The organism is Sphingomonas sp. LR60 (genome assembly GCF_036855935.1).
In the GTDB taxonomy this organism is placed as follows: domain Bacteria; phylum Pseudomonadota; class Alphaproteobacteria; order Sphingomonadales; family Sphingomonadaceae; genus Sphingomonas.
In genome coordinates, this window is the sequence record NZ_JASPFK010000001.1 from 3543055 (window position 1) to 3597849 (window position 54795).

General features: G+C 67.8%; 59 protein-coding genes, 1 tRNA gene and 5 pseudogenes (2 of these 65 cut by a window edge). 28 read left to right on the forward strand and 37 right to left on the reverse strand.

The window, feature by feature from the left end:
• Both QP166_RS16880 and QP166_RS16885 read left to right on the forward strand, forming a co-directional pair.
• Positions 1-684: the 3' portion of an FdhF/YdeP family oxidoreductase gene (locus tag QP166_RS16880; protein WP_333916960.1), read on the forward strand. Its footprint begins 1581 nt before the window's first position; 684 of the gene's 2265 nt are visible here — the last part of the coding sequence; its start codon lies off the left edge, out of view; its stop codon occupies positions 682-684.
• A 201-nt stretch (positions 685-885) separates the two neighbouring features.
• Complete coding sequence (locus QP166_RS16885) at positions 886-3657, forward strand: TonB-dependent receptor (protein WP_333916961.1); 2772 nt, start codon at positions 886-888, stop codon at positions 3655-3657.
• A gap of 190 nt (positions 3658-3847) precedes the next feature.
• Here the strand turns inward: QP166_RS16885 and QP166_RS16890 are convergent, their stop codons facing one another.
• On the reverse strand, positions 3848-5362 hold the full coding sequence (locus QP166_RS16890) for an ABC transporter permease/substrate-binding protein (RefSeq protein WP_333916962.1): 1515 nt from the start codon (positions 5360-5362) through the stop codon (positions 3848-3850).
• Entirely contained in the window at positions 5359-6126 is a 768-nt protein-coding gene (locus QP166_RS16895) for an ATP-binding cassette domain-containing protein (protein WP_333916963.1), read from the reverse strand. Before QP166_RS16895 ends, QP166_RS16890 begins: the two co-directional genes overlap by 4 nt.
• A gap of 58 nt (positions 6127-6184) precedes the next feature.
• Between QP166_RS16895 and QP166_RS16900 the strand changes: the two genes are divergently transcribed.
• Positions 6185-6958: an SDR family oxidoreductase gene (locus tag QP166_RS16900; protein ID WP_333916964.1), complete on the forward strand. Its 774-nt coding sequence runs from the start codon at positions 6185-6187 to the stop codon at positions 6956-6958.
• A gap of 135 nt (positions 6959-7093) precedes the next feature.
• Here QP166_RS16900 and dnaN read toward each other — a convergent pair whose 3' ends face one another.
• Complete coding sequence (dnaN, locus tag QP166_RS16905; RefSeq protein ID WP_028967287.1) at positions 7094-8197, reverse strand: DNA polymerase III subunit beta; 1104 nt, start codon at positions 8195-8197, stop codon at positions 7094-7096.
• A 443-nt stretch (positions 8198-8640) separates the two neighbouring features.
• Positions 8641-9255 carry an outer membrane protein gene (locus tag QP166_RS16910; RefSeq protein ID WP_333916965.1) on the reverse strand — a complete coding sequence of 205 codons (615 nt, stop codon included), beginning with the start codon at positions 9253-9255 and terminating at the stop codon, positions 8641-8643.
• 136 nt (positions 9256-9391) lie between these two features.
• Here QP166_RS16910 and QP166_RS16915 point away from each other — a divergent pair, with 136 nt between their 5' ends.
• The 4 genes from QP166_RS16915 to QP166_RS16930 all read left to right on the forward strand — a co-directional run bounded on the left by QP166_RS16915 (position 9392) and on the right by QP166_RS16930 (position 12273).
• Positions 9392-9862: a hypothetical protein gene (locus QP166_RS16915; protein ID WP_333916966.1), complete on the forward strand. Its 471-nt coding sequence runs from the start codon at positions 9392-9394 to the stop codon at positions 9860-9862.
• A gap of 38 nt (positions 9863-9900) precedes the next feature.
• The gene (rlmN, locus tag QP166_RS16920; RefSeq protein WP_333917371.1) at positions 9901-11109 is read left to right on the forward strand and encodes a 23S rRNA (adenine(2503)-C(2))-methyltransferase RlmN; all 1209 of its coding nucleotides are present in this window, start codon (positions 9901-9903) and stop codon (positions 11107-11109) included.
• Positions 11102-11860, forward strand: coding sequence for a sulfite exporter TauE/SafE family protein (locus tag QP166_RS16925; protein WP_333916967.1), 759 nt, complete (start codon positions 11102-11104; stop codon positions 11858-11860). Before rlmN ends, QP166_RS16925 begins: the two co-directional genes overlap by 8 nt.
• 170 nt (positions 11861-12030) lie before the next feature.
• Complete coding sequence (locus tag QP166_RS16930; protein ID WP_333916968.1) at positions 12031-12273, forward strand: hypothetical protein; 243 nt, start codon at positions 12031-12033, stop codon at positions 12271-12273.
• 6 nt (positions 12274-12279) lie between these two features.
• On the opposite strand, the gene QP166_RS16935 is transcribed toward QP166_RS16930, so the two are convergent.
• On the reverse strand, positions 12280-12885 hold the full coding sequence (locus tag QP166_RS16935; RefSeq protein ID WP_333916969.1) for a flavin reductase family protein: 606 nt from the start codon (positions 12883-12885) through the stop codon (positions 12280-12282).
• Between the two features lie 26 nt (positions 12886-12911).
• Between QP166_RS16935 and QP166_RS16940 the strand changes: the two are divergent.
• Positions 12912-13602, forward strand: a pseudogene (locus QP166_RS16940) (cytochrome b/b6 domain-containing protein).
• Positions 13599-14342: a molybdopterin-dependent oxidoreductase gene (locus tag QP166_RS16945; RefSeq protein ID WP_333916970.1), complete on the forward strand. Its 744-nt coding sequence runs from the start codon at positions 13599-13601 to the stop codon at positions 14340-14342. Before QP166_RS16940 ends, QP166_RS16945 begins: the two are co-directional and overlap by 4 nt.
• Before the next feature lie 48 nt (positions 14343-14390).
• On the opposite strand, the gene QP166_RS16950 is transcribed toward QP166_RS16945, so the two are convergent.
• From QP166_RS16950 to coxB, 9 genes and pseudogenes are all read right to left on the reverse strand, one after another.
• The gene (locus QP166_RS16950; RefSeq protein ID WP_333916971.1) at positions 14391-15008 is read right to left on the reverse strand and encodes an SURF1 family protein; all 618 of its coding nucleotides are present in this window, start codon (positions 15006-15008) and stop codon (positions 14391-14393) included.
• A complete protein-coding gene (locus tag QP166_RS16955; protein ID WP_333916972.1) occupies positions 15005-15298 on the reverse strand; it encodes a DUF983 domain-containing protein in 294 nt (97 codons plus the stop codon). Before QP166_RS16955 ends, QP166_RS16950 begins: the two co-directional genes overlap by 4 nt.
• Positions 15299-15387: 89 nt before the next feature.
• Positions 15388-16299 (reverse strand): cytochrome c oxidase subunit 3, encoded by a 912-nt coding sequence (locus QP166_RS16960; RefSeq protein ID WP_333916973.1) that lies wholly within the window; start codon positions 16297-16299, stop codon positions 15388-15390.
• Positions 16300-16333: 34 nt separating this feature from the next.
• Positions 16334-16882 carry a cytochrome c oxidase assembly protein gene (locus QP166_RS16965; RefSeq protein ID WP_333916974.1) on the reverse strand — a complete coding sequence of 183 codons (549 nt, stop codon included), beginning with the start codon at positions 16880-16882 and terminating at the stop codon, positions 16334-16336.
• The gene (locus QP166_RS16970; RefSeq protein WP_184036396.1) at positions 16879-17016 is read right to left on the reverse strand and encodes a hypothetical protein; all 138 of its coding nucleotides are present in this window, start codon (positions 17014-17016) and stop codon (positions 16879-16881) included. Before QP166_RS16970 ends, QP166_RS16965 begins: the two co-directional genes overlap by 4 nt.
• Entirely contained in the window at positions 17013-17924 is a 912-nt protein-coding gene (locus QP166_RS16975) for a heme o synthase (RefSeq protein WP_333916975.1), read from the reverse strand. The genes QP166_RS16970 and QP166_RS16975 overlap by 4 nt, the downstream gene beginning before the upstream one ends.
• Positions 17921-18697, reverse strand: a complete 777-nt coding sequence (locus QP166_RS16980; protein WP_333916976.1) for a GNAT family N-acetyltransferase — start codon at positions 18695-18697, stop codon at positions 17921-17923. The genes QP166_RS16975 and QP166_RS16980 overlap by 4 nt, the downstream gene beginning before the upstream one ends.
• Positions 18698-18772: 75 nt before the next feature.
• Positions 18773-20440, reverse strand: coding sequence for a cytochrome c oxidase subunit I (ctaD, locus tag QP166_RS16985; RefSeq protein WP_333917372.1), 1668 nt, complete (start codon positions 20438-20440; stop codon positions 18773-18775).
• A 273-nt stretch (positions 20441-20713) separates the two neighbouring features.
• Positions 20714-21649: pseudogene (gene coxB, locus QP166_RS16990) on the reverse strand (cytochrome c oxidase subunit II); the annotation flags it as partial.
• A gap of 191 nt (positions 21650-21840) precedes the next feature.
• Here coxB and pyrE point away from each other — a divergent pair.
• The 8 genes and pseudogenes from pyrE to QP166_RS17035 all read left to right on the forward strand — a co-directional run bounded on the left by pyrE (position 21841) and on the right by QP166_RS17035 (position 28375).
• Positions 21841-22425, forward strand: coding sequence for an orotate phosphoribosyltransferase (gene pyrE, locus QP166_RS16995; protein WP_333916977.1), 585 nt, complete (start codon positions 21841-21843; stop codon positions 22423-22425).
• A 2-nt stretch (positions 22426-22427) separates the two neighbouring features.
• Positions 22428-23156, forward strand: a complete 729-nt coding sequence (locus QP166_RS17000) for a pyridoxine 5'-phosphate synthase (RefSeq protein ID WP_333916978.1) — start codon at positions 22428-22430, stop codon at positions 23154-23156.
• 10 nt (positions 23157-23166) lie between these two features.
• Complete coding sequence (acpS, locus tag QP166_RS17005; RefSeq protein ID WP_333916979.1) at positions 23167-23586, forward strand: holo-ACP synthase; 420 nt, start codon at positions 23167-23169, stop codon at positions 23584-23586.
• Entirely contained in the window at positions 23570-24538 is a 969-nt protein-coding gene (gene lepB, locus QP166_RS17010; protein WP_443027225.1) for a signal peptidase I, read from the forward strand. The genes acpS and lepB overlap by 17 nt, the downstream gene beginning before the upstream one ends.
• A complete protein-coding gene (locus QP166_RS17015; protein ID WP_333916981.1) occupies positions 24535-25629 on the forward strand; it encodes an AI-2E family transporter in 1095 nt (364 codons plus the stop codon). The genes lepB and QP166_RS17015 overlap by 4 nt, the downstream gene beginning before the upstream one ends.
• 75 nt (positions 25630-25704) lie before the next feature.
• Positions 25705-26670, forward strand: a complete 966-nt coding sequence (locus QP166_RS17020; RefSeq protein ID WP_333916982.1) for a hypothetical protein — start codon at positions 25705-25707, stop codon at positions 26668-26670.
• A pseudogene (locus QP166_RS17030) lies at positions 26652-27175 on the forward strand (DUF2141 domain-containing protein). Before QP166_RS17020 ends, QP166_RS17030 begins: the two are co-directional and overlap by 19 nt.
• A gap of 15 nt (positions 27176-27190) precedes the next feature.
• Positions 27191-28375, forward strand: coding sequence for a glycosyltransferase (locus QP166_RS17035; RefSeq protein WP_333916984.1), 1185 nt, complete (start codon positions 27191-27193; stop codon positions 28373-28375).
• On the opposite strand, the gene QP166_RS17040 is transcribed toward QP166_RS17035, so the two are convergent.
• From QP166_RS17040 to QP166_RS17070, 7 genes are all read right to left on the reverse strand, one after another.
• On the reverse strand, positions 28330-29076 hold the full coding sequence (locus tag QP166_RS17040; RefSeq protein WP_333916985.1) for a polysaccharide deacetylase family protein: 747 nt from the start codon (positions 29074-29076) through the stop codon (positions 28330-28332). The two genes, QP166_RS17035 and QP166_RS17040, sit on opposite strands and share 46 nt — an antisense overlap.
• A gap of 40 nt (positions 29077-29116) precedes the next feature.
• Positions 29117-29455, reverse strand: coding sequence for a MerR family transcriptional regulator (locus QP166_RS17045; protein WP_333916986.1), 339 nt, complete (start codon positions 29453-29455; stop codon positions 29117-29119).
• Positions 29456-29459: 4 nt separating this feature from the next.
• Positions 29460-29756 (reverse strand): integration host factor subunit alpha, encoded by a 297-nt coding sequence (locus QP166_RS17050; protein ID WP_333916987.1) that lies wholly within the window; start codon positions 29754-29756, stop codon positions 29460-29462.
• 91 nt (positions 29757-29847) lie between these two features.
• On the reverse strand, positions 29848-30828 hold the full coding sequence (locus QP166_RS17055) for a beta-ketoacyl-ACP synthase III (RefSeq protein WP_333916988.1): 981 nt from the start codon (positions 30826-30828) through the stop codon (positions 29848-29850).
• Positions 30825-31859, reverse strand: coding sequence for a phosphate acyltransferase PlsX (gene plsX, locus QP166_RS17060; protein ID WP_333917374.1), 1035 nt, complete (start codon positions 31857-31859; stop codon positions 30825-30827). The genes QP166_RS17055 and plsX overlap by 4 nt, the downstream gene beginning before the upstream one ends.
• Before the next feature lie 43 nt (positions 31860-31902).
• Positions 31903-32082 carry a 50S ribosomal protein L32 gene (rpmF, locus tag QP166_RS17065; protein ID WP_028967316.1) on the reverse strand — a complete coding sequence of 60 codons (180 nt, stop codon included), beginning with the start codon at positions 32080-32082 and terminating at the stop codon, positions 31903-31905.
• 212 nt (positions 32083-32294) lie between these two features.
• Positions 32295-32954 (reverse strand): MBL fold metallo-hydrolase, encoded by a 660-nt coding sequence (locus QP166_RS17070; RefSeq protein ID WP_333916989.1) that lies wholly within the window; start codon positions 32952-32954, stop codon positions 32295-32297.
• Between the two features lie 114 nt (positions 32955-33068).
• Here QP166_RS17070 and pabB point away from each other — a divergent pair, with 114 nt between their 5' ends.
• The 4 genes from pabB to msrA all read left to right on the forward strand — a co-directional run bounded on the left by pabB (position 33069) and on the right by msrA (position 37122).
• Complete coding sequence (gene pabB / locus QP166_RS17075) at positions 33069-34814, forward strand: aminodeoxychorismate synthase component I (protein ID WP_333916990.1); 1746 nt, start codon at positions 33069-33071, stop codon at positions 34812-34814.
• A 48-nt stretch (positions 34815-34862) separates the two neighbouring features.
• A complete protein-coding gene (locus QP166_RS17080) occupies positions 34863-36062 on the forward strand; it encodes a pyridoxal phosphate-dependent aminotransferase (protein WP_333916991.1) in 1200 nt (399 codons plus the stop codon).
• Positions 36063-36276: 214 nt separating this feature from the next.
• Entirely contained in the window at positions 36277-36417 is a 141-nt protein-coding gene (locus QP166_RS17085; protein WP_333916992.1) for a hypothetical protein, read from the forward strand.
• 51 nt (positions 36418-36468) lie between these two features.
• A complete protein-coding gene (gene msrA / locus QP166_RS17090; RefSeq protein WP_333916993.1) occupies positions 36469-37122 on the forward strand; it encodes a peptide-methionine (S)-S-oxide reductase MsrA in 654 nt (217 codons plus the stop codon).
• 37 nt (positions 37123-37159) lie between these two features.
• On the opposite strand, the gene QP166_RS17095 is transcribed toward msrA, so the two are convergent.
• The 7 genes from QP166_RS17095 to QP166_RS17125 form a co-directional block, all read right to left on the reverse strand.
• A complete protein-coding gene (locus QP166_RS17095) occupies positions 37160-37345 on the reverse strand; it encodes a Trm112 family protein (RefSeq protein WP_333916994.1) in 186 nt (61 codons plus the stop codon).
• Positions 37342-37965 (reverse strand): LON peptidase substrate-binding domain-containing protein, encoded by a 624-nt coding sequence (locus QP166_RS17100; RefSeq protein ID WP_333916995.1) that lies wholly within the window; start codon positions 37963-37965, stop codon positions 37342-37344. The genes QP166_RS17095 and QP166_RS17100 overlap by 4 nt, the downstream gene beginning before the upstream one ends.
• Complete coding sequence (locus tag QP166_RS17105; RefSeq protein ID WP_333917375.1) at positions 37962-38858, reverse strand: tetratricopeptide repeat protein; 897 nt, start codon at positions 38856-38858, stop codon at positions 37962-37964. Before QP166_RS17105 ends, QP166_RS17100 begins: the two co-directional genes overlap by 4 nt.
• Positions 38859-39154: 296 nt before the next feature.
• Positions 39155-40024, reverse strand: coding sequence for a TorF family putative porin (locus QP166_RS17110; protein WP_333916996.1), 870 nt, complete (start codon positions 40022-40024; stop codon positions 39155-39157).
• A 156-nt stretch (positions 40025-40180) separates the two neighbouring features.
• Entirely contained in the window at positions 40181-41707 is a 1527-nt protein-coding gene (locus QP166_RS17115; RefSeq protein WP_333916997.1) for a SulP family inorganic anion transporter, read from the reverse strand.
• Positions 41708-41871: 164 nt separating this feature from the next.
• Complete coding sequence (locus QP166_RS17120; RefSeq protein ID WP_333916998.1) at positions 41872-43194, reverse strand: ATP-binding protein; 1323 nt, start codon at positions 43192-43194, stop codon at positions 41872-41874.
• A 4-nt stretch (positions 43195-43198) separates the two neighbouring features.
• The gene (locus tag QP166_RS17125) at positions 43199-43909 is read right to left on the reverse strand and encodes a response regulator transcription factor (RefSeq protein WP_333916999.1); all 711 of its coding nucleotides are present in this window, start codon (positions 43907-43909) and stop codon (positions 43199-43201) included.
• A gap of 156 nt (positions 43910-44065) precedes the next feature.
• Between QP166_RS17125 and QP166_RS17130 the strand changes: the two genes are divergently transcribed.
• The 3 genes from QP166_RS17130 to QP166_RS17140 all read left to right on the forward strand — a co-directional run bounded on the left by QP166_RS17130 (position 44066) and on the right by QP166_RS17140 (position 45745).
• Positions 44066-44140 (forward strand) — tRNA-Gly (locus tag QP166_RS17130).
• 109 nt (positions 44141-44249) lie between these two features.
• A complete protein-coding gene (locus QP166_RS17135) occupies positions 44250-44954 on the forward strand; it encodes an HPP family protein (protein ID WP_333917000.1) in 705 nt (234 codons plus the stop codon).
• Positions 44951-45745 (forward strand): DUF72 domain-containing protein, encoded by a 795-nt coding sequence (locus tag QP166_RS17140; RefSeq protein ID WP_333917001.1) that lies wholly within the window; start codon positions 44951-44953, stop codon positions 45743-45745. The genes QP166_RS17135 and QP166_RS17140 overlap by 4 nt, the downstream gene beginning before the upstream one ends.
• Positions 45746-45856: 111 nt before the next feature.
• On the opposite strand, the gene QP166_RS17145 is transcribed toward QP166_RS17140, so the two are convergent.
• On the reverse strand, positions 45857-46222 hold the full coding sequence (locus QP166_RS17145) for a hypothetical protein (RefSeq protein ID WP_333917002.1): 366 nt from the start codon (positions 46220-46222) through the stop codon (positions 45857-45859).
• 234 nt (positions 46223-46456) lie between these two features.
• On the opposite strand from QP166_RS17145, the gene QP166_RS17150 reads away from it, so the two are divergent.
• The 3 genes from QP166_RS17150 (at position 46457) to QP166_RS17160 (ending at position 47650) form a co-directional block, all read left to right on the forward strand.
• Positions 46457-46771: a putative quinol monooxygenase gene (locus tag QP166_RS17150; RefSeq protein WP_333917003.1), complete on the forward strand. Its 315-nt coding sequence runs from the start codon at positions 46457-46459 to the stop codon at positions 46769-46771.
• Positions 46772-46868: 97 nt separating this feature from the next.
• A complete protein-coding gene (locus tag QP166_RS17155; RefSeq protein WP_333917004.1) occupies positions 46869-47435 on the forward strand; it encodes a class I SAM-dependent methyltransferase in 567 nt (188 codons plus the stop codon).
• The gene (locus QP166_RS17160; protein WP_333917005.1) at positions 47435-47650 is read left to right on the forward strand and encodes a hypothetical protein; all 216 of its coding nucleotides are present in this window, start codon (positions 47435-47437) and stop codon (positions 47648-47650) included. The genes QP166_RS17155 and QP166_RS17160 overlap by 1 nt, the downstream gene beginning before the upstream one ends.
• A gap of 45 nt (positions 47651-47695) precedes the next feature.
• On the opposite strand, the gene ribH is transcribed toward QP166_RS17160, so the two are convergent.
• The 7 genes and pseudogenes from ribH to QP166_RS17195 form a co-directional block, all read right to left on the reverse strand.
• Positions 47696-48115 (reverse strand): 6,7-dimethyl-8-ribityllumazine synthase, encoded by a 420-nt coding sequence (gene ribH / locus QP166_RS17165; protein WP_333917006.1) that lies wholly within the window; start codon positions 48113-48115, stop codon positions 47696-47698.
• A complete protein-coding gene (gene ribB, locus QP166_RS17170; RefSeq protein WP_333917007.1) occupies positions 48115-49227 on the reverse strand; it encodes a 3,4-dihydroxy-2-butanone-4-phosphate synthase in 1113 nt (370 codons plus the stop codon). Before ribB ends, ribH begins: the two co-directional genes overlap by 1 nt.
• Before the next feature lie 46 nt (positions 49228-49273).
• Entirely contained in the window at positions 49274-49879 is a 606-nt protein-coding gene (locus QP166_RS17175) for a riboflavin synthase (protein WP_333917008.1), read from the reverse strand.
• Between the two features lie 13 nt (positions 49880-49892).
• A pseudogene (locus QP166_RS17180) lies at positions 49893-50144 on the reverse strand (RibD family protein); the annotation flags it as partial.
• Positions 50145-50155: 11 nt separating this feature from the next.
• Complete coding sequence (gene ribD / locus QP166_RS17185) at positions 50156-50941, reverse strand: bifunctional diaminohydroxyphosphoribosylaminopyrimidine deaminase/5-amino-6-(5-phosphoribosylamino)uracil reductase RibD (protein WP_333917376.1); 786 nt, start codon at positions 50939-50941, stop codon at positions 50156-50158.
• Between the two features lie 25 nt (positions 50942-50966).
• Positions 50967-51317 carry a hypothetical protein gene (locus QP166_RS17190; RefSeq protein ID WP_333917009.1) on the reverse strand — a complete coding sequence of 117 codons (351 nt, stop codon included), beginning with the start codon at positions 51315-51317 and terminating at the stop codon, positions 50967-50969.
• 18 nt (positions 51318-51335) lie between these two features.
• Positions 51336-52671, reverse strand: a pseudogene (locus tag QP166_RS17195) (glutamate--tRNA ligase).
• Between the two features lie 77 nt (positions 52672-52748).
• Between QP166_RS17195 and QP166_RS17200 the strand changes: the two are divergent.
• Positions 52749-53684, forward strand: coding sequence for a ribose-phosphate pyrophosphokinase (locus tag QP166_RS17200; RefSeq protein ID WP_333917010.1), 936 nt, complete (start codon positions 52749-52751; stop codon positions 53682-53684).
• A 245-nt stretch (positions 53685-53929) separates the two neighbouring features.
• Here the strand turns inward: QP166_RS17200 and QP166_RS17205 are convergent, their stop codons facing one another.
• Positions 53930-54795, reverse strand: partial view of an NAD(P)H-dependent glycerol-3-phosphate dehydrogenase gene (locus tag QP166_RS17205; RefSeq protein WP_333917011.1) — the 3' portion only. 115 nt of this gene lie beyond the right edge of the window; the window shows 866 of its 981 coding nt (coding positions 116-981); its start codon lies beyond the right edge, outside the window; it ends in the stop codon at positions 53930-53932.

The following is a 54795-nucleotide window of genomic DNA, read 5'->3' on the forward strand; positions in this document are numbered from 1 at the left end:
AGCGTCATCCACCCCTCGCTCGGCAAGGTCGAGCCGGCCAGCCCGCACCTTCTCTCCGAACCCGCGATCGTCGCCGGGATCGCCAAGGCGTTGCTGCCGCCCAATCCCGCGATCGACTGGGACGCCTGGGTCGGCGACTACAGCCTGGTCCGTGACGAGATCGCCGCGGTCTTCCCCGACTTCTTCGCGCGCTTCAACGAGCGGCTGCGTGACGAAAAGGGCGGCTTCTGGAAGGGCAACAAGGCCGCCGGCCGCGAATGGGATACCAAGAGCGGCAAGGCGGAGTTCCTCGTCCCCGACGTGCTCAACGCCACCGGCTTCAGCGAGGCGGAGGGGCGCTTCCGGCTGCTGACGTTGCGCTCGAACGACCAGTTTAACACCACGATCTACGGCTATTCGGATCGCTTCCGCGGGATCAACGGCACGCGGCAAGTGGTGCTGATGAACCGCGCCGACATCGCGCGCGCCGGCCTGACCGCCGGGCAGAAGGTGACGCTCGCCACCGATGCGGAGGACAATCACGATCGCCGCGTCGGCGATCTGATCGTCGTCGAATATGACGTGCCCGACGGCTGCATCGCGGCATATTATCCGGAGTGCAACCCGCTGATCCCGCTGTCGCATCATGCCGAGGAAAGCCATGTTCCGGCGGCGAAGTCGGTGCCGGTGAGGATCGTTATCTAGCCCTCTCCCCTTCCGGGGAGAGGGTTGGGTGAGGGGCCGGTGCCTCGCAGAGAGGCCGCTCTCGGTGAGACCCCAACCCCTCACCCCAACCCTCTCGCCAAGGGGAGAGGGAGCACCCCCACCCTCTCCGGCATAATTATGCGACAAACCGGCGTTAGCGCCACGATCGCCGCCGAACGTCACGCGCGGCTGGGGTAACACATGCGTCTCTCGTTCCTTCTGCTGGCCTCCACCGCGGCACTCCCCGCCTACGCGCAGCAAGCCGCCACGCCGCCTGCACCCGCGCAGGCCGGCGCGCAGGCTCCGGCTGCCCCCACGACCGCCCCCGAGACCGACGCCGAAGAGGAAGGCAGCGAGGACATCGTCGTCACCGGCTCGCGCGCGCAACGCGGCGCGGTGATCGGCGACGTCACGCCCGAGGAGCAATTGTCCCCCGCCGACATCCGCAGCTACGGCGTCAGCTCGGTCACTGAATTGCTCAACGAACTGTCGCCGCAGACGCGCTCCGGGCGCGGCGCGGGCGGTGCGCCGGTGGTGCTGCTCAACGGCCGGCGCATCTCGGGCTTCCAGGAAATCCGCGACCTGCCGACCGAGGCGATCCAGCGCGTCGACATCCTGCCCGAGGAAGTCGCGCTCAAATACGGCTATCGCGCCGACCAGCGCGTCGTGAACTTCGTCCTGCGCCGCCGCTTCAAGGCAGTGACCGCCGAGGTCGAGGATCGTTTCGCCACCGAGGGCGGGCGCAACACGCCCGGCGGCGAGCTGGACCTGCTGCGCATCCGCAGCGACAAGCGCGTCAACCTGCACCTCGAATACAGCCGCCCCGGCGCGCTGACCGAAGCCGAACGCGACATCATCCAGGCGCCCAATGCCGCGGCGGTCGGCGGAAACGTCTCCTCGCTCAATCGCGGCGCGATCGACCCTTTGTTCGGCAACGCCACGACGCTCGGCATTCCCGCGCTCGCCGCGACGCAGGCCCCGGTGCTCGGCGACTTCACGACGACCCGCAACGTCACCGATCAGGCCGCCTACCGCACGCTGCTACCGCAACAGCGGACGTTCAGCGCCAACGGCACCTATGCGACGACGATCTTCGGCAATGTCTCAGCCTCGCTGAACGCGACCGTCGACCATAATGTCACGCGCGCCCTGCGCGGACTGGCCGAGGTCGATCTCAATCTGCCGGTCGGCAGCCCCTTCTCGCCCTTCGCGGTTCCGGTGCGCGTGACGCGCGCGTTCGACGACGTTCCTGCGCTCACGCAGCGCGCCGAAACCACCGACCTGCACCTCGGCGGCACGCTCAACGGCGATCGCGGCCAGTGGCGCTGGTCGCTGACCGGCAACCTCGACCGCGACGAGGCCAATACGGTGACGACCACCGGCCTCGACGCCAGTGCGTTGCAGGCCGGGATCGACGCCTTCGATCCCCTCGCCAATCCCTATGCGCCGCTGTCGCTCGGCGCGTCGCCCGCCGATCGCGGCCGCTCGGTCGCGACCAGCGCCGGGCTCGACGCGCTGGTCGCCGGCCCCTTGTTCCTGCTCCCCGCCGGCTATGCCAACACCAGCATCCGTGTCGGCGCTTCGACCAGCGACTTCAGCAGCGACTCCTTCCGTCGCGGCATAGCGACCGCCGCCGACATCGGGCGCGACGTCGCCAATGCGCAGATCAACCTCGACCTGCCGATCGCCAACAAGGCGCAAGGGGTGCTCAGCGCGCTCGGTCGCCTGTCGATCAACGGCAATCTCGCGATCGACCAGCTTTCCGACTTCGGAACCTTGTGGACAATCGGCTATGGCGTGAACTGGACCCTGATCGAGGGCGTCAGGCTGCTCGCCTCGGTCACCGACCAGGACGAAGCGCCCTCGGCACAACAGCTCGGCAATCCTTCGGTGACGACCCCCGGCGTGCGCGTGTTCGATTACGTGCGCGGCACCACCGCGACCGTCACCACGATCACCGGCGGCAACCCGAACCTGATCGCCGACAACCGCCACGCGCTCAAGGTCGGGCTCGACATCAAGCCGTGGAGTGCGCAGCAGATCAACTTCCGCGCCGATTACACGCGGCAGAGCACCGACGATCCGATCGCCGCCTTCCCCAGCGCGACCGCCGCGATCGAGGCTGCCTTCCCCGATCGCTTCACGCGCGATGCGGGCGGCAATCTGCTCCAGATCGACTCGCGCCCGATCAACTTCGCGCGCAGCGAAACCTCGCAGCTCCGCTACGGTGTCAACCTGTCGTTCCGCATCAAGTCCGAGCTGCAGAAGAAGATCGAGGCGTTCCGCGCCGGTACGGGCCCGAACCCGTTCGAGGGGCTACGCCCGCCGGGCGGTGACCGCCGCCCCGATCGCCCGCCGCAGGATCGTGCCCGTCCCGACGGCAGCGCCATGAACGGCGGCCGTCCCGACGCGGGCGGCGGCGCGCCGGGCGGCCCGCCCGGTGGCGGCGGCGGCTTCCGGGGGCGCGGCGGCGGCGGTCAGGCTGGCGGTCGTATCCAGTTCGCGCTCTATCACACCTGGCATCTCACCGAACGGGTGACGATCGCCGACGGCGGGCGCGTCCTCGACCTGCTCAACGGCGACGCGACCGGCGCGGCGGGCGGACAGGCGCGGCACGAGCTGGAGGGGCAGGCCGGCTATACCAACAACGGGCTCGGCGCGCGGCTGTCGGTCAATTACCAGAGCGGCACGCGCGTCAACGGCGGCACCGCCGCGGCGCCGGAGACACTGGAGTTCGGCGGACTCGCCACCGCCAACCTCCGCCTGTTCGCGGACCTCGGCGGCAATATCGACTGGGTGCGCGCCCATCCGTGGATGCGCGGCGCGCGCGTCAGCGTTCAGTTCGATAATCTCTTCAACACCCGCCGTGACGTTCGCGACCAGAATGGCACGGTGCCGATCGGCTTCCAGCCCGACTATCTCGATCCGGTCGGCCGCACGATCCGCGTCTCGTTCCGCAAGCTGCTTTTCTAGAGTGTGGCCCATCAACCCTGACGTGTGCCCCGGCGAAGGCCGGGGCCCAGCTGGGGGACGCTATTGATGTGCGTCGCGCTCCATCTCTCAGGCTTTTGCGACTGGGCCCCGGCCTTCGCCGGGGTACAGATAGAGATGATTCAAGGCAGCTGATCAAACGCTGAAGACCGTCGCCCCTGCGCGTCGCGTGTCACAACCCGACGCGCGCCGCCAGCCACCGCGCCGCTGCCTCGGGGCTCTGCTTGTCGCGATCCCGGTCGACCCGGTAATTCGCCTCGCGCATCGCCGCGACCGGGATGCGCCCGATCAGCGGCCGCAGCGCATCGCGGAACCGGGCATCGTCGCGATGCCGCGGCGCGACCAGCATGATCGCGTCGTAGCCCGGGATCGCATGGCGCGGATCGGCGAGCACCGTCAGCCGATCGGCCGCGATCCGGCCGTCCGAGGAGAAAGCGCTGATGACATCGGCGCGCCCGCTCTCCAGCGCACGGTACATGAAGGTCGGGGCGTACGGCGTTGCGCCGGCGAAGCGCAGCGGATAGGCGCGACGGATCGCCGCCCACTCGGGTCGGTCGAGGAATTCGAGATCGGCCCCGAACTGCACTTGCGGGGCGACACGCACCAGATCGTCGAGCGTCGCGACGCCTCGCCGCTGCGCATCGTCACCGCGCATCGCGAAGGCATAAGCGTTCTCGAATCCCAACGCGCCCAATGATGTCACGCTTCGCGACCGTTGCACCCAATCCGCGATCTCGCGCAGCTGTACGGTGCGCGGCGGCGTATCCTTGCGGTGCATTTCGGCGGTCCACAGCGTCCCGGCATAGTCGACATAGACGTCGATCTCGCCCCCCGCGACCGCCCCGAACGCCACCGCCGAGCCGAGCCCGTCGCGATACGTGACCTGATAGCCCGCTTTCGTGAGCCGATCGCCGATCAATCGCGCCAGAATATATTGCTCGGAAAAGTTCTTCGCCCCCACCACGACCCGCCGCTCGCCACCGGCGCGCCACAGCGGCACACTCGCCGCAACGACCGCCAAAGCGAGCAACAACAACGCGATACCGGCGCGCTTCCAGCGCCGCTCGCCCGCCGCGCGCTCCGCCACCCCGAGCAACAGGTCGACCCCCAGCGCCAACCCCGCCGCCCCGACGCAACCCGCGATCACCAGCGTCCACGCCTGCGTCTGCAACCCCGCAAAGATCAGGTCGCCAAGGCTCGGCTGCCCCACCGTCGTCGACAGCGTCGCCGCACCGATCGTCCACACCGCCGCGGTCCGCACCCCCGCCATCGCGATCGGCAGCACCAGCGGCAGCTCGACCAGCCGCAGCTTCTGCCCGCGGGTCATCCCGATCCCGTCCGCCGCCTCCAGCACCGCCGGATCGAGCCCGCGCAACCCCGTGACGATGTTCCGTGCGATCGGCAGCAGTGCGTAGAGCGTCAGCGCGAGCAGCGCCGGCAGGAAGCCGAGCGCGGGCACGCCATGCCCGATCCACAGCAGCACCGGATAGAAGAGCGCGAGCAGCGCAAGGCTCGGGATCGTCTGCACCAGGCTTGCGAATCCCAGCACTACCCCCGCGAGCCGTGGCGCGCGGGCGGCGCGGATCGCGACCGGCACGCCGATCACCAACGCCAGCGCGAGCGCGGCCATCGCGAGCAGCAGATGTTGCGCGGCGAGCGCCGGTACGCGGGCGAAGGCGTCGTTCATGCCGATAGCGTCGCCAGCCGCGCCGCCTGCGCTCGCGGCACCGCCACCAGCGCCTGCGCCGCCGCCCCGCCCGCACCGCGCAGCAGCGCGGCGGGCGGTTCGTCCGCGACCACGCGCCCCGCCGCCATCACGATCACGCGATCGGACAGCAGCAACGCCTCGGCCATGTCGTGCGTCACCATGATCGTCGTCAGCGCCAGCTCGTCATGCAACCGCCGCACCGCCCCGGCCAGCGATTCGCGCGTCACCGGATCGAGTGCGCCGAACGGCTCGTCCATCAGCAGCAGCCCCGGCCGCGTCACCAGCGCGCGCGCGACACCGACGCGCTGGCGCTGCCCGCCGGACAGCTCGGCGGGCATTCGCGTCGCCACCGCGCGCGGCAGCTCGACGAGGTCGAGCATCGCGGCGGCACGCGCCGGGTCGGGCGTTCCGGCCAGCCGCAGCGGCAGCGCAATATTCTCGGCGACGCTCAAATGCGGGAACAGGCCGACGTCTTGAAAGACATAGCCGATTCGCCGCCGCAGCGCCGGTGCGGGCTCGTCGGCGACATCGCGATCATCGAGCAGCACGCGGCCGTTATCGGGCACTACCAGGCGGTTGACGGTCTTGAGCAAGGTCGATTTGCCCGATCCCGATGCCCCCACCAGCGCGACAAACGTCCCCGCCGCGATCGTGATCGACACGTTGTCGATCGCCGCGGCATCGCCGTAGCGCTTGCCGACCTGCTCGAAGGCGACCGTCGGTCCGGACGAAAGTGCTGGCATCGCCGCCGGTGATGCGGGAAGCGTGCGGAGGTAACAAGCATTAACGCGGGAGAGCGGGATGAAGGCGATGCTGGTCACGGGCGGCGGCTCGGGCATCGGGCGCGCGGTGGCGCAATTGTTCAGCGCACGCGGCTGGCGCGTCGGGCTTGCGGACATCGACGCGCAAGGCTTGCGCGACACCGCTGCGCTGCTGCCCGACGACCGCACCAGCACGCATGTCATGGACGTGCGCGACCCGTCGGAATGGGAGGAAGTGCTCGTCGACTTCGCGCGCCTCAGCGACGGGCGCCTCGACGTGCTGTTCAACAATGCCGGGATCGCGGCCGGGGGGCCTTTCGCCGAGATCGGGCTCGATGCGATCGATCGCGTGATCGACGTCAACTTTCGCGGACTGACCTATGGCGCGCGCATGGCCTATCCGTATCTGAAGGCGACGCCAGGCGCGTGCCTGCTCAACACCGCCTCTGCCTCGGCGATCTACGGCTCGGCGGGGCTCGCGATCTATTCGGCGACCAAGTTCGCGGTGCGCGGGCTGACCGAGGCGCTCGACGGCGAATGGGCACCGGAGGGCATTCGTGTCCGCTCACTGATGCCGAGCTTTATCGACACCAACCTGCTGTCGGCGGCGATCCCTGGCACCAATTACACCGCGCGCGATCTGGTCGTGCGGCGCAAGATGGAGTTCACGCCCGTCGAGATGGTGGCCGAAAAGGCATGGGCGGCGGTGCACGGCGACCGCGTGCATACGGTGGTCGGCAAGACGGCGGAGCGGATGGCCGTCGCGGCACGCTGGATGCCCGGCCGCCTGCGCGCGATGATGCGGGGGCGGTGAGCCACATAGCGCAGCGCTTCCCGAACCGTCACCCCCGCGGAGGCGGGGATCCAGACGCGCAGGTCTGTCGATAGAGGCGCCACGTCGGAGGTTCTGGATTCCCGCCTGCGCGGGAATGACGGAGCCGATGCCCGCTCAGACCCGCATCGGCATCAGCACGTAGAGCGCCGGGCTCTTGTCGTTCTCACGGATCAGCGTCGGCGCGGCGGCGTCGGCAAGGTGGACCTCGACCAGGTCGGTGCCGATCTGGCCCAGAATGTCCATCAGATAGCGGCTGTTGAAGCCGATCTCGAACGGCGTCGCCGCATATTCGCCCGGCACTTCCTCGGCCGCGGTGCCGTTCTCGGGGCTGGTGACCGACAGCGTGATCTTGTCGCGATCCAGCGCCATCTTCACCGCGCGCGTCTTTTCCGTCGCGATCGTCGAGACGCGATCGACACCCTGCATGAAGCTCTTCGGATCGAGCTTGAGGATCTTGTCGTTGCCGGTCGGGATCACGCGGCTGTAATCGGGGAAGGTGCCGTCGATCAGCTTCGAGGTCAGGATCGCCTGCCCCAGGTCGAAGCGGATCTTGGTGCCCGACAGCGACACGCCGACCGACCCATCGACCTCGTCGAGCAACTTGCGCAATTCGGCGATGCACTTGCGCGGCACGATCACGTCCGGCATCCCCGCCGCGCCCTCGGGCTGGTCGACCGTCACGCGCGCCAGCCGATGACCGTCGGTCGCTGCGGCCTTCAGCACACCCTCGGCGACATGCAGGAAGATGCCGTTGAGATAGTAACGCGTCTCTTCGGTCGAGATCGCGAAGCGGGTCTTGTCGATGATCTGCTTGAGCGTTTCGGCGGGCAGCTCGAATTGCGTCGGCAGCTCACCCTCGGCGATCACCGGGAAATCGTCGCGCGGCAGCGTGCCGAGCGAGAAGCGCGCGCGCCCCGCCACGATCGTCATCCGCCCCTCGGCGGCGGTCAGCGACACCTGCGCGCCCTCAGGCAGCTTGCGCGCGATATCGAACAACGTGTGCGCGGACACCGTGGTCGCACCCGGCTGATCGACCGCGGCGGCGACGCTTTCGTTGATCTGCAGGTCTAGGTCGGTGGCCATCAACCGCAACTGCCCCTCGGCGGTCGCCTCCAGCAGCACGTTCGAGAGGATCGGGATGGTGTTGCGCCGCTCCACCACGGACTGGACGTGGCTCAGCCCCTTCAGCAGAGTCGCGCGTTCAATCGTCGCCTTCATCGTCACTTCCCCGGCCCGCAGGTCACTCACCAGGGGCAATTGGCCACTTCTCCCTAAGGTCCAAACTCTCCCAGAACAAGGTCGTGACGGAGCGGATTTTAGCACCAGGCCAGGAGCAAGGAGGGAGCGATGCCAAAGCATCGTGACCGACGCGCGACGATGAACAGGTCGCCAGGTCCCCGGACTTGGCTTGTATTGTCCGGGGGACAATACAACCTGTTCATGGTGCTAAAAGCCGCCCGCCGCGCAGCGGTCGCCAGTGGAGGGCCGCCGGTCATCGTCGCTTGCTTACGGGTAGCTCTGCTACCCGATTGCGCTACGCTCCTTGCCGGCGGTCCTCCACTGGCGATCACGATCCTTGTTCTGGGAGAGTTTGGACCTTCACCAAAAGAAAGGGCCGGAGCAAGCGCCCCGACCCTTCCCGTACCGCGATGAGCGCGAAATCAGAAGCGAATGCCCAGACCCGCCATCAACTGGTGACGATCGAGGTCGATGTCATAGCCGTCGATGCTGCCGTAATGCGAATAGCGATATTCGGCGGTGACGAACGACGTCGGCGTCAGCTTGTACTCGAGCCCGGCACCAAGGCGGAACCCGCCGAGATTGGTCTTGTCGATCAGCTCGTTGTCCGAGGTCGTGGTCGCCTGATAGCGGTTCTCGACGCGTGCGTTGGTATAGCCGCCCTTGCCGTAGATCATCGCCTGCGGCGAGATCACGTAACCGAGCCGCCCACCGACATAGAGGTCGCGTCCGGCCTCGGCCGAGAAACGATCGCCTGCGGTCAGCGCATTGTAGCTGCGCGTCTTGGTCGTCGCGTCGGTATATTCGCCGTCGATGCCATAAACGATGTTGCCGCGCTGTAAGTCATAGCCGATCCGGCCGCCATAGCCCAAGCCCTGCTGGCCTTCCGAGTCGCCGTCGCCACCGTCCTGGATATTGTCGTAGCCGGCCAGCACCTCGACGCGGCCACCCGCGAACGGACCGTCTTGCGCCATCGCCGGGGTTGCCACCGCGATCGCCATCACCGCCGCCGGGATCGCCATTGCAAGCTTACGCATGTCTCACTCCATCTCACTCACCTCAAAACGCGAGGCGTGTGGGGACAAATACGCGGCAGCGTCATCGTTGCATGAACCTGACATAAACAGCATTTCGCGTTGCCTTTCGGCCACAGTGACGCGACAGGCGGCGGCGATGTCGATCGTGCTCGCCTTGCTGTCCGCTGCCGTGCTGCGCGAGCCGCTGGGCGTATGGCAACGCTGGGCGGCGCTGCGCGAGACGCCGGGACCGCGCTGCTTCGCGGTCGCGCAACCGCTGCGGCGGGACGGCACCACCGATCGCCGCGGCGGCTTCGCGCTGATCGCGACGCGGCAGGGCCCGACCCGTGCGCCCTCGGTCCGGTTCCGTCTCACCCGCCCGCGTGGCGAGGGCGCGCCGCTGACGCTGACGATCGGGGAGCGGCGCTTCGCGTTGATCGGCGACCGCACGTTCGCCCGCGCCGCCGATCCCGAAACCGACCGCGCGATCGTCGGTGCGATGCGTGGCGCGGCGGCGATGACGCTGACCACGCTCGACGCGGGCGGCCGCGGGCTCGGCGACACTTATCCGCTGGCGGGCGCGGCGACGGCGATCGACGCTGCGCAACTGGGATGCGTCGGCCGGTAACGCTGGAAAAATGCGCGCAACTGGCCTATGTGCGCGCGATGCTCACAGCCTCGGCCGCCCCCATGCCCATTCCCGGGCACATCGACCCCGTGACCGTGCCGCGCGCCAGCGCGCCGCGCACCGACGGCCGCATCGACCTGATCGGGCTGCCGCGCGACGAGTTGCGCCGCGTGCTCGAAGAGGCGGGGCTGGAGCCGCGACAGGCCAAGCTGCGCGCCAAGCAGATCTGGCACTGGATCTACAATCGCGGCGCGACCGACTTCGCGGTGATGACCGACATCGCCAAGGCGCAGCACCCGTGGCTCGCCGAGCGGTTCGTGATCGGGCGTCCGCAGGTGGTGGAGGCGCAGGTATCGACCGACGGCACCCGCAAATGGCTGCTCCGCTCCGAGGACGGGCAGGATTACGAGGCCGTGTTCATCCCCGACGCCGATCGCGGGACCTTGTGCGTCTCGAGCCAGGTCGGCTGCACGCTCAACTGCCGCTTCTGTCACACCGGCACGATGCGGCTGGTGCGCAACCTGACGGCGGGCGAGATCGTCGGGCAGGTCATGCTGGCGCGCGACGCGCTCGGCGAATGGCCGAGCCAGCCCGAGGGGCGGATGCTCACCAACATCGTGATGATGGGGATGGGCGAACCGCTCTACAATTTCGACGCGGTGCGCGATGCACTCAAGCTGGTCATGGACGGCGACGGGCTCGCGCTCAGCAAGCGGCGGATCACGCTGTCGACCAGCGGCGTGGTGCCGATGATGGCGCGCGCGGGCGAGGAGATCGGGGTCAATCTGGCGGTGTCGCTCCACGCGGTGACCAAGGATGTCCGCGACGAGATCGTCCCGCTCAACCGCAAGTACGGTATCGAGGAATTGTTGCAGGCGTGCGCCGATTACCCCGGCGCGAACAACGCGCGGCGCATCACGTTCGAATATGTGATGCTCAAGGACAAGAACGATTCGGATGCCGAGGCGCATGAGCTGGTCCGGCTGCTCAAGCACTACAAGCTGCCCGCCAAGGTCAATCTGATCCCGTTCAACCCGTGGCCCGGCGCGGATTACGAAACCTCGACGCCGGAACGCGTGCGGCGTTTCAGCGAGATCGTGTTCGAGGGCGGCATCTCCGCCCCGGTCCGCACCCCGCGCGGGCGCGACATCGATGCGGCGTGCGGGCAGCTGAAGACCGCGGCGGAAAAGAAGAGCCGCGCCGAACTCGATCGACTGGCAGCGGAGAAGCAGGCCGCGCTTGGTTGATGCGGCCGGGCTGGCGCTCGCCGGCGGTGCGGGCGTCGTCGGCGGGATAATGAACGCGCTGGCGGGCGGCGGCACCTTCGCGACGATGCCGGCGCTGCTTGGGCTCGGCACCCCCGCCAATATCGCCAATGCGACCTCCAATCTCGGGCTGATGCCGGGCGGCGCGACCAGCGCGTGGAGCTTCCGCCACGAATTGCAGCCGGTCGGCGGCGTGTCGGTGCGCGTGCTGGCGGCGATCACCTTCGTCGGCGGGCTGCTCGGCAGCGTCTTGCTGGTGGTGACGCCGGGTGCGGCGTTCGACCTGATCGTGCCGTGGCTGTTGCTGGTCGCGTTCGTCGCGATCGTGTTCGGCGCGCGTGCGGCGAACTGGCTCGCGGCGCGGGTGACGATCAAGCCACGCACGCTGATGGCGGTGCAGGCGGTGCTCGGCACTTATGGTGGCTATTTCGGCGGCGGTGTCGGGATCATGACCACCGCCACCTATGGCCTCCTGGCGGGCACGACGCCGCGCGCGATGTTCGCACCGCGGACGTTGATGCTGACGGTCGCCAATTTCGCCGCCGCGATCGTGTTCGTCGCGTGCGGGATGATCCGCTGGGACGCATGCCTGCCGATGCTGGCGGGCGGCGTGCTCGGCGGCTGGCTGGGCGCGATCGTCGGCAAGCGACTGCCCGCCCTCGTGGTTCGCTGGTGGACGATCCTCGTCACCGGGGCGACCACGGCGGTGTTCTTCGCACACGCTTACGGCTGACCCGCCTGACAGAAGGCGTCCAATAAAAAGGGAAGCATATTCAGCGTCATAGCTGCGCAATCGCCCCGGTGTTTCCGCCATTTCGGTGGCGACGGAGCGACCGCCGACGCGCCCGCCATGCAATCACCTCACGCACCGGCGATACGGCCGATCGAACGAGGGGCTTCATCATGGTGGACTTCACGCAGGAAGAGCGGCTTCAGATCACACAGGCGCTCGCCGATGGCATGAACGATCAGGCAACGGCGGAGGCGCAGGCATTGACCGGCGATGCCCGCCAAATATTCTGTCAGAATTGGGACGTGGTCAAAAAGGTGCTCAGCTTTCTGAAGCCGTACCTGCCGGCGCCGATCGGCTGGGTCATCACCGGGCTGATTACCGCAGGCGACATCCTGCACGGCAAGATTTGCTGAGCAGGGTCACGTCGGTCGGCACATCGCGAACTTCTCGCCGACCTCGAAATAATCGGCCGGTCCGCCACCGCGCAGGATCGGCCGTGCGCGCTCGGTGCGATACACGCCATCGTCCAGCATCGCCCGGTCGATATGGATCGCCACCGCCTCGCCGAGCACCAGCCAGCCGGGTAGCGCCGTGCCGTGACGATCCTGCAACTGCACGATCTGCGTCACCTGACATTCGAACTGCACGGGACTCAAGGCGACGCGCGGTGCGGCGACGCGCGCGGAAGGCAATGTCTCCAGCCCGGCGCGCACGAACTCATCCTCGTCGGTCGCAGCCGACGTCTCGTTCATCGCGTCGGCGAGATCGCGCGTCGCGAGGTTCCAGACGAACTCGCCGCGCGCCCGTACGTTCGCCAGCGAGTCCTTCTCGCCCAGCGAACAGAAACCGACGATCGGCGGGCGGTAGGAAAACAGGTTGAAGAAACTGTACGGCGCGAGATTGCGCCGCCCCTCGCGCGAGACGGTCGAGATCCAGCCGATCGGGCGCGGCGCGACGATCGCGTTGAGCGGATCGTGCGCAAGGCCATGGCCCTGTTCGGGCTCGTAGAAATGCCATTCGGTCATGCTGCGGCTTCTGCTAGGAAGCGTGAATGGCTGCAACCGTGATCCACCGCCACCGGCTCGCTACGCGCATATGGCATTGGATCAACGCGCTGGCGATCTTCATCCTGATCGGGTCGGGGCTCGGCATCTCGAACGCGCATCCGCATCTGTACTGGGGGGTTCGGGGCGAATTTCGACCACGCCTGGGCGCATCTACCGCGCTTTCCCGCGTGGCTGACGATCCCGGCCAGCTACAATCTCGCGATCTCACGGCGCTGGCATCTGTTCTTCGCGCTGGTGCTCGCCTTCTCGTTGCTCGCCTATATGATCGTCAGCCTGCTCAACCGCCATTTCCAGCGCGACCTCGCGCTACGGCGACGCGACGTCGGCGCCGGGCATCTGGTTGCCGATATTCGCGCGCACCTTGCCTTCCGCTTCCACGATCCGGAGGCACCGGGCGAGTATAACGCGCTGCAAAAGATCAGCTACGTCGCGGTGATCTTCCTCGCATTGCCGCTGGTGGTCCTTACCGGACTGGCGCTGTCGCCCGGCATGAACGCAGCATGGCCCTGGTTGCTCGACCTGTTCGGCGGTCGCCAGTCGGCACGCTCGCTGCACTTCATCGCGATGGCGGTGATCGCGGGCTTCACCGTCCTCCACCTCGCGCTGGTGATCCTCGCGGGGTGGCGCAACGAGCTGCGTTCGATGATCACCGGCCGCTGGCGGGTGCCCGAATGATCCGGCGGCGGACCCTGCTCGGCGGTGGTGCCGGGCTGATGCTCGCTGGCTGCGATCGCGTCATCCAGCAACCGACGGTGCGTTCGATCGTCTTCAAGGGCGAGGACATGCACCGCGGCCTGCAGCGGGCATTGTCGAACCGCGACGCGCTCGCGCCCGAGTTCACCGCGGAACAGATGTCGCCGCGTTTTCGCACCAACGGTACGCGCGATCCGGGCACTGCCGCCTATGCCGCACTGCGCGCCGGGCGCTTCGCCGACTGGCGGTTGACCGTCGACGGGCTGGTCGCGCAACCGCTCTCGCTGTCGCTCGCGGACCTCGGCCGCTTCCCGCAGCGGGCGCAGATCACCCGTCACGATTGCGTCGAGGGGTGGAGCGCGATCGGCAAGTGGCAGGGGCCGCGGCTCGGCGACGTGCTGAAGGCTGCGGGACTGCGCGATGCGGCGCGCTACATCGTCTTTCGCTGCGCCGATTTGTACGGCGGCGCGCCCTATTACGAGTCGATCGACCTCGTCGACGCCTTCCACCCGCAGACCATCCTCGCCTGGGCGATGAACGACCGCTTCCTCGACGTCGGCCACGGCGCCCCGTTACGGCTGCGCGTCGAACGGCAGCTTGGCTACAAGCACGCCAAATATCTGATGCAGGTCACGGCGGTGGACAGCCTTGCAGGGATCGGCAAGGGGCGCGGCGGATTTTGGGAAGACAATGTCGATTACGATTGGTGGGCGGGGATCTGACCGCGCCGCCGCGTTATCGCGATTGATCGCGATTGATCGCGACGAACGCTACGCTGCGTCGGTCTTGCGCCCCCGCCGCCGCAGCGCGACGACATAGATGATCGCCGCCACCCCCGCGAACAGGAACCATTGCACCGCATAGGCAAGGTGGTTGTTCGGGATCGACTCGATCGACGGTGGGCTATTCGGCGACAGCCCCGCGGCCGGCGCCGCGGCGACCAGCATCAGCTCGCGCGGCGTATGCGATTGCGTCACCTCGGCGATCAACGGCCGCGCATCAGGCGCGTGCGCGATCCACCCGCTCACCTTGCCCCCGCGCCACGCGACCTTGCCGACCGGATCGCGTGTCGTGCCGATCTGGACGCGCAGCCCCGGCCCTTCCGCGCCGGTCCGGCACAAGGCGATGACGCGATAGCCGGCCGCCCCCGCCCCGGCGCGGGTGATCGACACCGGCTCGAGGCAGAACGCGCTGCTGCGGCGGAACAGCAACGTCTCGTCGGCGACGCGCGGGAAGGCGACCGCCGGCCGCGTGGGATTGGCGGCCAGCTGCGCAAGGAACGCCTCTTTCTGCGGCCGCCGGTCGAGCAATTGCCACAGGCCCAGCGCGATCATCGCGGCGATCGCGAGACCGACGATGATCGTCGGGACGAGCGGAACACGCTTCACGGCGTCAGTCGCCCCTCACCCGCCTCATGGCGATATTCGGCCGCGAGCAACCAGCCCTTGGTGACGCGCAACGACCAGACGATCGCGCCGGCACTCAGCGGCACCCACAACAGGACGTGCAGCCACCAAGGCGGCGCGAACGACAATTCGACGATGATCGCCAGCGCTACGACGATCGCGCCCCATGCCAGCACCAGCAACGCCGCCGGGCCGTCGCCGACGTTGAAGCCGGCGATCGACAGCCCGCACGCCGGGCAGCGGTCGGCGAAACGCAGGACGCCCGCAAACAAGGTGCGGGCGCCACAGCGGGGACATAGCCCCTTGAGACCACAGTCGATTGGCCGGGGCGCCGCCCCAGCCGTCGACCGATCGGCGTCGTTCATCCGCCGTGGACCGGTGCGCCCCAGCCGCCCCATACATAGACGGTGACGAACAGGAACAGCCACACGACGTCGACGAAGTGCCAGTACCACGCCGCCGCCTCGAAGCCGAAATGCTGCTTCGGGGTGAATTCGCCCTTATAGGCGCGGATCAGGCAGACGATCAGGAAGATCGTGCCGATGATGACGTGGAAGCCGTGGAAGCCGGTCGCCATGAAGAACGCCGCGCCATAGTTGATCCCCTTGAACGGGAAGGGCGCGTGGATGTACTCATACGCCTGGATACTGCTGAACAGCAGGCCCAGTACGACGGTGAGCCACAGCCCCTTGAGCACGCCGTCGCGGTCGCCGACGCCCAGCGCGCCCCAGAAGCCACGCTTCTCGCCACCCCGCTGGTTGTGGATCAACGCATGGTGTGCCCAGGTGACCGTGGTGCCCGAGCACAACAGGATCAACGTGTTGAGCAGCGGCAGTTCGAAGGCGTTGATGACCTCGAGGCCCTTGGGCGGCCATTGCGCCGCGATCGCCGCCGCCCCCTCGGCGGCGCGCTCGACCTGACCGTCGACGACCTGCATCGCGGTCGGGAACAGCGAGAAGTCGAAGAACGCCCAGAACCAGCCGACGAAGAACATTACCTCGGAGGCGATGAACAGGATCATCCCGTAGCGGAAATGGAGCTGCACCACGGGCGTATGATCGCCGGCATGCGCCTCACGGATCACCTGATGCCACCAGCCGTACATGCAGAACAGCACCGAAGCCAAACCGATCAGGAATACCCAACCGCCTCCGACGCCCTGATGCATGTACATGATGCCGCCGGACGCCATGATGAGCGCGGCGAACGCGCTGAGCAACGGCCAGGGGCTGGGCGGCAGGATATGGTAATCGTGGTTCTTGGCACCCGCCATGCGCGGCTCTCCCAATTCGCTTATCGCGGTGGTCTTACCCGTTCGTTTTCGCGGAATCCACCGGGTAAAAGGTGTAGCTGAGCGTGATCGTCTGCACGTCGCGCGTGTCGGGATCGCTCAGGATCTTGGGATCGACGTAGAAGATCACCGGCATCCGCTGCGTCTCGCCGGGCTTCAGCGTCTGCTGCGTGAAGCAGAAGCACTGGATCTTCGTGAAATATTTGCCGGCAATCGCGGGCGTGACGTTATAGGTCGCGGTGCCGGTCACCGATTGCGCCCCGCGATTGGTGGCGGTGAAGAACGCCATGTCGCGCGCGCCGATCTCGACCGTCTCCTGCTCCTGCTCGGGGACGAACCGCCACGGCAGCTTCGGGCTGGTGTTGGCGTCGAACGCGATCTCGATCTTGCGGTGCACGCCGCCCGGCGCCGCGATGCCGCGCCCGGTGGTGCCGTTCAGCCCCGTCGCCTGACAGAACATCCGGTAGAGCGGCACGCTGGCGAAGGCGAGCCCGGTCATGAAGCAGATCCCCGCCACCGCGAGCAACGCGGTGCGGAGCGTCCGCGGGCGTGGCGGCGTGTTCAATGCGCCATGCCCTGCTTGATCCGCGCGATGGTGATGAAGAACACCAGGACCACGAATGCGCCGAGCAATAGCGCGACGACGATCGCGCGCGCCTTCTGCCGACGACGGATCAGATTTTGTTCGTCTTCGGTCATGCCACCCACCGATCGACGACCAGCGCGCCGAACATAACGAAAAGATACAGGATCGAGAAAGCGAACAGCCGCTTCTCGAAGAACATCGGCGTCGCGGCGCGCTTCGCACCGACGGTGACCAGCGCGGCCAGCACACCGAATGCCGCGGTCATCGCCACCGCCACCACGCCATAGACGCTGCCGGTCAGCCCGAGCGGCCATGGCGCGATCGCCACCGCCGCCATCGGGATCGTGTACAGCCCAATCTGCCGCCGCGTCGCTGCCTCGCCCGCCACCACGGGGAGCATCGGCACGCCAGCATTGGCATAATCGGTCTTCACGAACAGCGCGAGCGCCCAGAAATGCGGCGGCGTCCACAGGAAGACGAGCGCGAACAGCAGGAACGGCAGCAACGCGATCTGCCCGGTCGCCGCCGCCCAGCCGATCAACGGCGGGAACGCACCGGCCGCGCCGCCGATGACGATATTCTGCGGCGTCCGTCGCTTGAGCCAGACGGTGTAGATCAACACGTAGAACAGGATCGACACCGCCAGGATCGCTGCGGCGGCGAGATTGACCGCCAACCCCATCAGGATCACCGAAAACGCGCCGAGCCCGACGCCGAAATGCAACGCCGACTGCCGCTCCATGCGCCCCGCCGGCAGCGGACGCTGCGCGGTGCGCTTCATCGCCGCGTCGAGATCGGCCTCATACCATTGGTTCAACGCCCCCGCGGCGCCCGCGCCCAGCGCGATGCACAGGATCGCGGTGAAGCCGAGCACCGGATCGATCAGCCGACCGTTCACGGGCGGTGCCGCCAGCATCCCGCACAGCCCGGTGAAGACGACCAGCGTCATCACGCGCGGCTTGGTCAGCGCAAGGAAGTCGCGCCAGTCGGCGGGGGCAAGAAGGGGCGTGGCGGGTGTCATGAGCGCGTCGACCCTAGCCGCGGCGCGCGACCGAGGGAAGCCGCGCGTCGCCGGTAATGGTAGCCGTACAGGTTGTTAGTGAAGCCGAGGCCGGCGTAGAGCGCACGCGCCGCGACATTGCCCGCCTCGACCTGCAAGGCGGCGTGGCGCGCGCCCTGCCCCGCTGCCCACGCCAGCAAGGTGGTGACGATGCTCCGCGCATGTCCCTGCCTGCGCACTGCCGGGTCGGTGGCGATCGCTTCGAGAACGGCGATCTGATCGTGGATCGCGACATATCCGATTGCCGCTGTCGCTTCACCTTCCCCGATCCTGGCATAGCCGACCGGACCGACGATGCGCGTAGCGACCGCGGCCGGGTCCTCGATCGCCGCCGTGAGTCGACGGCGCGCGGCCAGCCACGACGCATCGGTAGCATTGGTGACGATCACCTCGCCGACCGACTCGCCGCTGCTGTCGAGCGCGCGCGACAGCGTACGCGTCTGCCCCTCGGGCGAGTCGAACCCGGCCGCGTCGAGCATCGCTGTCAAACCGGGCGCGAGGCCGGTGACCCGGACGATCGTCGGCAACGCGGCCGCATCGTAGCGATTGCTGATCGCCGCAAGCGTCGCTGCGTCGAGCGTGGCGTCGGGACGCGTCGCGCTCGCGGAATTGCTGCGGCGGCTACCGCCTCCTGAGCACGCGACCAGCCAGCCATCAACCCGCAGCGACTCGCGCGGCGGATAGGCGGCGGCGCAGGCACGTTCGACGCGCCACGCAATTGCATCAGTAATCATCGCGTGCCTCCCGCCGAAAACGACAACGGCGGGGAAGCTCTCGCTTCCCCGCCGCTGATGTCGCCGATGCCCGGCTCAGTCGATCTTGGGCAGGGTTTCGAACTGGTGGAACGGCGGCGGGCTGGACAATGTCCACTCCAGCGTCGTCGCACCTTCGCCCCAGGGATTGTCGGGCGCCTTCTTGCCCGCGATCAGCGACCAGATCATGTTGACGAAGAAGATCGCCATGCCCGCCGCCATGATCATGTAGCCGACCGTCGCGACCGTGTTCCAGTGCGTGAACGCATCCGGATAATCCGGGTAGCGGCGCGGCATGCCCTGCAAGCCGAGGAAGTGCATCGGGAAGAACAGCAGGTTCACGCCGACGAAGAACACCCAGAAGTGCAGCTGGCCCAGCAGTTCCGAGTACATCCGCCCCGTCATCTTCGGGAACCAGTAATAGAAGCCTGCGAACAGCGAGAACACCGCACCCAGCGAGAGCACGTAGTGGAAGTGCGCCACCACGTAATAGGTGTCCTGCATGTAGTCGTCGACGCCGCCGTTGGCGAGCACGACGCCGGTCACGCCGCCGACCGTGAACATGAAGATGAAGCCGATCGCCCAGACCATCGGGGTCGGGAAGCGCAGCGAACCGCCCCACATCGTCGCGATCCACGAGAAGATCTTGATACCGGTTGGCACCGCGATCACCATCGTCGCGGCGGTGAAGTACATCTTCACGTTCACGCTCATGCCGGTCGTGAACATGTGGTGCGCCCAGACGACGAACCCGACTACGCCGATCGCGACCATGGCATAGGCCATGCCGAGATAGCCGAACACCGGCTTGCGGCTGAACGTCGCGACGATGTGGCTGATGATGCCGAAGCCCGGCAGGATCATGATGTACACTTCGGGGTGGCCGAAGAACCAGAACAGATGCTGGTACAGCACCGGATCGCCACCGCCGGCCGGATCGTAGAAGGTGGTGCCGAAATTACGATCGGTCAGCAGCATCGTGATCGCCGCCGCCAGCACCGGCAGCGCCAGCAACAGCAGGAAGGCGGTGACTAGCACCGACCAGGCGAACAGCGGCATCTTGTGTAGCGTCATGCCCGGCGCGCGCATGTTGAAGATCGTGGTGATGAAGTTGATCGCCCCCAGGATCGAGCTGGCGCCCGCGAGGTGGAGCGACAGGATCGCCATGTCGACCGACGGCCCGGGCTCGCCATAGGTGGAGAGCGGCGCATAGACGGTCCAGCCGGTGCCCGCGCCGCCGAAGAACGGCGAGGCGAGCAGCAGCAGGAAAGCGGGCACCAGCAGCCAGAAGCTGATGTTGTTCATGCGCGGGAACGCCATGTCGGGCGCACCGATCATCAAGGGCACGAACCAGTTGCCGAACCCGCCGACCATCGCCGGCATCACCATGAAGAACACCATGATCAGGCCGTGCGCGGTGACGAGCACGTTCCACAGGTGCAGCGCCTGGTCGAACGACTGCTCCTCCCCGCCATGCAGCATCGACGCCCAGTGCGGCAGATACTGGATCCCCGGATGCATCAGCTCGGCGCGCATCAGGCCCGAGATCGCCCCGCCGATGATCCCCGCGACGATCGCGAAGATCAGGTACAGCGTGCCGATGTCCTTGTGGTTGGTGGACATGAACCAGCGCGCGAAGAACGCCGGTTTGTGATCGGCGTCCGCGTGATGGTGGTGATCGTCGTGCGTGACGAACGCGGACGGTTGGAGCGCGGTGTCGGTCATGATCTTAGCGTCCGGCTTCGCCGACGCCGCCCGGATTGCCGGTGGCGCCTTGCGGGGAAGTGGGGGAGTGTCGGTCCCGTTCTCGGTCGGTCCGGTGATCGCATTGGCGACCGCCGCCTCGTCCATCACGGCGGCGGAATTGTCGGCACCCGGCTGCGGGATCACCGCGTCCGACGCCTTGCCCGGTGCCGGCATCGAGCCGCCCTTGGCGCGCACCCACGCCGCGAACTGCGCCGGGGTGACCGCCTCGACCGCGATCGGCATGAACGCGTGCCGCGCGCCGCACAATTCGCTGCACTGGCCGAAATACAGGCCCGGCTTGTCGATCGTGAAGCTGGTCTCGTTCAGCCGGCCCGGGATCGCATCGAGCTTGATCCAGAACGCCGGCACCGCCCAGCTGTGGATTACGTCATTGGCGGTGGTGATCAGGCGGATCGGCACGCCGACCGGCAACACGACACGATTGTCGGTCGCCAACAGGCGGGGGCCGTCGGCGGCGGAGCGCGCACGCTCGCCGGGGGCGACCTGATTGCCTTCCTTCAGCATGTTGGCGGTGATCTCGATCCCGCCGTGATCCGGATATTGGTAGCTCCAGAACCACTGGTTGCCGATCGCCTTCAGCGTCACCGCGCCGGCGGGCGCGGGCTTGAACTGCGCCGCAAGCAGCCCGATCGACGGGACCGCGATCGCGACGAGGATAAGCACCGGGATCAGCGTCCAGGCCACCTCGATGGCGGTGTTGTGGCTGGTCCGCGACGGCGTCGGGTTCGCGCTGGCGCGGAACTTCACGATCACCACGGCCAGCAGCACCAGCACCAGGATCGAGATGATCGTGATCAGCGGGAAGAGGATGCGGTCGTGAAACCAGTGCGCGCGCAGGCCGTTCTTGGTGACCTGCGGCTGGATGTGCATGACGCCGTCGAGCGGCTGGCCGACACCGGGCGCCGAGGTCGTGGCGTCGAAGGCCGGCGCGCCGTCCATCGCCAACGCAGGCGATTGCGGCGCGGCATCGGCCTTTTGCACCGAGCCGCCTGCCTGGCCCTGGTTCGAGTCGGCGGGTCGCAGCCCGCTGGGCGCGGCGGTGGCCGCAGTGGCGGGCGAGGTCGCGGCCGCAGCCGGCGCCTGCGCGCCTGCACTACCCGCGCCCGTCAGGGCGGTCAGCGCGAAGCCCGCTGCCAGTACCCAACCCTTGATCCCGGTGTTCAGCATCTTGTTATCGTCACCCCTGTCGTGGTGCGCGCATCCGCGTCCCGGGCGTATAGAAGCGCCCCTCCTGCATCTGCCTATAGCATGGCATCCTCCCGCCTCAAGGGGGGCGTGCGACAGTGCTTTTCTGAGCGGAGGCGCGTTGCGCCCGCGCGGACGGGCTTCTATGGCGCGCGCAGGAGACACAGCACACGATGACCGACGACGACGTGCTCGCCGAATTCCGCGCCGCGGATGCGCTGCTGGAAGGGCATTTCATCCTTTCCTCCGGGTTGCGCAGCCCGCGCTACCTTCAGTGCGCGCGCGTGCTGATGAACCCGCGCCGTGCCGCCCGGCTGGCGGAGGCGCTGGCGACGCGCATTCCCGCCGAACTGCGCGCACGGATCACCGCGGTCGTCGCCCCCGCGATGGGCGGCGTGATCGCCGGGCAGGAGATGGCGCGCGCGCTCGACGTCGATGCGATGTTCGTCGAACGCCCGAGCGGCACGTTCGAGCTGCGCCGCGGCTTTCGGCTCGAGCCGGGGCAGGAAGTGCTGATGATGGAGGACGTCGTCACCACCGGCCTGTCGAGCCGTGAGGCGATCAGGGCGATCGAGGAAGCCGGCGGCCGCGTGATCGCGGGTGCGGCGTTGGTCGACCGGTCGAACGGCACCGCCGATATCGGTGTCCCATTCTTCCCGCTGATCCGGCTGGAGGTGCCGACCTATCAGCCCGACGACCTGCCCCCCGAACTCGCGGCGATCCCGGCGATCAAGCCGGGCAGCCGGGCGGCGGCATGACGATGAGCGGCCCCCTGCGCCTCGGGGTCAACATCGACCATGTCGCGACCGTGCGCAACGCGCGCGGCGGGGGCTTGCCCGATCCGGTCCGCGCGGCGTTGCTGGCGGCGCAGGCGGGGGCCGACGGCATCACCGCGCACCTGCGCGAGGATCGCCGCCACATCACCGACGGCGACATCGCGCGGCTCTCCGCGGAACTGACGATCCCGCTCAATCTCGAGATGGCGGCCACCGAGGAGATGCTCGCGATCGCACTGCGCCATCGCCCGCACGCCGCCTGCATCGTCCCCGAAAAGCGCGAGGAGCGTACCACCGAGGGCGGGATCGACGCCGCCGGTCAGCACGATCGCCTCGCACCGATGGTCCGCGAACTCGGCGCGGCGAACATCCGCGTCTCGCTGTTCATCGAGCCCGACCCGCGCCAGATCGCGGCGGCGGTCGCGCTGGGCGCGCCGGTCGTCGAGCTGCACACCGGCCGCTATGCCGAGCTGGACGGCGAGGCGCGCACCGCCGAGCTGCGCCGGCTCTCCGATGCCGCTGCGCTGGCTGCGAAGAACGGGATCGAGGTTCATGCCGGCCACGGCCTCACCTTCGACAATGTCACCCCCGTGGCGGCGATCCCGCAGGTCCGCGAGCTGAACATCGGCCATTTCCTGATCGGCGAGGCGATCTTCACCGGGCTGGAGGACAGCGTCCGGCGGATGAAGGCGTTGATGGAAGAGGCCCGATGAGAACGCCCGCATGATCGTCGGGCTCGGCTCCGACCTCTGCAATATCGAGCGGATCGCCGCATCGCTCGATCGTTTCGGCGAGCGGTTCGAGGCGCGCGTCTTCACCGCTGTCGAGCGCGCCAAGGCCGATCGCCGCCCGTTCACCAGGGCCGGAACGCTCGCCAAGCGCTTCGCCGCCAAGGAAGCGTTCTCCAAGGCGGTCGGCACCGGGTTCAAGGCCGGTGTGTTCATGAAGGACATCGGCGTCGTCAACGCGCCCTCCGGCGCGCCGACGCTCGCGCTGACCGGCGGCGCGAAGGCGCGGCTCGATTCGATGATCCCCGCCGGGCACAGCGCGTGCATTCATCTGACATTGACCGACGACCATCCCTGGGCGCAGGCATTCGTCATCATCGAGGCTATCGCCGACCGACATGCAGGAGCCGAGTGACCGCGTGGCAGAGGATATCGCATTGACCGGCGACCACACGCCCCCGCCCGCCACGACGGAGGCGCCCATGACGCGCGCCGGCTTCGACTGGTGGGGAGAGCTGAAGGGTCTGTTCTGGCTGTTGCTGGCGGTGCTCGGCTTCCACAGCTTCATCGCCAAGCCCTTCTACATTCCGAGCGAGTCGATGCTCCCCGGACTGCTGGTCGGCGATCGGCTCGTGGTATCGAAATTCGCCTATGGCTGGTCGTTCGTCTCGCCGACGATCCCCAATCCGGTCGCGATCGTCCGCGGCACCCTGCTGCACCAGCAGGTCGATAGCTGGTCAGTGCAAGTGCCGTTCATCCACGGCCGGGTCTGGGGCAGCCTGCCGGAGCGCGGCGATGTGGTGATCGTCACCCCGCCGGGCCAGTCGAGCGACTATATCAAGCGCGTCATCGGGCTGCCGGGCGATACGCTGGCGGTGCGCGGCGGAGTCGTGATCCTGAACGGCGTTCCCGTGACGCGCGGCCCGCTCCACTATCGCGACCTGCCGGTCGACGCGAACGCGACCTGCGATCCCGCCCAATATCCGGGTGCGCGACAGGAGCGCGCCGACGGCACCGCGATCTGCCACCTGCCGATCATCACAGAGACCCTGCCCAACGGTCGTCGCTATGACACGGTCGATCTGGAACCCGACAGCGTCGGCGACAATTATGGCCCGGTGAAGATTCCCGCCAACCATGTCTTCCTGATGGGCGACAATCGCGACCGCTCGGCCGACAGCCGTTTCGCGCTGGGCGGGTTCGAACGCGGGCTCGGCGGGCCGGTGCCCTATGAGAATATCGGTGGGCGTGCCGAATTCATCACTTTCTCGGTCGACGGCAGCGCCGGCTGGAACCCGCTGACGTGGCCGGGCGCGTTGCGCGGCGGGCGCGCTGGCACCTCGCTCCACCCGACGCGCCTCCCATGAGCGACGCGCACGAGGTGCGGATCGATGCCGGTGGCGAGCGGATCCGCGTCCGCGCCGGCGCCAGCCCCACCGAAGTGCGCGACGAGGCGACGCGCTACGAAATCCGCCGCGCCACGATCTGGCTCGGCATGGCCGGCGCGATCGCGCTGGTCGTCCTGCTCGTCCAGCCGCTGCTCATCATCTTCGCCGCGCTCGTCTTCGCGGCGCTTCTCGATGGCGGGGTGCGGCTGCTCGGGCGCGTATTGCCGATCGGGCGTAGCTGGCGATTGCTGATCGTCTGCCTGCTGACGATCGCCTTCCTGCTCGGCACCTTCTATCTCGCCGGCGTCCAGATCGCCGCCCAGGCACAGCAGCTCCGCTCGACGGTCGAGGTCCAGGCGCTTCGCCTCAATGGCTGGCTGAGCGCGCAGGGGCTGATGCCCGGCGTCAACGACCTGAGCGGCGTGGCCAAACAGGCGATGTCCTCGCTCGGCCGTGTCACCAGCTGGCTCGGCACCGCGGCCGGCGCGCTGACCAGCGGGTTCATGATCGTCGTGCTCGGGCTGTTCGTCGCGATCGACCCGCACGGCTATGAGCGCGGGCTGCAATGGATGGTGCCCGAGCGCAACCGCGTCGAATTCGCGGTGACGCTCAAGCGCATGGCGCAGACGTTGCGCCGGCTGCTCGCCGGACGCCTGCTCGGCATGGCGTTCGAGGGCGTGCTGACCGCGATCGCCTTGTGGCTTGCCGGGGTGCCGATGGCGATGATCCTCGGCATCCTCACCGGTCTGCTGGCGTTCATCCCGAATATCGGCGCCTTCATTTCCGGTGCGCTGATGGTCGCGGTGGGCTTTTCCGCCGGTGTCCATACCGGGGTGCTGGCGATCATCGTCTATGTCGTCGTGCAGACCTTCGACGGCTATGTCGTGATCCCGATGGTTGCCCGGCGCACCGTCGACCTGCCACCGGCGCTGACGCTCGGCGCGCAGATCCTCGCCAGCGCCTTGTTCGGGATCATGGGGCTGGCGCTGGCCGATCCGATGACCGCGATCCTGAAGACCGCGCTGGAGCGGCGCTCGGAGAACGTCGAGGACGGCCCGCCGCGCGATTGACCGTGCCCGCGGCACGGCTGGCGCACGCCGCAGGACGCTGCTAAAGCCCGCTTCCCGTGTAGGAACGGGCGCAGGATGAACCGATTGCGCGTCGACGAGCCAGCCTCAACTCCCTCGACCATGTCCACTGCCGACGTCGCTCCGCTGGTCGCGCTGAAGCCGGTCCAGACGCTTCGACGGCGCTGGCCGATGCTGCTGGCGACGATCCTGACCATTGCGATGCTGATCGGGGTCGGACGCGAGTTGTTCGATGACGGGCTGGCCGGCATCCGGCGGATCGTCCCCGAATCCTGGGGCTTCTACCTGTTCTTCGTCGCCTCCTACTTCACCCTGCCGATCTGCGACTTCATCATCTTCCGACGGCTGTGGAACGTGCCCCCCACCGCCTTTCCCGCGCTCAACCGGAAACGGATCGCGAACGACATCCTGATCGGCTATTCGGGCGACGCCTATTTCTATGCCTGGGCGCGTGCACGGCTCGAGATGGTCGCGGCGCCCTTCGGTGCAGTCAAGGACGTCAGCATCGTCTCGGGCATCACCGGCAACGTCACCGCCTTGCTGCTCGGGCTGGTGGCGTTGCCGCTCGGCTATCAGTTGATCGCGCCCGAGGTGGTGGAGGCGATGATCTGGTCGCTGGTCTTCGCCACCGCGCTCTCGCTGGGGCTGATCCTGTTTTCGAAGCGCGTGTTCTCGCTGCCGCGCCGCGACCTGTGGTTCATCTTCTGGATCGATCTGCTGCGGATTGGCGGCACCTGCGTCACGATCGCGCTTGCCTGGGCCTGGGCGATCCCCAGCGTGTCGCTGGGCATGTGGCTGTTTCTGGTCGCCGGGCGGCAATTGGTTTCGCGCCTGCCGTTCCTGCCCAACAAAGACCTGCTTTTCGCCAACTTCGCGATCCTGGTCATCGGGCATGATCGGACGTTGTCGGATCTGATGGCGTTCACCGCAGCGTCAACAGTGGTGATGCACGGGCTGCTGCTGCTGCTGTTCGGCGCGGTATATGTGACGGAAAGGATGCGCAAATGGCGCGAGGAACGCTGAAGATCGCGCTGGCCGGGCTGCTGGCGCTCGGCGCGCCCGCCGCCGGCGCGCAGGTGCTGGGCAGCGATGCCGCGGCCTGTGCCGGGGGCAGCAAGGCCCCGCGATCCTCGCGACCGTCACCGGGCTGAAGGATCGCACCGGCACGCTGAAGCTGGAGCTTTATCCGCCCAACGAGAATGACTTCCTCGCCGGGGACGACGATCTCGCCCGCCAGGGCAAGTTCTTTCGCCGCGTGTCGATCGCGCCGCCCGCGTCCGGCGATGCGGCGATCTGCATCCGCGTGCCGCATCCCGGCCGTTACGCGCTGTTCCTCGGTCACGATCGCGACGGCAAGCGCAAGTTCAACTTCTGGAGCGACGGCGCCGGCTTTCCCAGCAATCACAAGATCGGACGTGCGCGTCCCAAGCTGGTCGACGCGTTGATCGACGTCGGCCCGGGCATCACCCGCACCACGATCCGCGCGCAATATCTGCGCGGGCTGGGCGGCTTCGGCTTCATGCGCTGATCGGGAGACGGGACCATGCGGATCGTCGACGTCAACGAATTCTACTCCCCTACCGGTGGCGGGGTGCGCTCGTATCTCGATCGCAAGATGGCCTTGATGTCCGAATTGGGGCATCAGCAGATCGTGATCGCGCCAGGTCGCGAGGATCGCGTCGAGGAACGCCCCGGCGGCGCACGAATCCATTACGTCAAATCGCCGGGCATCCCGTTCGATTCGAACTACGGGCTGTTCTGGGACGCGGCGCCGATCCACGAACTGCTCGATCATTATCGCCCCGACGTGGTCGAGAATTGTGCGCCGTGGCGCTCGGCGGCAATCGTCGCCGATTGGCAAGGCGATGCGGTCCGCTCCTGGTTCATGCACAACGACAATCTCGAAACCTATCCCAAGCGCTGGTTCTCGCGCGTGGCGTCGGAGGCGACGATCGAGCGCGCGTTCGGCTGGTACGATCGCTACATGAACCGCTGGCTCGATCGGTTCGACACCGTCGTCACCAACGGCCCGGTACTCACCGAGCGGCTGGGCGCGCGCGGGGTGCGCATCGATGCGACGATGCCGCTGGGGATCGAGCGCGAGCATTTCTCGCCCACGCTGCGCAGCGCGACGCTCCGCAAGGCGATGCTCGAACAATGCGGCCTACCCGAAGACGCCTTCCTGCTGATCGGGGTCGGGCGGCATCACCCCGAGAAGCGCTGGCCGATGGTGATCGACGCGGTGCGACGCGCCGGAGCCAAGCTTCCGGTCGGGCTCGTGCTGCTGGGGCTGGGACCCGACACGCGGACGCTGGAGCGGCATATCGCCGAGAGCCCGCATGTACGGATGTTCCAGCCGGTCTATCACCGCGGGCAGCTCGCCTCGCTGATGGCCAGCGCCGACGCACTGATCCACGGGTGCGAAACCGAGACGTTCGGGCTGGTCGCCTCGGAGGCGCTCACCTCGGGCTTGCCGCTCATCGTCCCCGACCGCGGCGGGGCCTCGGCGGTTGCGCAGCCTGAATTCGGCGAATGGTACCGCAGCGGCAATGCCTATGAATGCGCGCGCGCGATCGTCGCGATGGCGTCACGCGACCATCCGCTGCTCCGCCGCGCCGCCGCCGTCGCGGCGACGAAGGTCTGGAGCGACCGCGAACATGCGCAGGCGCTGATCGCGCATTATCAGGCGCTGATCGACGCGCGCGGTGCGGTGAGCAGATCGGCGTAGGCCGCCGGGCGGCGCCCGCGGGTCGTGAATGCCGCAAAGGTCCGGTCGATGCTCCGCAGCAGCGCCGGGCGCGTCACGTCGCCAGGGTGAACCGCGATCCGGACCGTCGACAACGGCTGGAGCGCGGTGCGCAGCACCGACGCGGCGACCAGCGAGCTGAGCGCGCGCGCATCGCTGCGGCTCGCCCAGGTGATCACCGGACCGCGTGCCACGACCGCGCCACCGGGCACCCACACGCGCGCATGATCCTCGGCGAGCGCGAACCCGGCATCGGCCAACGCCGCCCGCGCATCGTCCGAATAGAGCCAGGCCGGCGCGATGAACCCCGCCGCCGCACGTCCGGTCGCCTGTTCCAGCACCGTCCTGCCTCTCTGCATCCGCGCCAGTGCTTCATTCCGATCGAGCCCGAGAAACTCGCCCTCTCCCGCCGTCATGCGCTTGGCCTTGATCGCCGCGACGCCGCGATGCGCGCTGTCGTCGCGATGGAACCAGCCATGGACGAACATCTCGACGCCCGCGTCCGCCCATTGCCGCAGCCTCGAATTGAAAGCGGGGGTGAGCGGTGCGCTACCCCAATGATCAGGGACGACCAGCATCGCCAGCCGCGTGCCGACGAACGGCGCCAGCCGGTCGAGCAACAGGTCGACCTCGCGTTCGAAGCGCGGCGAGACATCGTGGATGGAGGCGAGCAAACGCTTCATCGCGCCAGCACATGCGCACACGCCCGTCGATGCGCAAGGCTCAGTCGTCGTCGATCGCCCTGGCAAGCAGATTGCGGATCGCGATCAACGTCGGTGTCGCCGCAGCCGGCGCGGGCACCGGCGCTGCGGCCGGCTCGCGTGCGAGCAATTGCTGCACGCCCTTGATCGTATAGCCTTCGCGATTGAGCAGCCGGTCGATCCGCTCGACCAGCGCGACATCCTCGGGCCGGTAATAACGACGATTGCCCGCGCGTGTTACCGGCCGGAGTTGCGGGAAGCGCCCTTCCCAATACCGCAGAATGTGCGGGGCGAGGCCGGTTGCCTGAGCGACCTCGCCGATAGTGCGAAACGCGGCGGCGGATTTGGCGTCCGACGCCAAACGCTCAGCTCCCGACGATGCGGTCGCGCATCATCTGGCTGGCACGGAAGGTCAGCACGCGGCGGGGTGCGATCGGCACCTCGACGCCCGTCTTGGGGTTGCGGCCGACCCGCTCGCCCTTGTCGCGCAACACGAACGTGCCAAAGCCCGAGATCTTGACGTTCTCGCCCCTCGACAGCGCACCACACATATTTTCGAGGATCTGCTCGACCAGCCGCGACGAATCCGCGCGGGACAGACCCACCTGCTTGTGAAGCGACTCGGCCAGATCAGCCCGCGTCAACGTACCTGCTTCAGTCATCGACTTCCCTCTACCCCCCGGAAAGGTTGCACAATTCAGTTCCCGCTTAGAACGAATCGCGCGAATTGTCGATGCAGCGGCCCGTCGCGGCCTAGACGCGCAGGACCGCAGCGCCCCAAGTAAATCCGCCGCCCATCGCTTCCAGCACGACGAGGTGTCCAGGCTGGATCCGACCGTCGCGGATCGCCACGTCGAGCGCGAGCGGCACCGATGCGGCGGAGGTGTTCGCATGCTGGTCGACGGTGACCACAACCTTTTCAGACGGCAAGGAAAGTTTGCGCGCGGTGGCATCCAGGATGCGGGCGTTGGCCTGGTGCGGAACCACCCAGTCGACCGTCTCGGAAGCCAGTCCGGCGGCCTGCAAAGCCTCCTCCATGACCGCCGCCAAGTTGACGACAGCGTGGCGAAATACCTCGCGTCCCTTCATCCGCAGCTTGCCGACGGTGCCCGTTGTCGAGGGTCCCCCGTCGACAAAAAGCAACCCATTATGGCGACCATCGGCATGGAGCCGCGTCGCGAGCACGCCACGCGCGTCCGGATCGCGCGCATCGTCGACGGAGTCGCGTGCTTCCAGCACGATGGCCCCGGCGCCGTCGCCGAACAGCACGCAGGTGGTGCGGTCTTCCCAGTCGAGGATGCGGCTGAACGTCTCGGCCCCGATCACCAGCGCACGGCGGTGCGCCCCGGCGCGGATCATGCTGTCGGCGACCTGCACCGCATAGAGGAAGCCCGAGCAGACCGCCGCGACGTCGAACGCGACGCAATCGTCGATCCCCAGCATCGCCTGCACCTTGGTGGCAGTCGCCGGGAAGGTGTTGTCGGGGGTGGCGGTGGCGAGCACGATCAGGTCGATATCGCCCGCGACCAGCCCCGCCGCCGCAATCGCCGCGATCGCGGCATCGCGCGCCAGCGTCGCGGTCGTCTCGCCGTCACCGGCGATATGGCGGAAGCGGATGCCGGTACGCTCGACGATCCATTCGTCGGACGTATCGACGCGCTCGGCCAGCTCGGCATTGGAAACACGGCGGGCGGGAAGCGCGGACCCGGTCCCCGTCAGCACCGCACGGATCATGCCGCGGCCTTCGCTTCGAAATGGCGCAGGTCCTCGACGATCCTGCGTGTCAGGTCGGCGCGTACCATCTTGGCGGCATTGCCGATCGCGGTCGCCACCCCGCGCTCGTTCGCGCTGCCGTGGCTTTTGACCACCAGCCCGTTGAGCCCGAGGAAGACCGCGCCATTGTGGTTGTTGGGATCGAGGTGATCGCGCAGCAGCTCGGTCGCCGGACGCGAGATCAGGAAGCCAACCTTCGATCGCACCGAACTGCGGAACGCGCGCTTGAGCAGGTCGGCGACGAAGCGCGCAGTGCCTTCGGCGGTCTTGAGCGCGATATTGCCCGAAAAGCCGTCGCAGACGATCACGTCATGCTCGCCGCGCGACAGCCGGTCGCCCTCGACGAAGCCCGTAAACTTCATCGGCAGATGCGGCGCGGCGCGCAGCATCTGCGCGGCGTCGCGAATCTCGCCGGTGCCCTTCTGGTCCTCGCTGCCGATGTTGAGCAGCGCGACGCGCGGGGCATCCAGCTCCAGCGTGGTGCGCGCATAGGCCGCGCCCATCACCGCGAATTGCACGAGGTTGCGCGCATCGCACTCGGTGTTCGCGCCGAGGTCGAGCATCACGCAATCATTGTCGCCGAGCGTCGGCAGCATCGCGGCCAGCGCCGGACGGTCGATGCCGCGCATCGTCCGCAGCGATAGCTTGGCCATCGCCATCAGCGCGCCGGTATTGCCCGCCGACACCGCCGCGGCGGCGCGTCCCTGCTTCACGCAGTCGATCGCGACGCCCATCGAGGTCGTCTTGGCACGACGGATCGCCTGGCTCGGCTTCTCGTCGCCCGCGATCACATCGGGAGCGTGAACGATCTCGGAATGCTGCGCGAGATTGGGATGCTGGGACAGCCCGTCGCGAATCGCCGCCTCGTCGCCGACCAACAGATAGTTGACGTCGTCGTAGCGGCGGCACGCACGCGCCACCCCGGCCAGCATCACCGCCAGCCCCTCGTCACCGCCCATCGCATCGACGGCGATCCGGGACCTGTCGGAAATCACTGCACCTCGCTCCCGAAACTGCGCCTGCACCCGGTCAGGCTCAGGCGTCGACCGCGATGACCTCGCGACCATTGTAGTGACCGCACGCGGTGCACAGGTTGTGCGGACGCTTCAGCTCGCCGCAGTTCGGGCATTCCTGAAACGCCTCGACCGAGAGGGCGTCGTGCGCGCGGCGCATGCCACGGCGGGAGGGAGAAGTCTTTCGCTTGGGGACGGCCATCGCGGCACCTTGATTTGTCTAGTAGTTCATATGAGCGACGAGCCGGTGCACGGCGCCGCGCGGACGATGCGAGCACCGGCCGCGGCAGACAGCCGGGCATCGGCTCGCATCGCGAAGCCCCGCGCCTATAGCGAATTCCCCAGCGGTTGCAAGCAAAGCCCGTCACATGACCTCCGTGCCGTAAACGTCCGGAGCCTGCCGTCGTGTCCCTCTCAGGCCGAAAGCGCGCGGTCGCTGACGAACATGTTGTGCGCGCGCTCGTGCGCGAAGGTGCTGGGCTTGCCATGGCCGGGAATGAACGCCGTCGCATCGCCGAGCGGCCACAACTTGGTCACGATCGATTCGATCAGCTGCTTGTGATCGCCCTGCGGCAGATCGGTCCGCCCGACCGAGCCCTGGAACAGCACGTCGCCGACCTGCGCGAATCGCGACGGCGCGTGATGGAAGATCACATGCCCCGCCGTGTGCCCCGGCGTATGATAGACGTCGAGCGTCAGGTCGCCGACCGTCACCGTGTCGCCATCGTCCAGCCAGCGGTCCGGCTCGAACACCACGCCCTCGATTCCCCACTGACGGCCGTCCTCATTCAGGCGGGCGAGCCAGAAGCGGTCGGCCTCATGCGGGCCTTCGATAGGCACGTCGAGCTGATCGGCGAGCGGCTTCGCCCCGCCGGCATGGTCGATATGGCCGTGGGTCAGCAGGATCTTCTCGACCGTCACTCCGGCCTGCTCGATCGCTGCCAGGATGCGCGGCAGGTCGCCGCCCGGATCGACCACCGCCGCCTTCATCGTCGCGGTGCACCAGATCAGGGTGCAATTCTGCTCGATCGCGGTGACGGGGACGATCGCGGCGCGCAACGGGGTGTCGGTCATCGGAAAACTCCTGCCGGGATACGCGGATCGCCGGTGCCGCGGGGATTAACTTCGACCTTTGTCGGACGCAACGCGGCTTGCGGGTGTAACGACCTGCAGGCATCAAGGGCAGCAATGCGTCTTGCCGCTCCTTTCGTGCTGCTCCACGATGCCCGTTCCGGGCTCGACCGCGCGAGGCTGTACCACCGGCCGCGGCAGGTGCTCACCGCCCGGACGCCCGCCGAGGTGCATGACGTGCTGGCGGCGATTCGATCGTGGCCTGGGGCGGCGGCGGGCTTCCTTTCCTATGGCGCCGGCGCGGCGTTCGAGCCTGCTGCCGGGAGCGAGCCCGATTGCGCGACCCCGCTGGCGTGGTTCGGACTGTTCGACAGGCATGAGGAGGTCGCGGACGTCGCCGCGCTGCTCCCCGATCCGGCCGGTGCATGGACCGGCGCCCCCGTGCCCGAGCCGTCGCGCGCCGATTATCGCGCGATGTTCGACGCCGCGCAGGCGCTGATCCGTGCGGGCGATCTGTACCAGCTCAATCTCACCTTCCGCGCCCGCGTGCCGTTCATCGGCGACCCGCTCGCGCTTTATGCCGGATTGCGGCAGGCGGCGCGCGCGGGGTGGAGCGCGCTGGTCGCGACCGGCGCGCAGACGATCCTCTCGCTGTCGCCCGAATTGTTCTTCACGCGCGACGGCGATGCGCTCGTCAGCCGCCCGATGAAGGGCACTGCGCGCCGCAACGCCGATCCCGCCATCGACCTCGCGGTCGCGCGCGCGATGGCCACCGACGCCAAGCAGCGCGCCGAGAACCTGATGATCGTCGACCTGATGCGCAACGACCTGTCGCGCGTCGCGGTGACGGGCAGCGTCGCGGTGCCCGAATTGTTCGCGGTCGAGCGCTATCCGACCGTCCACCAGCTTACCTCGAAGGTCACGGCAACGCTCGCGCCGGCGCGCGATGGCGTCGATGTGCTGTCCGCGCTGTTCCCCTGCGGCTCGATCACCGGCGCGCCGAAGGTTCGCGCGATGCAGGCGATCGCCGCGGTCGAGCGCGGCACCGCGCGCGGCGCCTATACCGGTGCGATCGGGCGGATCGACGCCGATGGCAGCGCGGCGTTCAACGTCGCGATCCGCACGCTGACGATCGACGAGGGCGCGGACCATGCCGTCATCGGGATCGGCGGCGGGATCGTCGCCGATTCGCGCGTCGACGACGAATGGGACGAGGCGATGGCCAAGGCGGCGTTCCTGGCCGGCGCGCGGCGGCGGGTTGACCTGCTCGAAACGATGGCGTTCGACCCCGAAGAAGGCGTGATGCGGATCGAACGGCATCTCGAACGGCTCCGCACCAGCGCCGATGCGCTCGGCTTCACCTTCGACCGCCACGCCGCGCGCAACGAGCTTCAGGCCGCGACCTTCCGGCTGCGCGCCGCCGCCCGCGTCCGGCTGCTGGTGTCGCAACGTGGGGTCGTCGCGATCGAGGTCGCCGCCGCGCCGCCCGCGCCCGACCGGCCGTTGCGCGTCGCGCTCGCCCCCTTGCCGGTCGGCGAGCACGACTGGCGCCTGCGCCACAAGACCAGCGACCGCCGCTTCTACGACGCCGCGCGCACCTCGATCGGCGCGGACGAGGTGCTGTTCTTCACCCCCGACGGCCGTCTGACCGAGGGCAGCTTCACCAACCTGTTCGTGCCGCGCGGCGACACATTGGCCACGCCCTGTGCCGGGCCGTTGCTGCCGGGCGTGTTGCGCGGCGAATTGCTGGATTCGGGTCGCGCGGTGGAGCAGGACCTGACCGCGGCCGACCTGAGCGACGGGCTGTTCGTCGGGAATGCGTTGCGCGGACTAATGCGAGCGACGCTCGCGGTTGCACAATGAGGCCGAGCATCGCATAGGCGCAGCGCTTCCTAGTCAAAGGCGCCCATCATGCACACCTCCGCCGCGCTCGACCGCATCAATCCTTCCCCGACGCTGGCGATCACCAGCCGCGTGCTGGAGCTGAAGCGGGCCGGGGTCGACGTGATCGGGCTGGGCGCGGGCGAACCGGACTTCGACACGCCCGATTTCGTGAAAGAGGCCGCGATCGAGGCGATCCGCGCGGGCAAGACGAAATACACCAACGTCGACGGCACCGCCGAGCTGAAGGACGCGATCGTCGCCAAGTTCAAGCGCGACAACCGCCTCGATTATACCCCGGCACAGATCAGCGTGAACGTCGGCGGCAAGCACACGCTGTTCAACGCGCTGGTCGCGACGCTGGATGCCGGCGACGAAGTCATCGTCCCCGCGCCTTATTGGGTCAGCTACCCCGACGTCGTGCAGTTCGCGGGCGCGACCCCGGTGATCGTCGCGGCCGGTGCGGACGTCGGCTACAAGCTGACCCCGGCGATGCTCGAGGCGGCGATCACGCTCAAGACCAAGTGGCTGATCCTCAACTCGCCGTCGAACCCGACCGGCGCGGCCTATACCGTCGACGAGCTGAAGGCATTGGGCGCCGTGCTGGAGCGGCATCCGCACGTCTGGATCTTCGCCGACGATATGTACGAGCATATCGTCTATGACGATTTCCGCTTCGCCACGATCGCCGAGGTTTGCCCGTCGCTCTACGAGCGGACGCTGACCGTCAACGGCTGTTCCAAGGCCTATGCGATGACCGGCTGGCGGATCGGCTTCGCGGCCGGCGCGAGCTGGCTCATCAAGGCTATGGCCAAGCTCCAGTCGCAATCGACCAGCAACCCGTGCTCGATCGCGCAAGCGGCGGCGACCGCCGCGCTGACCGGCGACCAGTCGTTCCTCAAGGAACGTGCGCAGGCGTTCCAGATCCGCCGCGATCTGGTGGTGGACATGCTGAACGCTGCGGAGGGCATCACCTGCCCGAAGCCCGAGGGCGCGTTCTACGTCTATCCCAGCGTCGCGGGCGTGATCGGCAAGTCGACTCCGGCGGGCAAGAGGATCGAAACCGACAGCGATTTCGTCGGCTATCTGCTCGACGATGCGAAGGTCGCGGCGGTGCAGGGCGTGGCATTCGGCGTCTCGCCGGCGATGCGGATCAGCTACGCGACCTCGGAAGCGCTGCTCACCGAGGCGTGCCAGCGCATCCAGGCGGCGTGCGCCGCCCTGAAATAACGCGCTTTTTCCGAAACGATCGCTTTCGCACTCTGCGATGGAAGGACAGCCTCGCTGTCCGTAGATCGACGCCAGATGAACGAGCGGCCAAGCCGCCGTTCAGCCGTCGGGGCTAATGTTGCGGTGGTCGTCACCCGCTGCTGCCCCCGCTGCAACGACGTGACGACGATCGAGCGACATGCCGCACACGCGGCCAAGGAAAAGAGAGCAACTGATGATCGGCTTCATCAAGTCCAGCTTCGCATGGCAGTTCGCTGGTGGTTTCCTGATCGGCGCCGCCGGGATGCTGGCGATCCACGCCACCCAGCCGGAAATGCCGAGCAACCCCTATGCGGCGACCCACGCCACGCGCTGATCGGTGCGGGTCGCTCTGGCGGAGCGACCTTTAACAACCCATATCAGGCGCATGACGCGCATTCTCGCCTTCACCGCGGCATTGCCGCTCCTGCTCGCCGGCTGCGGCACCGCCCAGGCCGAGCGCGCCGTCCCGATCCCCGTTGCGGCGCATGACGTGCCCGCCACCGCCGGCATGCAGACCGCAGTGCTGGCGGGCGGCTGCTTCTGGGGCATGGAGGCGGTGTTCCAGCAGGTGAAGGGCGTCCGCGACGTCATCGCGGGCTATGCCGGCGGCACGCCGCAGACCGCGAACTATGCCACGGTCAGCAGCGAGACCACCCGCCATGCCGAGGCGATCCGCATCACCTACGATCCGCGCGTCGTCAGCTATGCGACGTTGCTGCGGGTCTATTTCTCGATCGCGCACGATCCCACGCAGCTGAACCGACAGGGGCCGGACAGCGGCACCAGCTATCGCTCGGCGATCTTCCCGCAGACGCCGGAGCAGCGCGCCGTCGCCGCGGCGTACATCTTGCAGCTCGGCCAGGCGCACGCCTTCGCGCAGCCGATCGTAACGCGGCTGGAGGCGGGACGCTTCTACCCGGCGGAATCCTATCATCAGGATTTCTTCCGCCGGAACCCGACGCACCCGTATATCGTGCGCTGGGACAAGCCGAAGGTCGCGGGCTTCCGCGCGGCCTTCCCGCAACTGGCAATGCGGTAGCGGCACCGTCACCCCGGCGAATGCCGGGGTAATGCCATTACAGAGGTTTCGGCGCGTCCAGCCGACGCGCTTCCTCGACCAGCAACACCGGCACCCCGTCGCGCACCGGATAGGCCACCCCGCCCGCCTCCGACACCAGCTCCTGCCGCCCGGCATCATACCGAAGCGGCGTCCGCGTCGCCGGGCACACCAGCCGTTCGAGCAACCACGGGTCGATCGTCATTGCAACGTCACCCGGTCCTCGCCGTCGTGGCGGCCGAAGAACTGCATCAACTGCACCAGCATCTCGGCACGCATCGCCAGGTCGGGCGCTTCCAGCAGAGCCTGCTTGGCGGCGACGTCGAACGGCGCGATCTGCGCGACGCCGTTGACAAGGCTGACGTCGTCGAGCCGACCTACCGCGTCCCAATCGACGCTATAGCCATGCGCCTCCGCAAACTGCCGCGACTCCATCTCCAGCGAGGCACGCGCCCCCAGCGACAATGTCTCGTCCTCCGCGACCGGCAACAGCTCGGCTTCGACCTGCCGGAACGGCGTCGTCACCACCAGCTCGCGCCGCACGCGGAACAGCGCCAGCCCTTGCAGGATCAGATTGTACCGCCCGTCGTCGAGCGCCTCGACCTCGGCGATCCGCCCGACGCAGCCGATATCGAACAGATCGGGCGCATCGACATCCTCGCTGTCGGGACGCGGCTGGATCATCGCGATTCGCCGATCGCGCGCCATCGCGTCGGACACCATCGCGCGATAGCGCGGCTCGAAGATGTGCAGCGGCAGATGCAGCTGCGGAAACAGCAGCGCGCCCGGCAGCGGGAAGATCGAGAGCCGCGTCGTGTCGGTCATCCGAACAGGATCGCCGACAGCTTGCGCCGCTGCGCCGACACCCATGGATCTTCCAGCCCGACGACCTCGAACAGCTTGAGCAATTGCTGCCGCGCCGCATCGTCGTTCCACGCGCGATCCGCCGCGACGATCGACAGGAGGCCGCTCGCTGCGGCCTCGCGATCTCCCGCCGCCATCCGCGCATTGGCGAGATCGAACCGCGCCTGAAGGTCTTCGCGGTTGGCCGCCACCGCCGCTTCCAGCGGAGCGAGATCGTCGACCGCCGGGGCCGATTTGGCGAGCGCCAGCGCCGCCGCCGCGCGTTGCACGTCGGGCAGCTTCGCCGCGTCTTCGGGCAGCGCCGCGATCGCCGCTTCGGCTTCCTCGACCTGCCCCGCCGCGACCAGCGCGCGGATGCGCCCGGACAGCACCGCATGATGCTCGGGCGCCATCTCGGCCAGTTGGTCGAAGATGGACAGCGCCCGCTCCGCATCGCCCTCGGCCAGCACCTGCTCGCCTATCGCGATCAACGGCTCCAGCTCCGCCTCCTGCGACTGCGCCTCGCCGCTGATCGGCAATTGGCGCAGCAACTGGTCGAGCATCGCCTTGAGCTGCGATTCGGTGCGTGCGCTGGTCAGGTCGGCGACGAGCTGCCCCTGGAACATCGCATAGACCGTCGGGATCGAGCGGATCTGGAACTGCGCCGCGATGAACTGGTCCTTGTCGGTATCAACCTTGGCCAGCACCACGCCCTTGTCGGCATATTCGGCCGCGACCTTTTCCAGCACCGGCGTCAGCGCCTTGCACGGCCCGCACCATTCCGCCCAGAAATCGACGATCACGAGCTGCGTCATCGACGGTTCGACGACGTCCGTGCGGAACCGCTGGACCGCTTCCTTCTCGGCGGGTGACATGCCTAACGTGGCCAAGGGGCACTCCTGAAATTGCTTGCCCCCTTATGTGGGATGGCGGCGGGGGATACAAACCCCCCGCCCCACCCGCTTTGGTCAGGATGCGGCGCGATCAGGTCGACATCGACCGATCACCCCTGAGCATCAGCCGTCATCCCGGACTTGATCCGGGATCCCGCTTCTACCTCGGTCACCAAGAAGAAGTGAGGCCCCGGATCAAGTCCGGGGCGACGAACGAAGGAGAGGCGAGCATCGAATGCGACGAAGGTCCGTCGCACCTCCCTGATCGTCGCTCACCCTCAGAAGGCGGCAGTCAGCGCGAAGACCACCTTGGCGCCCGCGATCGAGCCCACCCCGTCCTGCCCGCGGCTGAAGCTCGGCTGGAGATAGGCGGCCTTTCGGTCGGTAATGTTGGTGTCGACATAGGCGACCCCGACGGTCAGCGGCGTGCTCGGAATGGTATAGTCGACGCCCAGCAGCCAGTCGGCGTAATTTCCGGTCGGCGCAACGCTGGTCGCGAACGGTCCCAGCCCCTTGTTGCCGCTCGATGCGCCGATATGCGCCTTGGCGGTCAGCCCGGTGCCGGGGATGCCCGCGGCGGCATCGCCCCAGACGTAGAGATTGTCGCCCTTTGCACCCGGATTGCTGTAACCGACGCCGTTCTCATAATCGACCTTGGAGGCGATATCACCATTGGCCGACCACGCACCCAAAGCTTCCTGCTTCGGCGCGTAGGCGACACCCGCCGTCAGGCTGACCGGCCCGGCGGTACCCGACAGCTTGACGTAAGGCTCGATGAAGTCGGTGTTATCGAAGCCGCCCGGATACATGTACCAGGTCGCGCCGATGTCGAGCGTACCGCCGTCGCCGATCGGGGTCTTGAACCCGGCGATCAGGTCCAGCTCCATATTGGCGCCACCGAACGTGCCCCAGCCGGAAAGGTTCGATCCCCAGGTGCCGATATAGATGCCGCTCTCATGCGCGATCGTGAAGCCGCCCTGCACGGCAAGGTTCTCGTCGGACTGCGACACGCCGCGGAAACGGTAGTCGCTGACCAATCCGACCGATCCCGAGACGGTGACCGGCTTGGGCGGCGCCTCTTCCTGCGCGGCGGCGGGAACGGCAACCAGCGACAGCATGGCGGCGGGAATAAGGAATGCGTACTTCATGGAACCTCCTGATGGTAAGAGGCTCCTCCTGCTTGCGGTCCGCTTCGCTCTCCCCCGACGAGCGGGAGGGCGATGGCTGGCTCACATCCCAAACCTATTTACACCGCGTTGCAGCAATGTTTCTGATCGGCATCAAAACATTGCTGCGCCGCAGCCTTAGTGCTGATCGTCGTTCAGTGTGGCGATCCGGCCACTTGCGCCTGTGACCTTCACGGACTGGCCAGAGGCACGCCGCCGTTGGAACCAGTCGCGCAGCATCTCCGCGCTGGTGTGATCGACCGCGCTGAGCCGCGTCGCGTCGATCCGCACCGGCGTGTCGGTCGGCACCCGGTCGAGCGTTTCTGACAGCTTGGGCAAGGTCACGAAGGTCGCGGTGCCGTCCAGCGTGATCGCATGGGTATCGGCCTCCTGCCCTTCATAGACGCGCAACCGCAACCGGTGGAGGTTGGGGATCAGCTCAAGCATCGTCAGCCCGATGCCGACGAGCACCCCGGTCAACAGGTCGGTCGACACCACCGTCACCAGCGTCGCCGCCCAGATCAGCACCGGCAACACGCCGTAGTCGCGGAACAGGTGCGTGGCGTGCTTGACGCTGACCAGTCGGAAGCCGGTGACGACCAGGATCGCGCCGAGCGCCGCCATCGGGATCAGCTTGAGCACGAACGGCAGCGCCGCGACGAAGCCGAGGATCCACACGCCGTGCAGCATCGCCGACAGCCGCGTCGCCGCGCCCGCCTGAACGTTGGCGGAGCTGCGCACGATCACTCCGGTCATCGGCAACGCGCCGGCAAAGCCGCACAACAGGTTGCCGAAGCCCTGTGCGCGCAACTCCTTGTTGTAATCGGTGCGGACGCCATTGTGCATCTTGTCGACCGCCGCCGCCGACAGCAACGTCTCGGCCGAGGCGATGAACGCGATCGCCACCGCCGCTGCGATCACCGCCGGATCGAGCAGCCGCGCGAAGCCCTCGCCGCTCGGCGGGGTGATTGCGGCGACGATCGAATCGGGCACCTGTACCCGCGCGACTTCCAGCGCGAACAGCAGCGAGACGATCGTCCCGACCAGCACCCCGACCAGCGCCCCCGGCAACAGCCGCAGCGAAGCCGGGCGGAACTTTTCCCAGCCGATCATCGCGGCGATCGTCACCACGCCGATCGCGAACGCGAACTCGGTCGCCTGCAAATTGCTCGGCGACAGGCCGAACAGCCGGCCCGGCATCGCCGCGAGGTTCTGCAACCCGCTCGGCAGCGGGCGATGGTCGAACAGCACGTGGAACTGGCCGACGACGATCAGCACCCCGATCCCCGCGAGCATCCCGTGCACCACCGCCGGCGAGATCGCCTTGAACCAGCCACCCAGCCGGAACACTCCCGCCACGACCTGCACCGCGCCGGCCACGACCAGGATCGGCCCCAGCGCCGCCAGCCCCTGGTCGCGCACCAGTTCGTAGACGATCACCGCCAGCCCCGCGGCCGGACCGCTCACCTGCAGCGGCGATCCGGCGATCGCCCCGACGATGATCCCGCCGATGATCCCGGTGATCAGCCCCTTCTCGGCCGGCGCACCCGAGGCGATCGCAATCCCCATGCAAAGCGGCATCGCGACGAGGAAGACGACGATCGACGCGGTCAGATCGCGCCCAAGCAGCGAGAAAGAGGGCACCGAGATGCCGGGACGAGTCATCGCCGGATCGGATGGAGGAACCACGCTGGCCATCATGCGTCCAGCCGGAACGATCGCGCGGCGATCACATGGGGGCGTTCGCCTGCGCTGGCCACGTCGACTCTCCTGATGTCAATCGTCCAGGTCTTACGGCCGGCTCCTTGCTGCCGTGCGGCGCGTGCGTGTCATTTCGTTTCCTGAGGCGGCAACACGATCTCCGCGCACAGCCCGCCCCCGACGCGGTTGGCGAGCGTCAGCCGCCCGCCCTCCTCCGCGACAGCGAGTTGGACGATCGACAGCCCAAGCCCGAACCCGACCGTGTCGCGCGATCGCGCGGGATCGAGCCGCACGAACGGCTCGAGCACATGCTCCAGTTCGTCGTCGGGGATTCCCGGACCGTCATCTTCGATGCGGATCACGGCACCGGGGCGGTCGGTGATGAGCCTGATCGTGACCGTGTCGCCATAATGGAGGGCATTTTCGACGAGATTGACCAACGCACGCTTGAATCCGACGCGCCGGAGCCGCCACTCGCAGTGATCCGGGCCGTCATAGGTCGCCACTCGCCCACGATCCTCGGCATCGTCGGCCAGCGTCGCACACAGTACCGCCAGGTCGACGACGCTGGTCGGCTCCGGCTCCGCCGACCCGCCAAGGAAGGCGAGCAGCGAGGTGATCATCGCCTCCATCTCACTGACATCGCGAACGATTGCGTCGCGGGTCTCGACGTCGGGCAGCGCCTCGGTCCGCAGGTGCAGCCGCGCGAGCGGGGTGCGCAGATCGTGACCGACCGCCGCCAGCGCCTGCGTCCGCCCCGCGATCAGCGCCTGGATACGATCCTGCATCCGGTTGAACGCCGTAATGACGCGCCGCACCTCGCCTGGCCCATCCTCTTGGACATGCTCGACAATTCCGTGCCCGACGCGATCTGCTGCGGTCGCCAGCCGCCGCAAGGGCAGCAGCACACGTCGCAGCAGCAGCGCCCCCAGCAGCATCAACGCGATCGCCGGCACCATCGCCAGCGCGATCCGCTCGAACGAAAGGTTGAGGTTGGCGATCGGCTGCCGCGTACGAAAAAACAGCCAGCTTCCGTCCTCTAGCTGCAATCCACCCGTCACCACCGAACGCCGCCCCGGCGATTGCAGCCGCAGCCACAGGTCACCGGTCGCCAGCGAAGGCTCCCATTCGAGTACCTGCCGATGCATTTCGTCGAGGGCGGGCGCAATTGCCGGCACCGCGGGCAAGGTCGCGCTCCATTGCAACGCGTATCGATCGGTGGTCAGCTCGGACGCCATCGCCGGACGCTCGGGCTGCGGGCGTTCGGCGATCAGCCGGCGGCTGATGACCAGATGCTCGGCGAGCCGATTAGCCTCGTCGTCACGCACCGCAAACCCGCTGGCACGCTCGTAAAGCAAGGTACTGGCGCCGAATTCGATCACCAGCGTCAGCAACAGGATACCCAGCACCTGCCCCAGCAGGCCGACTGCCGGGCGGCGCAGGAAGGTCATGCGCTCAGCTGCGCTCGACGGGCGCGTTGAGCATATAGCCGACCCCGCGCACCGTCACGATCGGTGCCGGTGCACCCGCGCTGCCCAGCTTGCGGCGAAGCCGGCTGACCAGCACGTCGATCGAGCGATCCGAACTGTCGCCGAGCCGCGTACGGCTCAACTCGATCAGCCGCTCGCGCGCGATCACGCGTTGCGCGTGATCGGCCAATACCACCAGCAGGTCGAACTCCGCGCCCGTCAGGTCGACGATCGCACCGCTCGGCGAGGCGAGTTCACGGCGTGGCAGGTTTACCGTCCAGCCGTCGAAGATCAGCATTCCCTGATCGCCCGCGCCCGCCCGACGGTCGAGCGCCGGCCGCCGCAGCACCGCGCGCACCCGCGCCACCAATTCGCGCGTCCCGAATGGCTTGGCGATATAATCGTCCGCGCCCAGCTCCAGCCCGACCACGCGGTCGGTCTCGCTCGCGCGCGCCGACATGAAGATGATCGGCACGTCGCTCTTCTGGCGCAGCGACCGGCACAGATCGATCCCGCTCGTCCCCGGCAGCATGATATCGAGCAGCACGAGATCGACCGGCCCCGAATCGAGCGCCAGCCACATCTCCGGCGCTGCGGAGGCGGGACGGACGGCGAAACCATTCTCCTGAAGCGCGCGGGCGGTGAGCATTCGGAGCGACGGATCGTCCTCGACAAGCAGGATCGTAGGGGCAGTCATGTCCGCAGGACGTAGGGGCCACGCCGAAGCCGGTCAATTCGCGGCACGAAAAACGCAGGCTCTTGTGAAAAAGCTGTTGCGGGCTCCGAACACCGCTGCTAGTGGCGCCACCTCACCCGACGGGAGCAGCCAAATGCTTCCGATCACGGCGCCAGAGCGGGCGTAGCTCAGGGGTAGAGCACAACCTTGCCAAGGTTGGGGTCGAGGGTTCGAATCCCTTCGCCCGCTCCAGTCTTCCACATACAAGCGCATCTCCCTTCGGGGAAAGTTCGGCTTTATTGCTCGCACGCCACGCCCATCGGCCGTGACGACGCGGCGGCGCTGCGCTACGGGCGCGGGCATGAGGCCGTTCTTCTCGCTCCTGCTCGCCGGCGCGCATTGGCCGGCTCGGTTGCTGGCCTGTGTCGGCGCGGCGCTGTGCCTTGCGTTGACGTTTCTCGTCTGCGCGCAGCTGCCGCTGAGCCAGGCCGACCTGCCGATCATCGTCGCGCCGCTCGGTGCCTCGGCGGTGCTGGTGTTCGCGGTGCCCGCCAGCCCGCTGGCGCAGCCGTGGTCGGTAATCGGTGGCAATGTCGTTTCGGCGCTCATCGGGGTCGCCGCCTACCAGTTGATCCCGCAGATCGCGCTCGCGGCCGGCATTGCGGTCGGCGGCGCGATCCTCGCGATGTCGCTGCTGCGTTGCCTCCACCCGCCCGGCGGTGCGGCGGCGCTGACCGCAGTGATCGGCAGCACCGGCATCCATGCCGCCGGCTGGACCTTCGCCTTCGCGCCGGTCGGCATCAATTCGGTCGCGCTGGTCGCGCTTGGCGTCCTCTATCATCGCATGACCCGCCACAGCTATCCGCATCGTGCCGCCGCACCGGTCGCAGCCCCCACGCCGGGGCTGCACGCCGCGGACATCGACGCAGCGCTGGCCGACCTGCACGAGACGTTCGACATCGCGCCCGAGGATCTCGACGCGCTGCTGACCCGCGCCGAAGCGCATGCCGCCGCCCGCCGCGCCGGCTCGACAAGTGCGCGGCAACCCGGCACGCCGGTGCGATGACAGCTTCTTCGATTCGTGTGGGCATCGGCGGCTGGACCTACGAGCCATGGCGTGGGACCTTCTATCCCGACAAATGGCCGCAGAAGCGCGAGCTGGAATATGCCAGCCGTCACGTGACCGCGATCGAGGTCAACGGCACCTTCTATTCGTCGTTCAAGCCAGCGACCTTCGCCGGCTGGCGCGCGACCGCGCCCGACGGGTTCGTCTTCGCGCTCAAGGCGTCGCGCTATTGCGTGACGCGCAAGGTGCTGGCGGAGGCCGGCGAATCGATCGCGCGCTTCGTCGGTCAGGGGATCGTCGAGTTGGGCGACATGCTCGGCCCGATCCTTTGGCAGATGCCGGCGACACGGAAGTTCGATGCCGACGACATGGCGGCGTTCCTCAAGCTGCTGCCCGCCAGCGAGGCCGGCGTGCCGCTGCGTCACGCGATCCAAGTACGACACGAAAGCTTCGCGACCCCCGACTTCGTCGCCTTGTGTCGCGCCGCCGGGGTGGCGATCGTTCATGGCGCTTCTGCCGACTACCCGGCGCTGGCGGATGTGTCGGGCAACTTCGTCTATGCGCGACTCGAGGATGCCCGCGAGGAGGAACCGGCCGGCTATGCTCCGGCCGCGCTCGACCGCTGGCGTGACGTCGCGCGAGGGTGGGCGGCGGGCGAGAGCCCCAGTGGGCTGCCCTATGTCGCGGAACCGGCGCCGACGCAGCCCCGCGACACATTCATCTTCATGATAAACGGCGCAAAAGTCCGCGCACCGCACGCCGCGATGGCATTGATCGAGCGGCTCGGCTGAGGGCGGATGTTGGCAAAGTTGATGCCGGACGACGGCATTATCGTTCGTGTGACGTCGCAGCCATACCGGCTCCGCCGCAACGCTAGCTGTTGTTGGACGGTGTAGGACAGATCAATCGAGCGCGGCGACGATCGCCGCGATCGCCGGGTCGGTACAGGTGCGCACCGGATCGTCGGAGCCGTCGGCACGCGCGTGACGCGCGCCGGCCTCGAAGGCGTCGTACACCTGTTGGAACAAGCTCGGCCAAGCATGGCTGACGCCGTCCATCCACAATCCCTGTAACAGCCCATGGAGGTCGCAGACGATGCGGTCACAGACCGTGTAGGTCAGTTCGCCGGCGTGATAGGCGCGCGCGAGCCGCTCGGCAAAGCGATCGAGAAAGGCGGCGGTGTCCTCGATCGCGCCTGTCGACCCGCCGGCGCCGAGGTGCGCGCCGGTGGTGAGGTCACCGGTCGCGAGCGGAGCGGGCACGTCCATGCGGCGATCCTAGTGGCCCGCCGGGCGGCCGTGAACCCCTGCCCGATGTTGACGGATACAGGCGCGGGAGGTGTGCGTACGGTATCTCGAAGGTGCGCGGTGCGGGGATAGAGGGGCAAGCGATGAACAGAACGATCGGAATTGCCGGCGCTGCGGCGATGTCGCTGACCGGGGCCATGTCGGCGGCGGAGGCGATGGCACCCGGCGACGGCATGATGGTGCGAGATCGCGGAGGTGTCGGTCGATCCTGCGCAGCTCGACGCCTATAAGACGATCCTCGCCGCCGAGCAGGCAGCGTCGGTCCGCAGCGAGCCGGGGGTGTTGATGCTCCACTCGGTGCAGATCGCGGATGATCCGACGCAGATCCGGCTGCTCGAGGTCTATGCCAGCCGCGCCGCCTATGAAGCGCACATCCGCGCGCCGCACTTCCTGACCTACAAGACCGCGACGGCGACGATGGTCCTCGGACTGTGGCTCGTCGACACGCACCCGATCCTGTTGTGCGCCAAGTCGAAGGGCAAGGCTGGGGGGCCGGTGACGTGTATGTGAGCACGGCCGCTTCGCCATTGTCGGTCGACGCAGGACTGACGCGCCGCTGACCGACGCCATAGGACAGGCGCATCGTCATTCCGCGTTCGGAGCAGCGATGACCAACGACGAAGACCGCTATCTGCGCGAGGTGCAGTACCGCTTTCCCGACCGCCTGGAAGCGCGCGCAATCCTCCACCGCCGGTATGGGCGGGCCGACTGGTTCGCGTGGCTGGCGAGCGAGATCGCGTTCACGCCGGGCAGCGTGGTGGCGGATGTGGGCTGTGGTGCCGGCGCATTGTGGCGCGATGCACCGCGCGACGTTCCGGACGACTTGGCATTGCGGCTGGTCGATAGCTCGCCGGGGATGGTGGCGGCAGCGGAAGCGACGGTGCGCGCCGCCAAGCGCTGGAGCGACGTCGATGCGATCCTTGGCGATGCGACCGCGTTGCCGTTCCCGGACGATAGCATCGACACGGCGCTGGCGATCCACATGCTCTATCATCTCTCCGACCCTGCTGCGGGATTGGCCGAGTTGGCGCGCGTGGCCCGGCCGGGTGGAATAGTGGCGGTGGTCCTTAACCGCTCCGGTACGATGGCGGAACTGAGTGGACTTCTGGAGCAGGCACTCGGCCGCCCATCTGCACGTCCGGCCCCCTGTCGTCCGAGGATGGGCTGGCGTTGATGCAGACGCAATTCCGCACGGTCGAGGTGCGACGCTACGACGACACCTTGCGAGTCACCGATCCGGTCGACCTGCTCGGCTATCTCACCAGCCTGCCCGAGGCGGATACGCCGGGCGTGGCGGCGAAGCTGGCGGACGCGGTCGAGGCGGCGTTCCGACGATCTGCGGTCTTCGCGATCGCCAAGACTTCGGAGCTGTTAATCGCGCGGCGCTGAAGCGAAAAGTCGGGATTACCGGGCCGAGCGCGATTTGCCCCCCGCTCAGCCCAGCCGTTCTTTCAGGTCAAGCATCGCCAGCGCCGCCTTGGCCGCCGCGCCGCCCTTGTCGAGTTGCGCGGGGTCGGCGCGGGCGATCGCCTGCGCTTCGTTCTCGGTGGTGAGAATGCCGTTGCCGATCGCGACGCCGTCCATGGTCAACGCCATGATCCCACGCGCGCTTTCGTTGGCGACGATCTCGAAATGATAGGTCTCGCCGCGGATCACTACGCCCAGCGCGACGAATGCGTCATAGCGCCCGCTCTCCGCCGCGAGCGCGATCGCGCCGGGAACTTCGAGCGCGCCGGGGACGGTCAGCACCTCGGCGCGATGCCCCGCCGCCTCGACCGCGGCCGCGGCGCCCGCGACCAGCATGTCGTTGAGATGATCGTAGAATCGTGCTTCGACGATGAGGACGTTGGCCATCAATCCACCTTCCGTTCGCCGACGATCGACAGCCCATAGCCATCGAGCCCGACCAATGTGTGATGCGTGTTGGTGAGCAACACCATGTCGTGCACGCCCAGTTCAGCGAGGATCATCGCGCCGACGCCATAGTCGCGCAATTCCTCCATATCGACCGTTGCCTGCTCGCCCGCCTTCAGCCGCACCGCGGTGGTGAACGCGTCGGCGCGCTGGCGGTTGATGACGACGATCACCCCCGCGCCTTCCTCGGCGATCAGCTCCATCGAGCGCGACAGCATCCGGCTGCGCTCGCCCTCCTCACCGAACAGGTCGGCGAAAGGCGACAAGGCGTGCATCCGCACCATCGTCGGGCGCGCGGGATCGACGCGCCCCTTGACCAGCGCGATCTGCTCGGTGCCGGTCGCCTTGTTGCGATAGGCGCGCACCGTCCAGTCGCCGCCCCAGCGGCTGGTGAACGGCGCTTCGCTGACCAGTTCAACCAGATGGTCGTGGCGGCGGCGATAGGCGATCAGGTCGCGGATCGTGCCGATCTTGAGATTATGGAGCTGCGCGAACGAGACGAGATCGTCGAGGCGCGCCATCGTGCCGTCCTCGTTCATGATCTCGCAGATCACGCCCGAGGGATTGAGCCCGGCGAGCCGCGAGACGTCGACCGCTGCCTCGGTATGGCCGGCACGCACCAGCACGCCGCCATCGCGCGCGACCAGCGGGAAGACGTGCCCCGGCGTGACGATGTCGGTGCGGTCCTTGGTCGCATCGATCGCGACCGCGATCGTCCGCGCGCGGTCCGCGGCCGAGATACCGGTCGTCACCCCCTCGCGCGCCTCGATCGAGACGGTGAAGGCGGTTTCGTGACGCGTGCCGTTGTTGCGGCTCATCAGGTCGAGCCCGAGATCCTCGACGCGCGCCTTGGTCATGGCGAGGCAGATCAGCCCGCGGCCGTGGCGGGCCATGAAATTGACCTTCTCGGGCGTCGCCATCTGTGCGGGGATGACGAGATCGCCCTCGTTCTCGCGATCCTCGTCGTCGACGAGGATGAACATCCGGCCGTTGCGCGCCTCGTCGATAATCTCTTCGGGCGTCGACAGATAGCCGTGGCGCAGGCCACCCATCAAAGTGGTACTTTGATGGGATCCCGCAGGCGCGAGTTCGGCGGGCTTAGCGGCCACGATAATGCTCCATGCGTTGCAGATAGCGGGCGAGGACGTCGATCTCGACATTGACGGCCTGACCGGCCGCTAGCGCACCGAGCGTCGTGACCGCCTGCGTGTGCGGGATCAGGTTGACGGTGAAATGCGTGCCGTCGGCGGCATCCTCCACCGCATTGACGGTCAGCGAGACGCCATCGATCGTCACCGAGCCCTTGGGGGCAAGGAACGGCGCCAGCTCGGGCGTGATCCGAAAGGCGATGCGGCGCGAGTCGCCGTCGGTAGTGACGTCGGTCACCTCGGCGACGCCGTCGATATGGCCGGTGACGATATGCCCGCCCAGCTCATCGCCCAGCTTCATCGCACGTTCGAGGTTGAGCGGTCGCCCCTCGGTCCACTGGCCGTGCGCGGTCCGGCTGCGCGTCTCGTTCGAGACGTCGACCGCGAACCAGCCGGGTGCCTTGTCGACCACCGTCAGGCAAATGCCCGAGCAGGAAATCGACGCGCCGAGATCGACCGTCGCGACATCATAGCCGGTGGCGATGACGACGCGCGTGTCGCCGCGCTGCTCGATCTGGCGGATGGTGCCGATGTCGGTGACGATGCCGGTGAACATGGGGATTGGCCTTTCAGGCGCGCTCGTAGACTTCGAGCCGGTCGCTGCCAAGCTGGCGCTGATCGGTGAGCGTCCAGCGGCCGTGGGCGGCGGCGAGGTCGGTGAGTCCGAGGTCGGGAAGCGTGCGCCCGCCGCCGATCAGGATCGGAGCGCGGTACAGGAGAAGGCGGTCGACTAAGTCGGCGCGGAGGAAGGCGGCGGCGGTCTGCGCGCCGCCCTCGACGAAGAGATGGTCGGCCGGGAGCGTGGCGATGGCGGCGGGGGTGGTGATGTAGACTATTCCTCCCAGGAAGGGGAGGTGGAAGCCTGCAAGGCTGACGGAGGGGTGTTGAGGCTCGAAACGTTCCCGCAAGTGGCCACCCCTCCGTCAGCCTGTTGGGCTGCCACCTCCCCTTGCAGTGGAGGGTTGCTCGTGAGCACCACGCGCAGCGGGCTGCGATCCTCCAGCCCCGGCAACCGTACATCGAGCCGGGGCCGATCCGCCTGCCATGTCCCGCGCCCGACGAGGATCGCATCGTGGCGGCTGCGTTCGAGATGGGTGTGAGTGCGCGCTTCGGTGCCGGTGATCCACTGGCTTCGTCCGTCCGCCATCGCCGCCGCGCCATCGAGCGACAATGCCAGCTTGAGCGTGACATAAGGTCGCCCGTGCGCCTGACGGGTGAGGAAACCCGCCATCGATCGCCGCGCGGCCTCGGCGAGGACCCCGGTCTCGACCGCGATCCCGGCGGCGCGGAGTCGCGCGAAGCCGGTGCCATCGGTGCGAGGGTCGGGGTCGCCGATCGCCGCGACGACCCGCGCGACCCCTGCCGCGACGAGCAGATTGGCGCAGGCGAGACCGCGCGTGCTGACATGCGCGCAAGGTTCGAGCGTGACAAAAGCAGTCGCGCCGCGCGCGGCCTCGCCCGCCTCGGCAAGCGCGATCGCTTCGGCGTGCGGACGCCCGCCCGGCTGCGTCCAGCCGCGCCCCACGACGCGACCCTTGCCGACGATCACGCACCCGACATTGGGATTCGGCGCCGTCCGCCCGCGCGTCCGACCCGCCAGCGCGAGCGCGGCGGCCATCCAGCGCACGTCGTCGTTCAATGGATCAGATGCCCATGTCGTTCAGCTTGTCGTCGAGCCGCTTGAACCCGGCGCGTAGCTTTTCCTCGCGCGCCTTCTGCGCGGCGACCTCGGCATCGCGGATCGGCTTGTCGATCTTCTGCTGCGCGACGATCTCGGCATCGGTCCGATCGAGCTTCCATTGCTGGAAGTAGACGATGTTGGGGCGATATTCCTTCTCGGCGTAGGAATCGTAGAAGAACGCCCAGATCACCACCGTGGTCACCGCGATCGACAGCGCGAAGAAGCTCCACTCGTACCGCTCGCGCGTCTGGAGGAAGTAGCGCAGGTCGCGCGTGGCGCGCACCGGCGAGATACGGGCGAGGAACTGTCGCATGGCGCAGGATATAGGACGTCAGGCGCGGCTGTTCGAGTCCAGTCGTGCGATCGCGCGATCGCGCCCGATCAGCGGGAGCAGCGCCGCCATGTCCGGGCCGTGATCGCGCCCGGTAAGCGCGCGACGCAGCGGCAGGAACAGCGGCTTGCCCTTGCGCCCGGTCGCCTCCTTGAGCGCAGCGGTCAGCGCGTGCCAGGGGTCGCCGACCCAGTCGATCTCGCGCGCGACCGTTGCGGCCTGCGCGAGATAGGCGGCGTGCTCCCCGCTGCGGGCGCGTCGACCGGTCCCTCGATCACCTGCCACCAGTCGGCGGCACCCGCGACCGTCTCGAGGTTGGGACGGATCGCCTCCCACACCGCCGCATCCATCCCGGCAGGCAGACGATCGGCGACCGCCGCGAACGGCAATTGGTGGACGATCCGCGCATTGACCTGCGCCAGTTCTCGCTCGTCGAACTTGGCGGGCGCGCGGCCGAAATGCGCGAAGTCGAACGCCTCCAGCAACGGCGCAGGGTCGACGTGCGGCTCGACCGGCTGGCTGGTGCCGAGCCGCGCCAGCAGCGAGACGATCGCGGCAGGCTCGATCCCCTCGTCACGCAGTGCGTCGACGCCGAGGCTGCCGAGCCGCTTCGACAATTTGCCCTCGGCGCCGGTCAGCAACGCCTCGTGCGCGAAGGCGGGAGGGTCGCGCCCATCGCCGCGAACATCTGCAATTGCAGCGCGGTATTGGTGACATGGTCCTCGCCGCGCACGACGTGCGTCACGCCCATGTCGCGATCGTCGATCGCCGAGGGCAGCATATACAGCCACGAACCGTCGGCGCGGCGGATCACCGGGTCGCTCATCGTCGCAGCATCGAACTGCTGCGGACCGCGGATCAGGTCGGTCCATTCGATCGGCGTCGCATGATCGAGCCGGAAGCGCCAATGCGGACGGACGCCGTCCGCCTCGAGCGTCGCGCGATCCGCATCGGTCAGCGCGAGTGCGGCACGGTCGTAGACCGGCGGCAGACCACGGCCGCGCAGGATCTTGCGCTTCAGGTCGAGTTCCTGCGCGGTCTCATAAGCGGGGTAGATATGCCCGGCGGCGCGCAACGCCTCGAACACGTCCTCGTAACGCGCCGTGCGCGCGGACTGGCGTTCCTCGCCGTCGGGGTGGAGCCCGAGCCACGCGAGATCGGCGCGGATCGCCTCGACGAACCGTTCCTCACTGCGCTCCGCATCGGTATCGTCGATCCGCAACAGGAAGCGTCCGCCGTGCGCGCGCGCCCACATCCAGTTGTGGAGCGCGGTGCGGATGTTGCCGACGTGCAGCGTACCGGTCGGGGAAGGTGCGAAGCGGGTGATCACGGTCATGAAGAGCCGCTTACGCGCGCCCCTTCCCCTCGCCAGCCCCCGCGCCTAAACGAGCGCGCACGAAAGGGTGTTCGTCCATGAAATTGATGACCGGCAATTCCAACCTGCCGCTGGCGCGTGCGATCTCCGATTATCTGGAGGTGCCGCTGACCGAAGCGCTGGTGCGCCGTTTCGCGGACGAGGAAATCTTCGTCGAGATCATGGAGAACGTCCGCGGCGAGGACGTGTTCGTCGTTCAGTCGACCAGCTATCCGGTCAACGACAACCTGATGGAATTGCTGATCATGATCGACGCGCTGAAGCGCGCGTCGGCAAAGCGCATCACCGCGGTGCTCCCCTATTTCGGCTATGCCCGGCAGGACCGGAAGCCGGGGCCGCGGACCCCGATCTCCGCCAAGCTGGTCGCCAATCTGGTGACGACCGCGGGCGCCGATCGCGTGCTCTCGGTCGATCTGCATGCCGGGCAGATCCAGGGCTTTTTCGACATCCCGACCGACAATCTGTTCGCCGCGCCGGTGATGTCGCAGGACATTCGCGCGCGGTTCGGTGAGAAGAACCTGATGGTCGTCTCGCCCGACGTCGGTGGCGTGGTGCGCGCGCGCGCGCTGTCGAAGCGGCTCGACAACGCCCCGCTTGCGATCGTCGACAAGCGTCGCGAGCGCGCGGGCGAATCGGAGGTGATGAACATCATCGGCGACGTCGAGGGGCGGTTCTGCATCCTGATCGACGATATCGTCGATTCGGCGGGGACGTTGTGCAACGCCGCCGCCGCGCTCAAGGAAGCGGGCGCGGAGGACGTCGTCGCCTATGTCTCGCACGGCGTTCTGTCGGGCGGGGCGGTGGCGCGGGTCGAAGGCTCGGCGCTGCACGAACTGGTCATCACCGACTCGATCGGCAACCACGACACGATCAAGGACGCCGGCAAGATCCGCCACCTGACGATCGCGCCGCTGCTCGCCGAGGCGATGCGGCGGATTTCAGACGAGGCGAGCGTTTCGTCACTCTTCGACTGAGGCGGGGCGCAGGCGCGGCCACGCCCGCGCCGCTGCGCCAGCAGCGCCCCGCCCGGCCGGCGGGCCAAGCCCGACCGACGGCGCGGCTTCGCCACGGCAGGCCTATCCCTTTCTGTCACCCCGGCGAAGGCCGGGGTCCAGCGGCGGGACGATCGTGACGAACCTTGCGCTTCGTCAGACCAGCCTTCCCAACTGAACCCCGGCCTTCGCCGGGGTGACGGGAAGGCATAGGGACGATGGCGAGGTCACACCTCTTCCTTCAACGGCCGCGCCAATAGGTCGTCGATGACGCCACGTACCGCCTCGCCCGCCAACAACCTGCACACGGCCGCGGTGATCGGCATCTCCACCCCGGCGGTGTGCGCCGCCTCCAAAAGCACCGGCGCAGTATAGGCACCCTCCGCGACCGTGCGGCGGTTCGCGAGCAGGTCAGCCACCGCTTCGCCGCGCCCGATCCCGACGCCCAGCGAGAAATTGCGCGACGCAGTCGACGAGCAGGTCAGCACCAGGTCGCCGAGCCCCGACAGCCCGGCCAGCGTCTCCGCCCGCGCGCCCTTTGCCGCACCGAAGCGCGTCATTTCGGCAAAGCCGCGCGCGATCAGCGCCGCGCGCGCATTCTGCCCCAGCCCCGCGCCGTCGACGACCCCGCAGGCGATCGCGAGCACGTTCTTGACCGCGCCACCGATCTCCGCGCCGATCACGTCGTTGCTGGCGTAGGGCCGGAAATGCGGCGCGGCGATCGCGGTGGCGAGCAGTGCGCGCGTCGCCGGATCATGGCCGGCCAGCGTCACCGCGGTCGGCAGCCCGCGCGCCACTTCATGCGCAAAGGTCGGCCCCGAGAGCACCAGCACCGGCGAGGCGGGATGCTGTTCCTGCGCCACCTCGCTCATCAGCAGATGCGTCCCCGCCTCGATCCCCTTCGAGCAGACCACCAACGCCTGCGCATTGGCGGGAAGCTGCGCGAGCACCGTGCGCATAGCCTGCGCGGGCGTGACGATCAGATTCGCTGCGGCCTCCGCGACCCATGCCAGATCACCCGTCGCGCGGATCAGCGGTGAGAGCGGTATGCTGGGCAGATAGGCGGCGTTCTCGTGAGTCGCGTTAATCGCGT

Coding starts and splice junctions, on each gene's coding strand:
- QP166_RS16885 (WP_333916961.1), top strand. CDS start 886: ATGCGTCTCTCGTTCCTTCTGCTGGCCTCCACCGCGGCACTCCCCGCC.
- QP166_RS16890 (WP_333916962.1), bottom strand. CDS start 5,362: ATGAACGACGCCTTCGCCCGCGTACCGGCGCTCGCCGCGCAACATCTG.
- QP166_RS16895 (WP_333916963.1), bottom strand. CDS start 6,126: ATGCCAGCACTTTCGTCCGGACCGACGGTCGCCTTCGAGCAGGTCGGC.
- QP166_RS16900 (WP_333916964.1), top strand. CDS start 6,185: ATGAAGGCGATGCTGGTCACGGGCGGCGGCTCGGGCATCGGGCGCGCG.
- dnaN (WP_028967287.1), bottom strand. CDS start 8,197: ATGAAGGCGACGATTGAACGCGCGACTCTGCTGAAGGGGCTGAGCCAC.
- QP166_RS16910 (WP_333916965.1), bottom strand. CDS start 9,255: ATGCGTAAGCTTGCAATGGCGATCCCGGCGGCGGTGATGGCGATCGCG.
- QP166_RS16915 (WP_333916966.1), top strand. CDS start 9,392: ATGTCGATCGTGCTCGCCTTGCTGTCCGCTGCCGTGCTGCGCGAGCCG.
- rlmN (WP_333917371.1), top strand. CDS start 9,901: ATGCTCACAGCCTCGGCCGCCCCCATGCCCATTCCCGGGCACATCGAC.
- QP166_RS16930 (WP_333916968.1), top strand. CDS start 12,031: ATGGTGGACTTCACGCAGGAAGAGCGGCTTCAGATCACACAGGCGCTC.
- QP166_RS16935 (WP_333916969.1), bottom strand. CDS start 12,885: ATGACCGAATGGCATTTCTACGAGCCCGAACAGGGCCATGGCCTTGCG.
- QP166_RS16945 (WP_333916970.1), top strand. CDS start 13,599: ATGATCCGGCGGCGGACCCTGCTCGGCGGTGGTGCCGGGCTGATGCTC.
- QP166_RS16960 (WP_333916973.1), bottom strand. CDS start 16,299: ATGGCGGGTGCCAAGAACCACGATTACCATATCCTGCCGCCCAGCCCC.
- QP166_RS16970 (WP_184036396.1), bottom strand. CDS start 17,016: ATGACCGAAGACGAACAAAATCTGATCCGTCGTCGGCAGAAGGCGCGC.
- QP166_RS16975 (WP_333916975.1), bottom strand. CDS start 17,924: ATGACACCCGCCACGCCCCTTCTTGCCCCCGCCGACTGGCGCGACTTC.
- QP166_RS16980 (WP_333916976.1), bottom strand. CDS start 18,697: ATGATTACTGATGCAATTGCGTGGCGCGTCGAACGTGCCTGCGCCGCC.
- ctaD (WP_333917372.1), bottom strand. CDS start 20,440: ATGACCGACACCGCGCTCCAACCGTCCGCGTTCGTCACGCACGACGAT.
- pyrE (WP_333916977.1), top strand. CDS start 21,841: ATGACCGACGACGACGTGCTCGCCGAATTCCGCGCCGCGGATGCGCTG.
- QP166_RS17000 (WP_333916978.1), top strand. CDS start 22,428: ATGAGCGGCCCCCTGCGCCTCGGGGTCAACATCGACCATGTCGCGACC.
- acpS (WP_333916979.1), top strand. CDS start 23,167: ATGATCGTCGGGCTCGGCTCCGACCTCTGCAATATCGAGCGGATCGCC.
- lepB (WP_443027225.1), top strand. CDS start 23,570: ATGCAGGAGCCGAGTGACCGCGTGGCAGAGGATATCGCATTGACCGGC.
- QP166_RS17015 (WP_333916981.1), top strand. CDS start 24,535: ATGAGCGACGCGCACGAGGTGCGGATCGATGCCGGTGGCGAGCGGATC.
- QP166_RS17020 (WP_333916982.1), top strand. CDS start 25,705: ATGAACCGATTGCGCGTCGACGAGCCAGCCTCAACTCCCTCGACCATG.
- QP166_RS17035 (WP_333916984.1), top strand. CDS start 27,191: ATGCGGATCGTCGACGTCAACGAATTCTACTCCCCTACCGGTGGCGGG.
- QP166_RS17040 (WP_333916985.1), bottom strand. CDS start 29,076: ATGAAGCGTTTGCTCGCCTCCATCCACGATGTCTCGCCGCGCTTCGAA.
- QP166_RS17050 (WP_333916987.1), bottom strand. CDS start 29,756: ATGACTGAAGCAGGTACGTTGACGCGGGCTGATCTGGCCGAGTCGCTT.
- QP166_RS17055 (WP_333916988.1), bottom strand. CDS start 30,828: ATGATCCGTGCGGTGCTGACGGGGACCGGGTCCGCGCTTCCCGCCCGC.
- rpmF (WP_028967316.1), bottom strand. CDS start 32,082: ATGGCCGTCCCCAAGCGAAAGACTTCTCCCTCCCGCCGTGGCATGCGC.
- QP166_RS17070 (WP_333916989.1), bottom strand. CDS start 32,954: ATGACCGACACCCCGTTGCGCGCCGCGATCGTCCCCGTCACCGCGATC.
- pabB (WP_333916990.1), top strand. CDS start 33,069: ATGCGTCTTGCCGCTCCTTTCGTGCTGCTCCACGATGCCCGTTCCGGG.
- QP166_RS17080 (WP_333916991.1), top strand. CDS start 34,863: ATGCACACCTCCGCCGCGCTCGACCGCATCAATCCTTCCCCGACGCTG.
- QP166_RS17085 (WP_333916992.1), top strand. CDS start 36,277: ATGATCGGCTTCATCAAGTCCAGCTTCGCATGGCAGTTCGCTGGTGGT.
- msrA (WP_333916993.1), top strand. CDS start 36,469: ATGACGCGCATTCTCGCCTTCACCGCGGCATTGCCGCTCCTGCTCGCC.
- QP166_RS17095 (WP_333916994.1), bottom strand. CDS start 37,345: ATGACGATCGACCCGTGGTTGCTCGAACGGCTGGTGTGCCCGGCGACG.
- QP166_RS17100 (WP_333916995.1), bottom strand. CDS start 37,965: ATGACCGACACGACGCGGCTCTCGATCTTCCCGCTGCCGGGCGCGCTG.
- QP166_RS17105 (WP_333917375.1), bottom strand. CDS start 38,858: ATGTCACCCGCCGAGAAGGAAGCGGTCCAGCGGTTCCGCACGGACGTC.
- QP166_RS17110 (WP_333916996.1), bottom strand. CDS start 40,024: ATGAAGTACGCATTCCTTATTCCCGCCGCCATGCTGTCGCTGGTTGCC.
- QP166_RS17115 (WP_333916997.1), bottom strand. CDS start 41,707: ATGACTCGTCCCGGCATCTCGGTGCCCTCTTTCTCGCTGCTTGGGCGC.
- QP166_RS17120 (WP_333916998.1), bottom strand. CDS start 43,194: ATGACCTTCCTGCGCCGCCCGGCAGTCGGCCTGCTGGGGCAGGTGCTG.
- QP166_RS17125 (WP_333916999.1), bottom strand. CDS start 43,909: ATGACTGCCCCTACGATCCTGCTTGTCGAGGACGATCCGTCGCTCCGA.
- QP166_RS17135 (WP_333917000.1), top strand. CDS start 44,250: ATGAGGCCGTTCTTCTCGCTCCTGCTCGCCGGCGCGCATTGGCCGGCT.
- QP166_RS17140 (WP_333917001.1), top strand. CDS start 44,951: ATGACAGCTTCTTCGATTCGTGTGGGCATCGGCGGCTGGACCTACGAG.
- QP166_RS17145 (WP_333917002.1), bottom strand. CDS start 46,222: ATGGACGTGCCCGCTCCGCTCGCGACCGGTGACCTCACCACCGGCGCG.
- QP166_RS17155 (WP_333917004.1), top strand. CDS start 46,869: ATGACCAACGACGAAGACCGCTATCTGCGCGAGGTGCAGTACCGCTTT.
- QP166_RS17160 (WP_333917005.1), top strand. CDS start 47,435: ATGCAGACGCAATTCCGCACGGTCGAGGTGCGACGCTACGACGACACC.
- ribH (WP_333917006.1), bottom strand. CDS start 48,115: ATGGCCAACGTCCTCATCGTCGAAGCACGATTCTACGATCATCTCAAC.
- ribB (WP_333917007.1), bottom strand. CDS start 49,227: ATGGGTGGCCTGCGCCACGGCTATCTGTCGACGCCCGAAGAGATTATC.
- QP166_RS17175 (WP_333917008.1), bottom strand. CDS start 49,879: ATGTTCACCGGCATCGTCACCGACATCGGCACCATCCGCCAGATCGAG.
- ribD (WP_333917376.1), bottom strand. CDS start 50,941: ATGGCCGCCGCGCTCGCGCTGGCGGGTCGGACGCGCGGGCGGACGGCG.
- QP166_RS17190 (WP_333917009.1), bottom strand. CDS start 51,317: ATGCGACAGTTCCTCGCCCGTATCTCGCCGGTGCGCGCCACGCGCGAC.
- QP166_RS17200 (WP_333917010.1), top strand. CDS start 52,749: ATGAAATTGATGACCGGCAATTCCAACCTGCCGCTGGCGCGTGCGATC.